The sequence below is a fragment of the Pontibacter sp. E15-1 genome (assembly GCF_022601975.1).
Taxonomy (GTDB): domain Bacteria; phylum Bacteroidota; class Bacteroidia; order Cytophagales; family Hymenobacteraceae; genus Pontibacter.
In genome coordinates this window covers 1-42,791 of sequence record NZ_JAKVIR010000020.1, presented here as the reverse complement: position 1 = coordinate 42,791, position 42,791 = coordinate 1, and the positions used below count along the sequence as shown (strand labels likewise).

Below are 42,791 nucleotides of genomic sequence, written 5' to 3'. Positions count from 1 at the left end.
CTGTTTTGCCTGGCGCAAGCCAAACCTGCCTTTGTCTTCAGGGTTATTGCCAGGTTTCTGTGCCGCATCCCCCGCTAATTTAAAAATCTGCACCATCTTTTCGGGTTGATGCTGGATAACTGAAAGCTTTCGCTTATATTGTAAGTGTGTTTTTGACACTAAAATAAAGCTTAGGCAGTGCTGTCGCAAAAGCTGTCGTCCAAAGCCGCCATTTGAAATTAGAATCGACAATTACAGCGCAAAAGAAACAGGCCGGGGTTTTACAGCTGCCAACAGTGTTTCAGTTCGCCTGCATCACGAAGCTCTATATAAATCGATAGAAATAAGGTATGAAAGTAGAATTAAGCAACGCACAAGTAAAGGAAATGCGGCAGATCTGCGCACTGGCCCTGTTGTTTCTCCTGTATGCGTGTTCCTCCTCCAAATCGGGTATGGGCAAGGAGAGCAGCAACCTCACCACCCAAAGCCCCGACGGCAGCCTGACCGTTCAGTTCCGAATCGCGGAAGACGGGAAGCAGGCGCTTTACACGGTCAGCAAAAACGACACGCTGGTGCTGGAGCCATCGCGGCTCGGGTTGCTGCTGGAGGATGCGGACTTTAGCCAGGGACTCCTGCTGGAGTCGGTATCAGGCGTGGAGCCCGTGCAGGACACGTATGAAATCCTGACCGCTAAGCGCAAAAAGAACACCTACAACGCCAACAGGCGCACGTATCACCTGACAAACACCGCCGGGGGCAAAATGGACGTTATCTTCCAGGTATCCAACGATGGGGTGGCGTTCCGCTACTATTTCCCCGGCAGCTCGTCGGAGTTGAAGAAAGTGAGCCAGGAGCTTACCTCGTTCAACTTCGGAGAGCAGGCCAAGGCCTGGATACAGCCCATGTCGGATGCCAAATCGGGCTGGGCCAAGACCAACCCCTCTTACGAAGAGTACTATATGAAGGGCATCGCCGTGGGCACGCCCTCCCCAACCAAGGCAGGCTGGGTATACCCGGCCCTTTTCCAGACAGGCAACAACTGGGTGCTGATCACGGAGTCGGCTCCGGAGGGAACGTACAGCGGTACCCGACTACAGCAAAACGCACCGGCTGGGGAGTATACCATCGGCTTCCCGCAGGCGGTGGAGCACTTGCCGGGCGGCGCCCTGAACCCAGAGTCCACCTTGCCCTGGTATACGCCGTGGCGCATTCTGGCTGTCGGCAGCCTGAAGACCATTGTGGAGTCTACGCTCGGCACCGACCTCGCCAAGCCCGCCGTGGCCATGGACATGTCCTTCATCAAGCCGGGTATCGCCGCCTGGAGCTGGCCAATCCTAAAAGACGACTCCACGGTATACCACGTGCAGAAACGCTTCATCGACTTTACCGCCGACATGAACTGGGAGTATACCCTGATCGATGCCGGTTGGGACGTGATGATAGGGTATGACAAGATAAAAGAGCTGACCGATTACGCGGCCACTAAAGGCGTCGGTATACTGTTGTGGTATAACTCGAATGGCACCTGGAACGAGGCGCCGCAAACGCCCCTCCACCTGATGGTGACGCACGAAAGCCGCATGAAAGAGTTTAAGCGCATCCACGACATGGGCGTGAAGGGCGTGAAGATCGACTTCTTCGGCGGAGACGGGCAGAGCGTTATGCAATACTATACCGATATCCTGAAAGACGCCGCCGCCAACGAACTGCTGGTGAACTTCCATGGCACCACGCTGCCGCGCGGCCTGCAGCGTACCTACCCGAACCTGATGACCGTGGAGGCGATCAAGGGCTTTGAGTTCATCACCTTCGAACAAGTGAACGCCAACGAGGCCCCTGCCCATGACGCGACCATCCCGTTCGTCCGGAACGTGTTCGACCCGATGGACTTTACGCCGATGAGCCTGCACGTGATCCCGGGCATCGACCGCAAAACCACGGTGGGCCACGAGCTGGCCTTAACCGTTGTCTTCCAGTCGGGCATCCAGCACCTTTCAGAAACCGATCAGGGGATGAAGCACGTGCCGGACTATGTAAAAGATTACCTGCGCCAGGTGCCGGTTGTGTGGGACGATACCCGGTTTGTGACCGGATTTCCGGGTGAGTTGGCTGTGCTTGCCCGCCGGGCCGGCGACCATTGGTACGTAGCCGGAGTGAATGGAGAAAACACTGAAAAGACCGTGAGCCTGGACCTGGCCTTCTTAGGACAGAAAAAAGGCAAGCTTATCACCGACGACAATGAGAAAGGAGGCTTTAGAAACGCCGCCGTGGACCTTGCCGGCAACAGCACGCAGCAAGTGACGCTGAAGCCGCATGGTGGGTTTGTGATGGTTTTTTAGGAAGAGAATAATTTTAGCTGTTTGAGTGAAAAGCCACTGTAATTGTAACTACAGTGGCTTTCTTTATTTGTCACCAAAGAGGTCTACGTAAGCTTCTCCAATGCTTTCCGCAGCCGTTCCAGTGCTGCCTTGATTTCCTCCAGCGACGCGCCGCCCACCGACAAGCGGAACCAGTTCAAGTCGCGGCTGGAGCCGAAAGCGGAGAAGGGCACCACGGCCAGCTTCGCTTCGTGCAGTACGTAAAACGTAATGTCCTGGCTCGACTGCAGCACCTTGCCCTCGGATGTGGTTTTGCCTGCCAGGTCCATTTTAGCGGACAGGTAGATGGCACCCATCGGCTCAATGGCATCCACAGCAAAGCCCGCATCCCTCAGCTCCCGGAACCCGTTGTAGAGCACCGTCAGGCTTTCCTGCACCTTTGGCTTAAACACATCCATAAAACCGCGCACCTCCTCCGGCTGCCGCAAAAACGCCGCCGTGGCCACCTGCTCGGCTTTCGGGGCCCAGGCACCCACGTGGCCCAGGATCGCCTTCATCTTGCCCAGTACCTCGGTTGGGCCAAACGCATACCCTACCCGCACACCGGTAGCGGCAAAGCACTTCGAAATGCCGTCAATGAAAATGGTGTACGCACGGAGGTCGGGCCGAAGGGTAACCGGGTTGTAATGGGCCACGTTGCCGAAGGTGAGCATCCAGTAAATCTGGTCGTAGAGGATGTACAGGGGCTTTTCGCCCTCGCCGCGGCTACGGTTTTCCTCCAGCACCAGGTCACATATTTCCTCCAGGTCTTTTTTAGAGAACATGGTGCCGGTCGGGTTCAGGGGCGAGCACAGTGCCAACAGGGTGGCACCCTTCAGGTGCGGCTTCACGTCGGCGGCGGTGGGCATGAAGTTGTTCTCCGGCCGCGTCTCCACCAGCACGGGCGTGGCCCCCGACAAGTGGCAGTAGTGGTTGTTGTTCCACGATGGCGTCGGAAAAATTACCCTGTCGCCAGGGTCTACCAGCGCGAGGTAGGTGGCGTAGATGAGCGGGCGCGAACCGCCGGCTACCAAAAAGTCGTCTGCGGGGTAGGCGAGCCCAAGGTTCTCCTGCGTGAAAGCCGCCGCTGCCTGGCGTAGCGCGGCCACGCCATTGGCAGGCGGGTAATTGGTCTGGCCTTCGGCGTAGGCTTTGGCAATGCCCTCTCGCAGGGGCTCCGGTATGGGGTATAAGGCAGGGTTAAAGTCGCCGATGGTTAGGTTGCAGATCGGCTCACCCTTTGCAATCATCGCATTCACCTCGCCGGCAACCCGAATAATTTCGGAGCCGATCAGGTTTTGCGCCATTTTAGAAACTATCATGGGGCTATACAGATTAAGGTTTTATACCAGGTATAACTTCTCCTGATGTATCAGGATTTTCTTTTACTAGTTTACGGGTATACACGGGGCAATGCCCATCCTAATCAGCAGGGTATAAAAAAAGCCTGCGCGGGGCAGGCTTTTCAGTGTTTATTTGCGCTCTTTCCAGAGTTGGTTAAACGATTTGGATGGCACGTGCAGCGGCTCGCGGCGTTTGCTCCAGGTGTCTTTCAGCACCTGCTTCAGCACAAAGTTCTTGGCGAAGGCAGGGGCCAGGTTCAGCAGCGTGCGGCTCTTCATGGCTTTCAGCCAGAACTTGAAGGCGGTGGTTTCCTGCTTATCGGCCATACCCTGGTCCACGCTCTGCTTGCGGTTCAGCAGCAGCAGGTTGTGGATGTTGATCTTGACCGGGCACACAGAGGTACAGGCGCCGCACAGCGAGCTGGCAAAGCTCAGGTGCTTGTTCTCGGCCATACCGTTCAGGTGCGGCGTGATCACGGAGCCAATCGGGCCGCTGTAAGTGCTCTCGTAGGTATGGCCACCGATGTTTTTATACACCGGGCAGATGTTGAGGCAGGCGCCGCAGCGAATGCAGTTCAGGGCCTCGCGCTTCTCGGGCAGGGCCAGCAGGTCGGTACGGCCGTTGTCCAGCAGCACCACATACATCTCCTCAGGGCCGTCCTTCTCTTTTGGCTGGCGCGGGCCCGTCATGATGGTGTTGTACACTGTCACGTTCTGGCCGGTGCCGCTGGTGCTTAGCAGGGGCCAGAACAGGTCCAGGTCCATGATAGACGGGATCATCTTCTCGATGCCCACCACCGCGATGTGCGTTTTCGGGAAAGTGGTGGAGAGGCGGGCGTTGCCCTCGTTCTCCGTCACGGCCACGCCGCCAATATCTGCGATCAGGAAGTTGCCCCCGGTTATACCCACCTCGGCGGAGGTATACTTGTCGCGCAGCAGCTTGCGGGCCACGGCAACCAGTTCCTCGGCGTTGTCGGTGGGCGCGATGCCCAGTTTGCGCACAAAAAGCTCGGCAATGTCCTTCTTCGACATGTGCATGGCCGGTGTCACGATATGGTATGGGCGCTGCTCCGCGAGCTGCACGATGTACTCGCCCAGGTCGGTTTCCACCGTCTCGATGCCGTTCTTCTCCAGAAACTCGTTGAGGTGAATCTCCTCCGTGATCATCGACTTGGACTTCACGACAGAGCGGGCGCGCTTGCGCTTCATAATCTCACCGATCTCCTTCAGGGCCTCCTGCGCATCACGGGCCCAGATCACTTTGCCGCCACGGGCAGTGAAGTTGGCCTCGAACTCCATCAAATACTTGTCGAGGTTGTTGATGGTATTGGTTTTTATATAGGAACCGCGCTCGCGGGCCAGCTCATGGTCGGAGTACTGGGTAAGGCCACGCTGCACCGCGGAGTTATACTTCCCGATGTTGAACTTGATGGTTGCGCGGTGGCCTTGGTCAAATGCTTTTGATTCTGCGTCTAGCAGAAACTGTTTCAGTTTACTCATGCTAATCTCCCCCTACGGTCTTTTCTGTTATATAGCTGCAAGTTTGCGCTAAAAAGAAAAAACACCCTTAAAGTTAGGGTGTTTTTCTGAAAGCAGCTAATGAGTTCTGAGTTCTAAAAGAGTTCCGAATTCCGAGTTCCGGGTTCCGAGTTCTACAAAGAGTTCCGAATTCTGAGTTCCGGGTTCCGAGTGAAAAGAGGTACTTTGAATGGATATGCTGTGAAACGCAAGTTTTAAGTATAATCTCTCTTATCCCTAACTCGGAACTCGGAACCCGGAACTATTTCTTATTGCTGTCTACCACAATGCGGTTGTCGCGGTTGGCCAGTTCCCAGGCCACGTAGAAGGCGAGGCGTGCCACTTTTTCGGCGCTTTCGAAGTTGATCTTCTCCACCTCGTCCGACGGCTGGTGATAGTCGGCGTGCACGCCGTTGAAGTAAAACACGATCGGGATGCCGTGCTTGGCGAAGTTGTAATGGTCGGAGCGGTAGTAGAAGCGGTTCGGGTCGTTCTCGTCGTTGAAGGTATAGTCCAGCTTCAGGTTCACGTACTTCTCGTTCATCGCCTCGTTGATCTGGTGCAACTCCGAGGAGAGCTTGTCGGCGCCGATGGAGTAGATGTAGTTGCTGTCGTTCACCTTCTCATGCTCGGTGTCCATGCGCCCGATCATGTCGATGTTCACGTCAGCTACAGTGTTCTCGAGCGGGAACACCGGGTTCTCAGAGTAGTACTCCGAACCAAGCAGGCCCTTCTCCTCGCCGGTCACGGTCATGAACAGCACGCTGCGGCGTGGTCCAAAACCGTCTTTTTTGGCCAGCGCGAATGCTTCTGCCAGTTCAATTACAGCCACAGTGCCCGAGCCATCGTCGTTGGCGCCGTTGTAAATCTGGTCGCCCTGGCGGGTGGTGTCCATACCCACGTGGTCGTAATGGGATGTCACGATCACGATCTCGTCTTTCTTGTCGGTGCCTTCGATAAAGCCCAGCACGTTTTCTGTGGCCAGCGGCGAGGCGTTGCGCGCCGTCATGATCTTCACGTCTTTGGCCACCTTGAAAGTCGCGGCCACCGGCTTGCCTGCCGTGGCTACCTGCTGGTTATAGCCTGTCAGCTTCTGTGTTGTCGTGCCCAGCAGCGCAGCGCCCGCTATTGGCGAGATAAACATGGTGGCAGCGGTTGGCTGGTCGGCGTTGCTCTTGATGCCGATGGACGGGCGGCTGGCGTAAGCCTTGTAGCGCTGCGTCAGGCTGTTGAATTCCTCGGTGTTGGTGCCCGTCACGATCAGCACAGCTTTGGCCCCATGGTCTGTGGCGGCTTTGCGCTTGGTGCGGTAGTCGTTGCCCCAGTCGGAGGCTTTGGAGGTGCCGCTCACCAGGAAGGTGCCGTTGCCGCCTTTCGGCTCGCCGGCCAGCACCACCACGGTTTTTCCCTTCACCTCGAGGTTGGCATAGTCGGAGTAGGCGTCGGTGTCGATGCCGTAGCCGGCAAACACCACGTCGGCCGCCTGCTCAGTCTGAAACGGCGAACTGCCCAGCACGAAGAAGTCCTGCATCATCAGGTATTTTTCCTTGCCCACTAAAATGTAGCCATCGCCCCACTGGCTTTTCTCCAGGTCGAAGGTCTGGTAATAGGGGTTGCTGCCGCCTTGCACAGGACCGGCTACACCGTCTTCCCGAAACTCGCGGGAGATATACTCCGCCGCCATTTTCTGGCCTTTCATACCGGTGTCGCGGCCTTCGTATTCGTCGGAGGCGATAATGTGCAGGTGCCTGGAAAGGTCAGCGGCGGTAACGGTGCTGGCGTATTTCGGGGCAGCTTCGCTTAGTTTGGCCGCGTCGGTTAGCGGGGTGTTGGTGGTTTCGGCCACGGAAGAGGCGCTTGGCGTTTTGGCGCAGCCGAACCCGAGGGCGGCCAGCAGCACGTAGCCATAAATCTGGTGTCGCATAGTATAAAGTAGAGTAGGTTATATAAGTTAATGTGTCTGGTTCGGTACTGCGCAGGCTCCGTCAGGGGCTGGCAGCAACCTATAAACGGCGCAGGGGGGCGTTCTGGTGTATAAAATCCGGATTACTGTTTGATAATCAGCACGGTGGCAAAAGCGGCCACGCCCTCTTTTTTGCCCACAAAGCCCAGGTGCTCGGTAGTGGTGGCCTTGATGGAGATGTCTTCTTCCGGGATGCCCATCACCTCGGCCAGGCAGGTCTTCATGGCGGGAATGTGGGGGTTCACCTTCGGCTCCTGCAGGCATACCGTCGAGTCGATGTTGCCGATCTCATACCCCTCCAGCGCCAGCAGGTGCACCACCTCCCTGAGCAGAATCTTGCTGTCGATGCCTTTATACTTAGGATCTTTGTCGGAGAAGTGGAAGCCGATGTCGCGCATGTTGGCCGCGCCCAGCAGGGCATCGCAAATCACGTGGATCAGCACATCCGCGTCGGAGTGGCCAAGCGCCCCATGCGTATGCGGCACTTTAATGCCCCCGAGCCAAAAATCCAGGCCCTCCTGCAACTGGTGCACATCATAGCCGAAGCCGGTTCTTATTTTCAGTTTCATGTGTGGTATAACGCGTGTCAGCCTTCAGGGCTACCCTTCCGTAGCAGGCTTTAAAAGTAAAAGTAACGCAAATTGTGCTGATCTTGGTAATGATAGCGCAATTTTGATGCCTCCGGGCGTGCTGTATGGCCATTGGCACAGGTATAAAACAAAACAGCCCGCCACCAAAAGGCAGCGGGCTGTAAACTATAGGTGTTATATATATAAGCGCCTTAGGCTTAGGCCTCCACTTCTTTTAAAGAAGGGTAATCGATGTAGCCATCGGCACCGGGAGAGTAAAACTTGTCTTTGTCGGGCTGCTGCAACTCCGCGTTTTGTGCAAAGCGCTCCGGCAGGTCCGGGTTCGCGATGAACGGCACCCCGAAGGCCACCATGTCGGCGTCCCCGTCTTCGATCACCTTATTGCCCGTCTCCTGCGTGAAGCCCGCGTTGATGATCAGGTTGCCTTTGTAGATCGGGCGGTAACGCTTCGCGATGTTCGGCTCGGCTTCCGGCAACTCGCTTACATCGGTAAACGGCTCCGAAAGGTGCACGTAGGCCAGGTTATAGTCGTTCAGCTTCCCGATGATGTAGTCGAAGGTCGGGATGGTGTCTTCGTTCAGCGTCATGCCAAACACGCCGTGCAGGCTCGGGTTGAAGCGGGCACCCACGCGCCCGATCGGCATTACCTCTTTGATCGCGTCCAGAATCTCGAACAGGATGCGGGCGCGGTTCTCGATAGAGCCGCCATACGCGTCGGTGCGCACGTTGGAGGTAGAGGCAAAGAACTGGTGCAGCAGGTACCCGTTGGAAGAGTGTACCTCCACGCCGTCGAAACCGGCCTCCATCGCGTTTTTAGCGCCATTCTTAAAGTCCTGCACGATCTGCTTGATGTCCTCCACCGTCAGTTCGCGTGGCGCTACGGTGTCCTTGAAGCCCTGCGGGGTATAGGCTTTATCGTTCGGGTTGAGGGGAGAGGGAGCCACCGGCAACGCACCGTCATGGAAATCAGGGTGCGAGATGCGGCCCACGTGCCACAGCTGCAGGAAAATCTTGCCGCCTTCGTCGTGTACCGCCTTCGTTACTTTCTTCCAGCCTTCCACCTGCTCAGGGGTATGGATACCGGGTGTGTTTATATAGCCAACGGCCTGCGCAGAAACCTGCGAGCCTTCCGAGATGATCAGTCCGGCCCCGGCGCGCTGGGTATAGTACGTCACCATCAGGTCGTTGGGCACGTTGCCTTCGTTGGCGGCGCGGCTACGCGTCATGGGAGCCATGATCACGCGGTTTTTCAGTTCGAGGTCGTTTAGTGTTATCGGTTTTAAAAGTGCTTCTGACATAGTAATTGTTATTTTTTTAATTGTTGAAACAGGAGCATACTCCCATTCTATGATTCAAAATTCAGTTATTCAAAATTCCATCAGTCCCAGTCCGGGGCGAAGGAGGGGCTGATGAGGCGGTTGTCTGCCTGCTTCAGCGCATCTATCTGCTGCATTTCCTCCTGCGTCAGCTCAAAATCGAAAACGTCAATGTTTGACTGCAAGTGGCTCTCTTTCGAAGTCCTCGGGATGGCCAGCACGCCGTCCTGCTGTAGCAGCCAGCGAAGCGTGATCTGCACCTCGTTCTTGTCGTACTTCTCGCCAAGCTGCTGCAGCGTGGCGTTGCCCATTACCTTGCCGTGCGCAATCGGGCTGTACGCCGTCAGGGCGATGCCATGGGCGCGCAGGTACTGGTATAGCTTGTCTTGGCTCAGGAACGGGTGATACTCCACCTGATTGGTGATGATATCGGCGCCTGTCGCCAGCACCTGGTCCAGCAGGGCAGTAGTATGGTTACTCACGCCGATGTGCCGGGTATAGCCTTTTTCCCGGGCCTTCATGAGCTCGCCCATATATTCTGCTACCGGCACCTCGGCGTTTGGCCAATGGATCAGGAGCAGGTCAACCGCGTCCGTCTTCAGCTTCCGCAGGCTTTCCTCCACCGAGGGCAGAAAATCTTTTTTCGCCAGGTTCGAGGGCAGCACCTTGGTGGTCAGGAACACATCCTGGCGGGCCACGCCGGAAGCTTTGATAGCTGCCCCAACGGCCTCCTCGTTGTTATACATCTGCGCCGTGTCGATGTGGCGGTAGCCCATTGCGAGCGCCGCCTGCACCATGTTCAGGGCAGTATCGCCTTCCAGCTGGAAGGTTCCGAGCCCAAGGGCCGGGACAGCAGTGTTTTGCAGTTGTATCGTTTTCATAGAGATCAGGATTTAAGGTATATACATTGCTTGTGCATACAAGTATTTTATCAAAAAAAACTACCCGCGGAGCTTATCCAAAAGGTTGCTTACTACAACAGCCTCATCCTGCTTAAGGTTATGAAGTTTCTGAAAAAGTTTGGGAAAGTTCTCGTCAATCTGCTCCAGCTTCCGGAGGCCCGGCTCGGTGATGCGCACATCGATCATCCGGCGGTTGGCCTGGCAGATGTCGCGGGTCACGTAGCCTTTCTCAATCAGCTTGTCAATCAGGCGCGTCACGTTGGAGTTGCGGTCCACCATGCGGTTTTGGATATCGCCGAAGCATACCGGGCTCGGGTGCTGCCCGCGCAGGATAGCCAGCACGTTGTGCTGCTGCAGGGTCAGGCCAAACTCCTTGAAGAAGGGCGTCAGCTGCTGGTTGAGCCAGTTGTTGGTAAACAACAGGTTCGTGAGCAGGCGACGGTAGTCATCCTTAAAGGCTTTCTGGTGTATTTCATCTTCTATGCGCATGGCTCTTTCAAGAACACAAAGGTACGGCTAATGTTTGTATATACAAAACTTGTAAGTGTAAGGTTTCAGATGAGGGGAGGTTCTCCAGCGTTTTATGATGGAATGAAAGCAAAAAAGTAGAGGTGAGGAGGTATAGGCATGAAGCATAAGTGCCAGATGCAGGGTGCAAATAACTTTGAAGGCTTACGCTACAACTATAATAGCAACGTTGGGGCTTGTGTTATATAAATGTATTTTTTACATTTATAGTATTGCACCCTTTGCGTCTGTTTGCTTTAGACGACTTTCTCAAGGCTTCAGCCAGGTGATATGCCATGATCACTAATTACGCTTTACCGCCAGACCACAGAGGGTATGGCAATCTTTTCACCACTAAATACATTTAATTAACATGAAGGACTTTAAATACGATATCAGGTTTCCCCTTTTCCTGCTTTTGCTTTTCCTGCTGGGCTATACCCCAGTGCAGGCGCAATCGCGGGACGTGGTGGTGCACGACCCGGTGATGATCAAGCAGAAAGACACGTATTACGTTTTCCATACCGGGAACGGCATCCATGTCAAGTCATCGAAGGATATGAAAAACTGGAAGGAGGAAAAGCCGGTTTTTGCGAGCACGCCCGAGTGGGTTACCAAAATGATACCCAAGTTTGACGGGAACATCTGGGCCCCCGACATCATCTTCCATAACGGCACCTACTACCTGTATTACTCTGTGTCCTCGTTTGGCCGCAACAACTCAGCCATCGCGGTGGCCACCAATAAAACCCTGAACCCCAGCGACCCTAACTTCAAATGGGAGGACAAGGGCATTGTGGTGCAGTCGGTGCCGGGCCGCGACATGTGGAACGCGATCGACGCCAACATCATTTTTGATGACAAAGGCACGCCCTGGATGAGCTTTGGCTCCTTCTGGCAGGGTATAAAACTGGTGAAGCTGAACCCCGACCTGACCTCTGTGGCCACGGGCCCGGAGCAGGAGTGGCATACCATCGCGGCCCGGAAGCGCAACTGGCTGCTGGATGAGCGCGATGCCGGCGACGCGGCCAACCCCGAGCTGGACTACGCCACGCTGTATACCCCGGAGCTTCTGGCGGAAAGTAAAAGCGTGGTCAACGGTTCGATCGAAGCTCCCTTCCTGTTCAAGAAGAACGGCTACTATTACCTGTTCGTGTCCTGGGACCGCTGCTGCCAGGGCCTGAACAGCACCTATAAAATCCTGGTGGGCCGCTCGAAAGACATTGCCGGCCCATATCTCGACAAGGACGGCAAGAACCTGGCACACGGTGGGGGAACGCTGATAGCGCAGGGAAACGACGAATGGGCCGCAGTAGGGCACTCCGCCACCTATACCTTCGACGGAAAAGACTACCTCGTCTTCCACGCCTACGACAAGAAAGACGAGGGCAAGCCCAAACTGAGAATCAAGGAAATAACCTGGGGCAAGGACAACTGGCCCACCATCTCTATGAAAGAGTAGGGGATTGACCAACCCGTAAACAAGAAAGGCTGCCAATGATCTGGCAGCCTTTCTTGTTATAAACAGGTATGGGAGGAGGTTTTATTCCTCTGCCTCGGCGGGCGCTTCCACCTTCTTCTCGGCCTTATACAGCAGGGTAGAGCAGTTGTTCGGGTCAAGGACCTCTTTGGCGCAGCGCAGAATGTCCTGTGGCGTCACGGCCTGCACTTTCGCGCCTTCCTGGTTGATCAGGTTGGCGTCGCCCATCAGCTTGCTGTAGGCCAAGTTCATGGCGCGGTTCAGCAGCTCGATCTCAGAGAATACGATGGAGGTCTCCGCCTGGTTCTTCACCTTGTCCAGTTCCTTTTCCACTACCATTTGTTCCATCAGCTCCTGGTTTACGGCCTCAATGGCGGCGTTGGCTTGCTGCAGGTCCACGCCCTCGTTCAGCTTGCCCTGTACCACGAGCAGGCCCCGCTCCAGCGAGCCCGACACAGACGCCGAGATGGAGTTGAACAGTTTCTGCTCTTTCACCAGCTTGTCGTAGAGCCTGCTCGACTTGCCCCGACCCAGAATGTCGCTGATCAGGTCCACGGCGTGGTAATCCGGCTCGGTACGCGACGGCATGTGGTAGGCTTTGTAGATGGCGTTGAGGGGCACGTCGGCAGACACTTCCAGCACGCGCGGCTCGGTTTGCTTTGGCTCTTTTTCGATGTTGCGGGTATACCTCTCTCCGGCGGGTATAGGGCCAAACCATTTTTCGGTCAGCTCCTTCGCCCGCGCAAGGGTCACGTTTCCGGCCACCACCAGGATGGCGTTGCTCGGCGAGTAGTGCTTCCGGAAGAAGGCTTTCACGATGTCCATCGTCGCGTCTTCAATGTGGGAGATCTCCTTGCCGATAGTGGCCCATTTATACGGGTGCTTTTTATACGTGAGCGGGCGCAGCTTCAGCCATACATCGCCGTAAGGCTGGTTCAGGTAGTTTTGCTTAAACTCCTCTACCACCACTTTGCGCTGCACCTCCAGGCCGTTCTCGCTGAAAGCCAGCTCCAGCATGCGGTCCGACTCCAGCCAGAAGCCCGTCTCGATGTTCTGCGCCGGCAACGACAGGTAATAGTTCGTGATGTCGGGACTGGTGAAGGCGTTATTTTCGCCACCCACGCGCTGCAGGGGCTCGTCGTACACCGGTATGTTTTTGGAGCCGCTGAACATCAGGTGCTCAAACAGGTGCGCAAAGCCGGTATGGGCTTCCTCCTCATCGCGCGAGCCTACGTCGTACAGCACGTTCAGGACGACCATAGGGCTGGTATGGTCTTCGTGCACGATCACGCGCAGGCCATTAGCAAGGGTAAACTCTTTAAAGTCGATCATATTTTTTTAGGGATACAAGACACAAGTAGCAAGACACAAGACTTTGCTGCTGCAGAGATGTTTCCTCTGGCTTTGTAGCCAGTACAGCGGTTGCAACAGTACCGCTATTCCTATACCTTTTACACATTCAATCAAAATCTTGTGTCCTGTGTCTTGCTACTTGTGTCTATTTTAATGTCTAACGTCTTGTGTCTATTTTGAAGCAAAATTAAAAATTAGCGGCAGAAATTTCAGCACTACCGCCGATATAGTAACTTGCCAATCTATACTAAGGTTTTCTTTTAGAGATGAACTACAACCGCAAAGACTATACCGACGACGAGCTTGTGAGCCTGTACCGCGCCATCCTGAAGCCACGCATGATTGAGGAGCGCATGCTGGTGCTGCTGCGGCAGGGCAAAGTAAGCAAGTGGTTTTCCGGCATCGGGCAGGAGGCCGTCTCAGTCGGGGCGGCGCTGGCCCTGAACCAGGACGAGTACATATTGCCGCTGCACCGCAACTTGGGCGTTTTCACGAGCCGCGAGGTGCCGCTGGATCGGCTTTTTGCGCAGTTTCAGGGAAAAACCATCGGCTTTACGAAGGGCCGTGACCGCTCTTTCCACTTCGGCTCTAACGAGCACCATATTGTGGGTATGATCTCGCACCTGGGGCCGCAACTGGCCGTGGCCGACGGCATTGCGCTGGCCGACCTACTGGAGGAGGAGGAGAAGGTGACGCTGGTGTTCAGCGGCGACGGCGGCGCCTCCGAGGGCGACTTCCATGAGGCGCTGAACGTGGCGGCGGTATGGGGCCTGCCAGTTATCTTTATGATAGAGAATAACGGGTATGGCCTCTCCACGCCCAGCAACGAGCAGTTCAAGTTCCAGAATTTTATAGACAAGGGCCCGGCCTACGGCATCGATGCGCTGCAGGTGGACGGCAACAATATCATAGAGGTATACCATACCGTGAGCCATGCGGCAGCCAGTATCCGCAAGAACCCCCGCCCGATGCTCATCGAGGCGATCACGTTCCGGATGCGTGGCCACGAGGAGGCCAGCGGCACCAAGTACGTGCCGCAGGAGCTGTTTGAGAAATGGGCGAAGAAAGACCCCGTGGAGAACTTCGAGAAGTACCTGCTCGAGGACCTGGTGCTGACGCAGAAGACCATGGACAACATAAAGCAGGAGCTGCGCGAGGAGATAGAGAACGGCTTGCAGACAGCCTTCGAAACCCCGATGCCGGAGGCCAACCCCCAGCAGGAAATCGAGGACATGTACCGGCCTTTCGCGCAGGAAGTGCAGGAGCCGGCGTCGGAGGCGACAACGGAGCGCCGCTTCGTGGACGCCATCTCCGACGGCTTGCGCCAGAGCATGGAGCGCTTCCCGGAACTGGTGCTGATGGGGCAGGACATTGCCGAATACGGCGGTGTGTTTAAAGTAACCGAGGGCTTTGTGGAGCAGTTTGGCAAAGCGCGCGTGCGCAACACGCCGCTCTGCGAGTCGGCCATACTGGGTATGGCCCTGGGCCTGTCGGTGCGGCAGCAGAAGAGCATGGTCGAGATGCAGTTCGCGGATTTTGTGAGCGCGGGCTTCAGCCAGATCGTGAATAACCTGGCCAAGAGCCATTACCGCTGGGGCCAAAACGCCGATGTGGTGGTGCGCATGCCCACGGGGGCGGGCTCGGCATCGGGGCCCTTCCACTCGCAGAGCAACGAGGCGTGGTTTTTCCATACCCCCGGCCTGAAGGTGGTATACCCTTCCTCGCCTTACGACGCCAAAGGCCTGCTGAACGCCGCCATCGAAGACCCAAACCCCGTGCTGTTTTTCGAGCACAAGCTGCTCTACCGCGCCATCTCGCAGGAGATCCCGGACGATTATTATACCGTTGAGATCGGGAAAGCCAAAACCGTGGCCGAGGGCACTGACCTGACCATCATCACCTATGGTATGGGCGTGCACTGGGCCAAGCAGTTGCAACAGGAGCTAACAAACGCAAGCCTGCACATCCTGGACCTGCGCTCGCTGCTGCCCTGGGACAAAGAGGCGGTGCGCGCGGCCGTGGCCAAAACCGGCCGCGTGCTGCTGCTGCACGAAGACACCCTGACGGGCGGGATAGGCGGCGAGATAGCCGCCTGGATCGGGGAACACTGCTTTGAGTTATTGGATGCCCCCGTGGCCCGCGTCGCCAGCCTCGACACCGCCGTACCGTTTGCGCCTCCCCTCGAGCAGGAGTTCCTGCCCAAGCAGCGGCTCCGCCAGAAAGTTGAGGCGATGTTGCAGTATTAAACTATATTTGTTCATACCCTCCTGCAGGGGTATATAAAAAAACCTTCAAAAGCACCTCAAAATGCGGACTCTTCGATCATTCCTGCTAGCTGCCTTCTGCCTGACACTGGTGTTGGGGAGCGGCTGCCAGCGCAAAGGCATTCCCTGCCCCAAGCCAACCGGAAAGCGCAACCGCGTAAAAATGACCACGCAGGCCGGGCAAGGATTTGAAGCCGTGAAAGTGCCCACCGATAAGAACGGGAAGGTGAAAAAAGGAGGGTGGCGTATATGGTAAATGGCACAAACCACTTTTGTAGAAATCAGTATAAGCTCTTACGGCCATGAAAGTAGGAGAAAACAAAATGATAGGGAAGGGGGTTAAACCCCTGTTGAGCCTGGCGCTACTGCTGCTCGCGGCCTTGCCCGGGTATGGGCAGATCAGCTTCGATGCCCGCGAAAAGCACGAGCAGAAGATGCGCAAGTCGTTGAAAGAGGCCGAGCAGGTGGAGTATACCTACAAAGAAACGCACCTCAATACAAGCGCCTATACCTTTAAGAAGGGCGCAGCGGCCCGCAAGCGCAGGAAGCAGGACAGGCGGGCGACCTATCAGTTTGACGAGAACGGCAAGCCCGCGCGGAAAATCCTGTTTTTCAAGAAGCGGAAGCTCCGGCAATCTAAAAAGATCAATTGAACCAAGCATTACTAAGAAAGAACCATATGAATTGGCACCCGCTTACCAGTACAGAGCAGTTGGATGAGATAATTGCAGAATCAAAGGAAACACCGGTGGTGATATTCAAGCACAGCACATCGTGCTCCATCAGTTCCACCGCCAAAAGCCGTGTGGAGCGGCAGTGGAACGGCGCAGGCCTGGACCACGTGAAAGCCTACTACCTGGATTTGCTGCGCTACCGCCCGGTTTCGCAGGAAGTGGCCGAGGTGCTGCACGTGCAGCACCAGTCTCCGCAGCTATTGCTGCTGCAGGACGGCGTTTGCACCTACGACGCCTCGCACATGAGCATTGGCGTAGACGCCCTGAAGAAAAAAGTAACGGCTTAAGCAAATAAAGAAAAGCGGCCTACCCTTTCAGCAGGAAGGAGTAGGCCGCTTTTTGTGTTAGTACCTGAAGCTGATCGTCTGCTTTACCTCGGGGTGCAGGCTCAGGGCCACCGGGCAGGTGCGGGCGGCGTTCTCCAGCATGGCCTTCTCCTTCTCGGAGTACGAAACGCCGGCAGGCATCGTGAAGGTCAGCACCACTTCCGCGATGCGCCGTGGGTCCGCCGACATGATCTTGGTCACCTCCAGGTCCATTCCGTCGATGTTGATGTCGGCGCGGTTGGCCACAATGCCCATGATGGTCATCATGCAGGAGCCCAGGGCGGCGCTCACCAGATCGGTGGGCGAGAAAGCCTCTCCCTTGCCGTTGTTATCGAGGGGCGCATCCGTGATGATTGTGTTGCCGGAGGCAAGGTGCTGAGCAGAAGTGCGTAAGCCGCCGCTGTACGAGCTTTTTATAGTAGCCATAGTATCAACTCTGTTTTTGAATTTAGCGTAAAGTTACGTAGTTTTATACAATCTAAAACATAACACCTTCTTGGCCAGACCCCTTCTTCTCTTACTTGCTTTCGTGCTCATGTCGGTTGCCCCGGCTGTTGCTCAGTCCGACGAAGACGAGAGCTTCCAGAACGAGCTGAGCTATGGCGTGAACTTCAACTCCAACGGCGGCCTGATTGGCGGCGCGTTCATCCGCTCTTCCTTTTTCATAGATGAGCATATGTACCAGTTCGGGGGCCTGGAGATCGTGGAAGTGAAGCATCCCAAGGAAATACGGGACTTCAGCCCTATCTCTGGGGAGTCCTTTGTGTATGGCAAGCAGAACTACCTGTTTGTAGTGCGCCCGCACTATGGCCGGGAGGTTGTGCTGTTCAAGAAGGCGCCGGAATCCGGGGTTCAGGTAAACGGCCTGGCGGCCATCGGCCCTTCCCTGGGGCTGCTTGTGCCGTATTACATCGACTATAACTACGGCGGGCAGGGCACCAACATCCGCACAGAGCAGTATGACCCCGGCAGGCATTTGGACCGCGACTACATACTGGGCAGCGACAACGTGTTCAGGGGCCTCGGCGAGATGAAAGTAAAGCCCGGAATCCACTTCAAGGCTGGCCTTAGCTTCGAGTACGGGCGTTACCGCGAGAGCATCGCGGGTATAGAGGTCGGCTTTATGGTGGAGGCCTTTGCCAGCAAGCCCGTCATCATCCCCAACGCCGACAACAGCCAGACGTTCACCTCCGTGTACCTGAACCTTTACTACGGCTCCCGCAAATAATCCCCGCCCCGAACAAAGCGTTCCGGTGTTTTGTTAAGAAGCTATACCCGCCGGGGCCACATTTTTGGCCGGGCGTTAACCTCTTAATGCATAACTTCCTATCTTTGCACCATGGATGAATTAATGACACTTCCGGTAATACAGCCGAATGCCATGCCCGAGGGGCTCAACGCGCTAGGCCAACCCCGCAAGCCAAACTGGCTGCGCGTAAAGCTGCCGGTTGGGAAGGAGTACGCCAAAGTAAGAAGCATCGTAGACGAATATAAGCTGCACACCATCTGCGAGAGCGGCAACTGCCCGAACATGGGCGAGTGCTGGGGCGCAGGCACGGCCACTTTCATGATCTTGGGCAACGTGTGTACCCGCAGCTGCTCTTTCTGCGCCGTGGCTACCGGCCGCCCCAACGAGTACGACGAGGATGAGCCCCGCCGCGTGGCCGAGGCCATCCAGCTGATGGGCGTGAAGCATGCCGTGATCACCTCCGTGAACCGCGACGAGCTGAAAGACCGTGGGGCTGCCATCTGGCACGACACGGTGAGGCAAGTCAAGCTGATGTCGCCCACCACCACCATCGAGACCCTGATCCCGGACGTGAAAGCGAACTGGGACGCCCTGACCACGATGATCTCGCCGGGACAGGAAGTGGTGTCGCACAACATGGAGACCGTGCGCGAACTCTACCGCCAGGTGCGCCCGCAGGCCAAGTACGACCGCAGCCTGGAGCAGATCAGGCGCACCAAGGAGTATGGGCAGCGCACCAAAACCGGCATCATGCTGGGCGTGGGCGAAACGCGCGAACAGGTATACCAGGCGATGGATGACCTGGCGGCAAACGGCTGCGACATCCTGACGCTTGGCCAGTACCTGCAACCCACCAAAATGCACCTGCAGGTCGCGGAGTTCATACACCCCGACCTGTTTGCCCATTATGGTGAAGAAGGCCTGAAGCGCGGGCTCAAATACGTGGAGTCCGGGCCGCTCGTGCGCTCTTCCTATCACGCCGAACGGCACGTGCATGTATAGCAGACAAGCTAAGAATCCTGTTTTTTCGCTGTAAGAGGCAATTTCTACTATATTCTTCCAAACCCCTGATGCATCCACTGCTTCAGGGGTTTTTTTGTGCAAAAGAATCCGGGGCAATAATTAATATTCTAAAATATAGGTAAAAATTAATATATTGCGGGAGGTTTAGAGATGGTGCAATTTAATATGGCTTTATTACCAGGGCTTAAGCGTTTTAAAAGAGTATAGTTTTTTTATTTTATTCTAATGTGTTAATACACAAGCAAAACCTTACCTTTGGCGCAAGAGCATCCCGGTTATTATTTTAAGTCAAATCATAAAAAATACAGTGCTATTTTTTGATAATCCTGCAGCCATTGGAAACCATTTTCGGAGTTTCTAGTAAAACATTATATATATAAAACTATATCTATTAATATAATAATAAATTAATACCCTTTTCCCTTGTTTTATGATTCGACATCTACTGCTGATTTTTCTGCTCACAGTGGGCATCACCACCCTTAGCACTGCCCAAACAGAACAGGAGATAATGGGGCAGGCGACCAATTTCGCTGTGATGGCCTCTTCCAAGATTGTGGTCAAGACCGTTTCTGGGGTAACCGGAAGCGTAGGCATTGAGCAAGCCAGTAACATAGAGGGTGCAAACCTGCTGAGCATACAGGAGGGCAGCATCCAAACCGGCACTGCCGCTACCGGTGCCCTGAACGATGCCCTTGGCGCCTACAACAGGTTCGACGGCAAGCCGGGGACGGTACTGCCGAACACGCTGAAGAGTGGCGAGACGGGCATCCGGCCAGGCCACTATAAAGTAACGGGAGAGGCAAGCTTCGAGAGTGTGCTGACGCTAAACGCGGAAGGGGACCAGAACGGGCTTTATATCTTCGAAATAGACGGTGACCTGATCTCGATGGCCCCCAACGCGGCCATCCGCCTGATTTTCGCACAGAGCAAGAACATCTACTGGATCGTGAGCGGGCGCGTGCGGCTCGGGGGTATTACCAACTTCGTGGGCACCATCCTGGCAAAAGGCGACATCTACCTGGAGGACGGCGTGGGCGTGAACGGTCGCGCGATCTCGCTTGGGGGCACTGTAACCCTTGAGCGCAACAACCTCTACCTGCCCGGCATTGTCCGGACGGACGTGAGCATTACCAAAACGGTGCCGGAGAAGACCTACCTGGTGGGCGACGAAATAACCTATACCCTGGCTGTGCGCAACAACGGTCCGGGCGCTGCCTTTGATGTGCTGGTGGAAGACCTGCTGCCCACCGCTGGCCTGCTGTATGTGGCGGGCTCCGCAGAAATGAACAAAGGGACTATCGATTTCGGCACGGCCAACAAAGTAAAATGGCGCATCCCGATGCTTGAGTTTGCCGAAGAGGCACAGCTGAAGCTGACCTTCCGTATTACGGCGGCGGGCGAGATCCGTAACGTGGCAGTCGCCTCCTCCCGCGACCCGGACCCGCAGATAGACGACAACGAAAGCGAGGTAGTGGTGACAGTGCCACCGTTGAACGCAGACCTGCGCATCACCAAGGTTGCCGCCACCGCGCCCTTCAGAATAGGGAATGAGGTAACCTATACCATCACCGTAACCAACGACGGGCCATACCCCGCGGAGGAAGTGAAGGTGAAGGATCTGTTGCCAGCAGGGCTGGAGCTTATCGAGGCAACGGCAGGCTACGATGCCACCACTGGCAACATCACGCTGGGCACCATGGCAGCAGGCGCACAGCAGACCATTACCATACGGGCAAGGATCACGGCTGCAGGCACCATCTCGAACACAGCGGTGGTGCAGAGCAGCAACACGTTCCCGGACCAGAACACAGCAAACAATACCGCAACCGCAGTGATAGAAGTGACCTGCGCCCAGGTGCCAGCCTTTGCGCTGAGCGGCTCCAACGCACTCTGCGAAGGAGTGGCCGACGCAGTGTACACGGCTACAGAGGCGCTCGGCCTGACGTATACGTTTGAGGTGACCGGTGGCATAGCGGTGGTATCCCAGAACGGAAACCAGGTAACCGTGAGAGCGGGCACGACAGGCGGCACCATCAAGGCAACGGCCACAGACGTTTGCGGCAATACCTATACCACTACCAAAGCGGTCGGCATCGTGAACAAGCTGGCCAACCCGACTATCACCGGGCCAGCAGCCGTGTGCGCCAACAGCACCGGTACCACGTATAGCGTGGCGGCGTACGGCAGTGGCGTGACCTATACCTGGGCAACCACCGGCGACCTGGCCATCACGGCCGGAAACAACACGCCATCAGTGAAAGTGCGCGCCGGAGCCTCCGGCGGAACCCTGACGCTGGTGGCAAACAGCAGCTGCTTCACTACAGCTGTAGCCACTGTCGCAGTGAGCACCACCCCCGCACCCGCAACTCCCGCCGCCATCTCAGGCGAGCAGACAGTATGCCTTGGCAGCGAGGCGACATATAGTATAGACGCCGTAACGGGAGCCTCTGGGTATGCCTGGACCATCCCGAGCGGATGGAGCATTGTGCGCGGAGAAGGCACGACACAAATAACCCTGAAGGCGGGAGACAAGGCCGTCTCAGGCAACGTGTCGGTAACCGCAAGCAACACCTGCGGCACCAGCACTGCGAGCACACTGGCCGTAACCGTGAAGGATAAACTGGCGGCTCCCGCCATCACCGGCAACGCCCAGGGATGCATCGGGGCACAACTGACCTATACCATACCTGCCGTAACTGGCGCCTCCGGCTATGTATGGGCTGTGCCTGGCACCTGGAAGCTTGTGAGCGGACAGAACACCACCAGCATTGTAGTGGAGGTAGGCACAGGAAACGGCCAGGTAAAGGTTGGCGTGAACAACAGCTGTGGCACAGGCACCGAGGCGACCCTAAACGTATCTCCAACGCTTGCACCGACGCAAACCAACCAGATCGTGGGCGAAGCGGCCCTTTGCCTGGGCAACCAGAGCATCACCTATACCCTGGCCACCATCACGCCCGGCGTAACCTACAACTGGACCGTGACAGGCGGCCTGACGCTTGTTTCGGGTAACGGAAGCGGCATCATCACCGTGAAAACCACATCCGGAAACGGGGGCACCGTCAGTGTAGTTGCCACGAACGGGTGCGGCACGGCACCGCGCATCTCGAAGGAAGTAAGCATCACGACACCACTGCCCGCACCAACCGCCATACGCGACAACAGCACCGTGTGCGACGGACTGACCTATAGCATTGATGCGGTACAGGGTGCCACCGGCTACACCTGGACTGTGCCAGAGGGCTTCAGCATCACGGCGGGGCAGGGCACTACCTCCATCAAAGTGAAAATCGACAGAGCCGGGGCAAGCGGCCAGGTAACTGTGGCGGCGCTCAACGGCGCGTGCGGCAGCCCTGCCGCCAGCGCTACCATCGATGCCTCGCTTGCCGACGGCGAGCTGGGCTTCCCGAAAGCCTTCAGCCCGAACGGAGACGGTATAAACGATGTGTGGGAGATCACCAACCTCGGCAAATACACCAACAACGAAGTGACGATCTTCAACCGCTGGGGCTCTGAGGTGTACAAAACCAAAAACTATCAGAACGACTGGAGAGGGAATAATCTGGAGCAAGGTACTTACTTCTACAAGGTAAGGGTAACAGTATGCAGTGGCGTAGTGAAAGAGTTCACCGGTTATGTAACCATTTTCCGATAAGCTTGGTCGTAAATCCTGAAATTTCAATACAAATGAGAATATGTTATTTATTGCTCGCGCTTCTGCTGACGACAGCCGCCAGCGCACAGCAAAACCCGCAGTACTCGCAGTACATCTTTAACAGCATGTCCATCAACCCGGCGTATACCGGCAGCAAAAACGTGCTGAACCTCAATGCCTTTCACCGCTCGCAGTGGACGGGGATAGAGGGCACGCCAAACACGCAGTCGCTGGCCGTGGACGGTGTGGTGGCAAGCGACCGCCTGGGGCTTGGCCTGAACATGACCCGCGACGAGATCGGGGCGCAAAGCACCTTCAGCGTGTATGCCAACGCCGCCGTAAAGCTGCCCCTGAGCGATAAGGCCGTGATGAGCCTGGGCATTGCCCCGGGGCTCGTGCAGTATACCCTGGACGGGGCTGCGCTCGGCATTGAGGGAGACCCTTCGATCCCGACGGGCAAGAAGACCAACATCCGGCCGGACATCAAGCTGGGCGCCTATGTGCACACGCCGCGCTTTTATGCCGGCCTCTCGGCCTCCGACCTGCTGCAGTACTCCGACCTGGACCAGATAGAGCCGGAGCGCCACTACTACTTTACCACGGGCTATGTGTTTGATGTGAGCCCCTTCCTGAAGTTTAAGCCGAGCGTGCTGGTGAAGGAAGACTTCAACGCCCCCGCCAACGTGGACCTGAACGCCTTTGTGCTGTTGAGCGACCGCCTGTGGCTGGGCAGCTCTTACCGCACCAGCATGCAGCTGTTTGGCGATGCCGCGGAGGGAGAGGACATCAACAAGCGCACCGCCGTGGCCTTTATCGCGGAGCTTCAGGTAGCGAAAGCGTTGCGCCTGGGCTATGCCTACGACAAGATGCTGAACGGGCTGGGCGGCTACAACACCCACGAGGTATCCGTTGGCTACTACTTCTTCAAGAAGAAGACAGACTCCAAAATGCTGACCCCACAGTACTTTTAACCCTTAGCGCTACATTTCTATGAACTATAAATATACCCCCTTATACCTTGTTGTTGCCGCGATGATCGGGTTTGCGCCCGTCGCAAATGGCCAGTCGGCGTTGCGCAAGGCAAACAGCTATTACGAGAACTACGCGTTTGCACTGGCCCTGCAGGAATACCAGAAAGTGGCGCAGCGGCGCACGCCCGACCTCGAGACAGCCAGTCGCATGGCCGATGCCTACCGCCTGACGCGCCAGACGCAGCAGGCAGAGAACTGGTATGGCAAAGTGGTGGCGATGCCGGGCCGCGACCCGATGAATCTGTACCACTACGCCGATGCGCTGCGCAGTAACGGCAAATACACCGAGGCCAAAGAGCAGTATATGGCCTGGGGCGAGGAGATGCCCGAGAAGGCAGAGCAGGCCCAGGAACTGATCCTGGCCACCGTGTCGGCTGAGAAATGGATGAGCCAACCCGCTGTAGCCGAGGTGACGCTGGCGCAGGGCCTGAACACGGCCGGCTTCTCCGACTTCAGCCCCGTGGCCTACGGAAAATCGGGCATCCTGTTTACCTCCGATAGGGGCGTGCAGCCCGCTAAAGGCAAAACAGCGGTCTTCGGCTGGACAGGACGGCCTTACCTCCAGCTTTTCACGGCAGAGCAGAACGCGCAGGGCGGTTGGGCAAGCCCAGTGCCGCTTCAGGATGTCATCAACACCGCGTACCACAACGCCACGGCTGCCGCCAGCCCGGACGGGAACACGCTGTACTTTACCCGCACGCAGGCCGTGCCGCGAAAGGCAAACGTGAACGCTGACCCGACCAGTTGGGTGGAAGCACCCGCCGCCGACGAGAAAGAGACCTTAAACCGACTGGAGATTTTCAGGGCCGAGAAGCAGGGCGGCACCTGGGGCAACATCACGCCCTTCGCCTACAACAAGGCCGCGGACTACTCGGTGGGGCACCCGGCGCTGGCACCTGACGGAAACGTGCTGTACTTTGCCTCCGACATGCCGGGCAGCATGGGCAGCACAGACATTTACTTTAGCGTACGCCGGGCAGACGGCAGCTGGGGGGAGCCCATTAACGCGGGGCGCACCATCAACACCGCTGGCCGCGAGAGCTTCCCTTACGTGGATGCCGACGGCAAGCTGTATTTCGCTTCCGACGGCCATAGCGGTATGGGCGGGCTGGATATTTTCTCCGCAGAGGGCGAACTGGACAAGTGGCGCACGGTCCGCAACCTCGGCTACCCGGTGAACTCCCCGAAAAACGACTACGGCATTATGTTCACGGAGGCGGGCGAGCGCGGCCTTTTGTCCTCGAACCGCGACTCCGAGAACGGCACCGACGATATTTATACCTTTACCATCCTGAACAAGCCGGTGGTGCTGGCCATCACTACGCTGGAGCGCAAGCAGGACACCCGCAAGCGCACCGTGCAGGTGGCGCTGCCGGAAACCAGGATTCTGGTGGCCCAGTACAAGGCCCAGGATTCCACGGTATTGCTCACAGACGCCCACGGAGAGTACTTCATGGATGCCCGAAAAGGCAGAACCTACAGCTTTACCGGCTCGAAAGACGGCTATCTGAACATGCATACCATGGCCGAGATCCCGACCAATGCCCCCGACACGGTGGCAGTGGCCCTGCTGTTCGACAAGAACGAGCTGGAGAAGGCAATCGTGCTCAGCAATATTTACTATGACCTGGATAAGTGGGACATCCGGGCAGACGCCGCCAAAGAACTGGACAAGCTTGTGCTGCTGCTGCAAAGCAACCCGAGAGTACAGATGGAGCTGAGTGCGCACACCGACAGCCGCGAGAGCAAGCTCTACAACCAGATCCTGTCCGAGAAGCGTGCCCAGGCCGCTGTGGATTACCTGGTGGAGCACGGAATAGCCCAAAACAGGCTGAAGGCAAAAGGGTATGGCAAGACAAGGCTGGTGAACAGATGCGCCGACGGCGTGTCCTGCTCCGAGGCTGAGCACCAGCTGAACCGCCGTACCGAGTTTGTGATCAAGAAAAACTAAATCACGCCTGCGGATGGCTTTTCCTGGAAACGCCGTGATGCAGCGCAAAAGCAAGTGCCTGGCACAGGGCGCTGATGATACAAAGGAGGCCCGGCAGCAATGTCGGGCCTTTTTGCTGCCCTGCGCCACCGGGGAGTTTGGGGTATGGCATGCCGCAGCCAGCAGGTTTTCCGTAAATTTCTCAAAACCCCAAGCCCGCTTTGCTGTTACAAAAAAGTTTTGAAGCAGGGGTTGTTGCTAACCTTGCCGTGCTTCTCCCGTTTTGAATCTTGATTTCAGCGCATACCCATGAAAAGAACCATACCCTCCTGTTTCCTTATTCTTGCTTTCCTGATGTTTTTTCTGCCGCAGGCACTGCAGGCTCAGCAACTCCTGCGCGGGAAGGTGCTGGATGCCCGGAGCGAGCTGCCCCTGGAGGGCGTGACGATAACGGCCGGTAGCGGCGCACAGACCACCAGCAACGCCGCAGGCAGCTTCAGCCTCTCCCTCCCGGATACCCCTGTGGCGGTCCGGTTCAGTTTGATAGGGTATGGATCGCAGGTGGTTACGGTGGCGGAGCCGGGGCAGGAACTGCGCGTGTTGCTGCAGCCCGATGCGGCCCGCTTGCAGGAGGTGGTGGTGACGGGGTATGAAACCAACCGGCCCTTGCTGGAAACCGCCGGGGCGATCAGTGTGGTGGGCCGCGAGGCCATCGCCCGCTTCGACGAAAGCTCGGTGGTGCGCGCCGTGAACACCGTGCCGGGCGTGCGGATGGAGGAGCGGGCACCCGCCAGCTACCGCATCTCCATCCGGGGCAGTTCGCTGCGCTCGCCATACGGTATCCGGAACGTGAAACTGTATTACAACGGCATCCCCTTTACCGAGGCCAACGGCGTGACGCAGCTCAATTTGCTGGACGCCGCCAACTTCAGCCGCATTGAAATCCTGAAAGGCCCGGCGGCCAGCGTGTATGGGGCAGGCACGGGAGGCTCCATTTTACTGGAGCCCAGGCGTGCCGAGGCTGGCACCACCGAGTTGCAGGTAGGGGCGACGGTGGGTGCCTACGGCCTCCGCCGCTACACAGCCACCGCCAGCTCGGGCACCGACAAGCACAACCTGCTGGTGCAGTACAGCCGCCAGCAGTACGACGGCTACCGCGAGCAATCCGCCATGGACCGCCAGGTGCTTCTGGTTTCCCCGGAGTTTTATGTGTCGGAGCGGCAGACGATCGCGGCCAACATCATCTACTCCGATTTATACTATGAGCTGCCGGGCGGCCTCACGCGCGAGCAGTATGCGGAGAACCCGCGGCAGGCCCGGGGAGGCAGGTTCGGGAGTGTGGCACAAAACGCCTCGATAGACCAGCAGGCCTTGAACATTGGGATTAAGCAGGACTACAGGTGGAGCGGCAGCTGGCGCAACACCACGGCTTTTTATGGCGTGCACCGCTTCAAAGACAATCCCTTTAACACCGACTACGAGCGCAATGCCTACCAGGAACTCGGCGGGCGCACCAGTTTCGTGAACAAAGGGCATATCGGGTCTTTACCGACAACCTATACCTTTGGCGGGGAGTATCAGCGCGGCCTGGAGGTGGCCCGCACCTACGACAACAGGGGCGGCACGCCGGACACGCTACGCACCGATGATGAGGTGATCTCCAAAACAGGCTTCGCCTTTGCGCAGGCAGAGGTGGAGTTGCCCGCCGCCATCATCGCCACGGTGGCCCTTAGCCTGAACGACACCCAGTACGACATTACCCGGCTGGCCCAGGCCACCAGCGGCGGAGCCTATACCTTTGTCCGGGATTTTAATGCGGTGCTGTCGCCGAGGGTGGCCTTGCTGAAAAAGATCACCGACGAGATTGCGGTGCACGCCAGCGTGAGCTCCGGGTTTTCGCCTCCCACCGAAGAAGAGATCCTGACTTCCGAAGGCACCCTGAACCAGGGGCTGGAGGCTGAAAAGGGAGTAAACTATGAGGCTGGTATCCGGGGCGCGGCTTTCCGTAACCGCCTTACCTTCGATGTGGTGGGCTTTTACTTCCGACTGAGCGAAACCATTGTGAGCCGGCAGGATGTGTCGAGCGTGGCCGTTTTCCGGAACGTGGGCTCTACGGCGCAGAAAGGCGTCGAAACCATGCTGGGTTATACCCTGGTAGAAGACCCGGCGCTTTTCCTGAGCACGCTCCGGGTATGGGGCAGCTATACCTACAATCACTTCCGGTTCAGGGAGTATCAGCGGAACGACCTGGTGCTGTCGGGCAACGAGCTGACGGGCGTGGCCCCGCATGCCGCCACCATCGGTATGGACGTGCGCACTAAGCCGGGCTTTTACCTGTATACCACCGCAAACTATACCGATGCGATTCCGCTGAACGACGAGAACACGGTGTATGCGGACGCCTATTTTATACTCGGTGCGCGTGTCGGGTATAAGCGCCAGTTTGGGAGCCATATAGGCGTGGAGGCATTTGGCGGTGCCGAGAATCTGACAGACGAAAAATACAGCCTCGGCAACGACCTCAACGCCTTCGGCGGTCGCTACTTTCAGCCCGCCACCGACCGGACGTTCTATGGCGGCATCCGGGTAAGCTATAGCCTGTAAACGCCCCCAGGCCTCTGCTACGCATCCCGTTACACAAAGACCGCATAACGAACCACGATCAACGATCAACAAAAGAACTACCGCGTGATGTCTGTCGTTGGGGGGAACCGCGACATGATGTTGGCCACCACCACGGGGATATAGGTGTCGTCCAGCGCGGCGGGGTTTATATCCGATGATACCCATCCGCGCCAGATCAGCTGGTTCGTGTCGGGGTCAATGAGGTCGATAATGAGCGTGCCAATGCTGTATTTCTGGATCTCCTTGTAGTTGGGCACGCCTGTGTGGCTGTAGCGGTAACGATAGCCATACCAGTAGCCGTAGCCTGTCGGGACGTTCCCATTCATACCCGAGCGTTGGGCGGAGTCCACGGCAATGTCATAGGCCACCAGCAGGTCGGGTGTTCCTTCCACCATCGGGTTCAGCCCTTTCTTCACTAACTCGCTGGCCACAGCGCCTTTCACGCGGTCGTCTACCAGGCTGCTGTATTGCGGGCCGGCACCGCCTGCCATAGGTGTGGGCACTTCGGCTTTATACCATCCAAAGGTGCGGAAGGTGCGGTAGTTGATTTCGGGGTCGTAGGTATACTGGACCTCTTCCACCGGAATCCGGGCGCATCCGCTCAGTGCAAGCAGATAAAACAGCAAAACGTAAAGAAAGCCAGAGGGCGCAAAGTTTGTCATGGGGTGCATTGTTTAAAGCGCGTGCTACCTGATGTAACGGACTGTGCGGCCTGCCTGTTGTAAGCGAATGGCGGCGGCACGCAGAAGATGCAGGCGCACGGCGGCTTCAGCGCCCGGCCGGACCCCCGCCGAACTGCTGCCGTTATCGGATAAGAAAAGCCATACCCCTGCTGCAGTCTCAAAAAAGGCCACCCTCCCGAGCCAGTTCCCCAGAGGGTGGCCTTGCGCCAACCAGATCAGCCTGCCACCCGGGCAGGATCCTGAAGAAGGCTATTTTACCCGGAAACCCAGCATGATTTCGTGTGAGCCGGAGCTGTAGTGCCTGACGGGAGACACCGTGACGTCGTAGGAATAGCTCAGCTCGTACTGCCCCAGAAACTGAAAACCGCAGAGGGCCACCAGAGCGTCCTGGGTGCGGTATGATACGCCCGCCCATACCTTGTCGTCCGCGGCTGATTTCCGGCGTTTGCTGAAACTGTAAATCCCTTTCACGTTCACGTCGGTCTGCAGGGGAGCGGGCGACACGTACTTGACCAACACCGAGGGGGCCAGCGTGAAATTCCTGTTTATCGCGAAGTTATACCCCCCCGACACAAACAGGTGACGGGCCAGCCGGCTTGGGCTTGCCGCGTTCTGGAAGGCGAAAATCCGGTTGCCCAGCACCTGGAACAGCGACACACCCACATAAAAATCGTCGGAATGCAGGAACGTGCCCACGCTCAGGTCCGGCATGAAAGCCGTTTCGCTGCCCCCGCTGGTCACCGGGTCCCGCTCGTTGGAGCCATCGGCAAGCTGTATTTTGTTGGCGTTAAACGTGTACTGCTGCACCCCGGCAAAAAGCCCCGAAGAGAGGAAGATACCCCTGGAAAGCGGCACGTGGTAGGCATAGGACAGCAGCAGCCCGGTGCGGCTGGTCGGTCCGGTCACGTCTTTGTAGACGTACCCCCCGGCCCCATGGAAAGGCTGGCTTCTCCGGCTGCGGTTGCGCCCGTTCTGGAAGAGGGCCCCTTCCCCGCTCAGGTAGAAAGTGGAGGGCGCTCCCTCAAAGCCTACCCACTGGTTGCGGTAGCCGGCTTTCAGCTGCAGGTCCTTGCCATACCCCGACACGGCAGGGTTCAGCAGGTAATAGTTAGTCATGTACTGGCTGTACAGGGCTTTTTGCTGGGCCACCGCCGCCGAGGCCAGCAGCGACAGGAAAAGAAGTATGGCTGATTTGTTCATGGCTGTTTGATGAGGACGTGAGCGGGCTAGCGCATGATGGTTAACGATTTGCGCAGTGGCGGCTGGCCATCTTCCAGCACAATGATGCAGTAGTACGTGCCATCCGGCAGCTTTTTGCCGTTGATGGTCCCGTCCCATTCCCGGGTATACCCATAGGACGTGAACACCGGGCTGCCCCAGCGGTTGTACACCGTTACGGTGCAGCGCGGGTAGAGCAGCGCCAGGTTCCGGATTGCCCATGTGTCGTTGAGCCCGTCTCCGTTTGGCGTGAAGCCGTTCGGTACCTCAATGTCCGTGATCGCCCCGATGGAGAAGGATACCTGGGCCGTACAGCCGTTGGCGTCTTTCACCAGCAGCGTGTGCGCACCGCCCCCCAGGTTGGCGAACTCGGTGGCAGAGGTATAGCCGCCACCGTCTAGCTGGTAGGTGTAGGGGGCCACGCCTCCTGCCACCATCGTGACGGCGGCGCTGCCCGATTTCTCCTGGCCAATGGCCTCCGCGAGGGGCGTCACAGTGGCCTTGATCTCTTCGGGGCCCTTCAACTCCACGGTGCCGACACGGATAGAGCAGGTGGGGGAGAATCTGGTGATGACCTCGTAAACGCCTGTCGGCAGATCAGAGAAAACAGCGCTTTTGTGGAAGCTGCGTCCGTTGTCGATGCTATACGTTGTCTCGTCGCTTATACCCGTGGCCGCAATGGCGATTTGACCGTCGGTGGCGGCGAAGCAACTGACATCCGTGGCGTGCCCCAAGGTGCTGCTGGCCGTTTCCACGGTCACGGAAGCGGTGATGGTACAGTTGGCGGCGTCTTTCACGGTAAGCGTATAGCGGCCCGGGATCACTTCTGCAAAGGTCGGGGATGAAGAGAAGTTTATACCGTCCAGCGCGTAGGCGTAGGGGCCGGTACCGCCGGTAACCCCTTGCGCCTGCACCAGCCCGCTGTCCTGGCCACAGCCTGCCGGCGTAACTTTTACCTGGAGGTTGGCCAGAGGGGCGCTGCCGCCCACGGTAGCGGGCTGGGTATACACACATCCCTCCGCATCTCTCACGTGCACCTGGTAACTGCCAGCGGCCAGGTTGGCGAACGTGGCCTGCCCTTGAAATGAGTTCTCGTTGTAGGGTAGCTGGCTGCTGCTGAGGGTATAGCTGTAGGGAGTTTTCCCGCCCTGGACGTTGCTGATGGAGAGCCGCCCGTTTGCTTCCCCGCAACCGGCGTCTGCGGCAGTTACCGTGATGGAGCTGACGCCCCCGGTGCTCGCTACCTGCTGCGTGCGGGTGATGGCGCAGCCCGCTGCATCCCGGATGGTTACGGTATAGCTGCCGGTAGCCAGGTGCTCGAACAGTGCCGCCTCCTGGAAAGTGCTGCCGTCGAGGCTGTAGGCGAACGGTGCGGTGCCGCCCGTAACTCCCGTTACCGTAAGGGTGCCGTTGTTTGTGGCGCAGCCCGATGGCGTGGTGGCAAGTGTGGCCTCCTGCGGGGCGTTGGTGCCAACGGTGACGCTGGTCGAGCCACTACAGTTGTTGGCGTCCTTCACCGTGACGGTATACCTGCCGGGAGCCAGTGCCGTGAAGGTGCCCGAAGATTGGAAGTTTACCCCATCGCGGGTATAGATATACGGTGCCGTCCCGCCGTTCACATCCTCTACGGTAATGCTTCCGGTGGCGGAGCTGCATGCAGAAGCCGTGGCAGTTGCCCGGATGGAAGTTATACCTGAAATAGCACTGACCGTTACCCTCTCTGTAAGCACACAGCCGTTGGCGTCCTTCACCGTCACGGTGTGTTCTCCGGCTGCTACCGCCTCAAAAGTAGCAGCACTTTGGTACGCACCTGAGTTGAGGGCATAGGTATAGGGGGCGGTTCCGCCGGTTACCGACGCCACCTGTATACTTCCGTTGCGCTCGCCGCAGGTGGAGGCAGCAGAAGTCAGTTGGAGGGCCGTTGGCCCGGCGATGTTGGTGATTTCTACAGCCTTGGTGGCCCGGCATCCGTTGGCGTCTTTCACCGTGAGGGTATACATGCCCGCGGCCAGGGCCGGGAAGGTGGTGGCGGTCTGAAAGTTTTTGCCGTCGAGGCTGTAGGCGAAGGGAGCCGTGCCGCCGGTTATGTTGCTGACGGAGATCTGCCCGTTGCTGTTTCCGCAGGTGGAAGCCGTCGGTGTTGCCGCAAAGGTGGGCGCGGGCGCATCCGGCACGGTTACCTCCTGGGCATAAGTGCAGCCGTTGGCGTCCTGCACCGTGGCAGTATAGGTGCCCGCGGGCAGGCTGGAGAAGGAGGCTGCGCTCTGGAAGGTGATGCCATTGAGGGAATAGGTATAGGGTGCGGTGCCGCCGCTGACCGAAGAGATGGAAAGTTGCCCGTTGCTCTCGCCGCAGGTGGATGCTTTGACGGCCGCCGTCAGCCCGGTAGGCCCTGGAATATCCCTGACCTGTACCTGTGCCGAGAAAGTACAGCCGTTGGCATCCTTCACCGTGACGGTATATGCGCCAGCCGCTAAGCCAGAGAAAGCTGCAGCGCTCTGGAAGCTGGCTCCGTCGAGGCTGTAGGTATAAGGCGCTGTCCCGCCCGTCACGCCTGTAATGGAAAGCGCACCGTTGCTGTCGCCGCAGGTAGAGGAGGTCGTGGAGGAAGTGAAGCTGGTCGGTATGTTTTTGCCAACCGTGATTTGCCTGCTCACGCTGCAGCCATTGGCATCCTTCGCCGTGAGGGTATAAGTGCCGGCGGCTAGGGCGGTGAAGGCAGTGCCGGTTTGGAAACTGCTGCCATCGATGCTGTAGGTATAGGGCGCTGTTCCGCCCGTCACATCGTCTGCCGTGATACTGCCATCGTTGTCGGCGCAGGTGGCAGGCTGCGAGGTGGCCGCCACAGCGGTTGGTCCTGCGACGTCAGAAACGGTGACGGTCTTGGCGAAGGTGCAGCCATTGGCGTCTTTTACCCGGAGGGTATGGCTTCCGGCAGTCAGGTGGCCGAAGTCGGTGGAATTCTGGTACGGAGCGCCATCCAGACTGAAGTTGTAAGGTGCCGAGCCTCCGGTCACGCCGGTTACCTCCAATACCCCGTTGGGTTGGCCGCAGGTGGACGGGGTGCTGCTAGCCGTCAGGCCATCCGGGCCTGCAATGTTCTCTATCATTGCCTCCTGGCTTACGGTGCATCCGTTAGCGTCTCGCACCGTGATCGTATGCTGACCAGCCTGCACTCCCTCAAAAGCAGCCGTCTCACGGAAAGAGGTGCCGTCGAGGGCATAGGTATACGGAGCCGTGCCGCCTGTTACTGCGTCTACTTTTATACTTCCATTGCTGTTGCCGCAGGTAGTCGCTGTAGTCGTCAGCTCGAATGTGCCAGGGCCAGCGATGTCTTGCAGCTGCACAACGATCGCGTTGATACATCCCCGTGCGTCTTTGGCAACAAGGGTATACTCTCCTGCTGACAGCCCACTGAATAGAGTGGAAGCCTGAAAGTCTTTGCCATCGAGGCTGTAGGTATAGGGAGCCGTGCCGCCGGTGGTGTTGCTGACGGTCATGCTGCCGTTGCTGTTGCCGCAGGTAGAAACCTTTGCCGCCGCCTCGAAAGTTGGGCCTGCGATGTTGCTTACCTGCACCGCTGCGGTATAAACACATCCGTTGGCATCTTTTACCGTTATCCGGTACGATCCGGCTGCCAGGGCAGTGAAGGCAGAGGCGGAGCCGAAGCTGCCTCCCTCCATGCTGTAGGTATACGGGGCCGTACCGCCCGTTACGCCCGTTATTTGTAACTGTCCGTTGCTCTCGCCGCAGCTAGCCGAAGTAGTGGTGCTGGTAAAATTGGTCGGCACGTTTTTGCCTACTGTTACCTGCTCACTTATCACACAGCCGTTGGCATCTTTCACGGTGAGGGTATAAGTGCCGGCGGCTAGGGCGGTGAAGGCAGTGCCGGTTTGGAAACTGTTGCCATCGATGCTGTAGGTATAAGGCGCTGTTCCGCCCGTCACTTGCCCTGCCGTGATGCTGCCGTCATTGTCGGCGCAAGTGGCAGGCAGTGGGGTGGCTGCCACGGCCGTCGGTCCTGCAATATCCGTGATCGTGAATGTCTTCACGAAGGTGCATCCTTTGTTGTCTTTAGCTGTTATAGTGTGCTGACCGGCAGCCAAGCTTGTAAAGACTGCGGATCTTTGAAAGTTCACGCCGTCCTTGCTATACAGATAAGGTGCCGTGCCTCCGGTCACATCTGTTATAGTGAGTTGGCCGTTGCTGTCGCCGCAGGTGGTGGCCGTCAGTCTTGCGGCGATGTCGGTGGGGCCAGCGATGTTCGCTACCCTCGCCTCTCGGGCGTAGGTGCATCCGTTGGCATCTTTCACGGTAACGGTATATGTGCCTGCCAGTATGTTTTCAAAAGCCGGGGCACTCTGGAAATTGCTGCCGTTGATCGCGAAAGTGTAGGGAGCTGTTCCGCCCGCTACGCCGGTTATTTCCAGTGTGCCGTTTCGTCTGCCGCAGGTAGAGGAAGTGGTCGTCAGGCTAAGATCGGCAGGCCCTGGGATATTTGTTATTTCCACTGCTTCGGTAACCAGGCACCCGTTGGCATCCCGAACGGTGATGGTGTACGTGGCAGCCGCTAGACTATTGAAAGCAGCAGCAATCTGGAATCTGATTCCGTCGGTGCTGTAGGTATAGGGAGCCGTGCCGCCGGTTACCGAGGCTACCTGTATACTTCCGTTGCTGTTGCCGCAGGTAGATGCAGCGGCGGTTAATCCGAGGGCAGTTGGCCCGGCGATGTTGGTTACAGTTACCTGCTCGCTATAAGTACATTTGTTGACATCCCTGACAGAAACAATGTAGGTGCCTTGCGCCAGTGCCCTGAAAACCCCAGTACCCTGAAAGCTTCCTCCATCCACTGCATACACATAGGGAGCCGTGCCCCCTGCTACACCCGTTATGGTGATTTCGCCGTTGGGTTGGCCGCAGGTGGTTGCGGTGATGGCCGCTGTCAGTCCGGTCGGACCAGCACTGTTGCTCACCTGCACCTGCCGGGCGTAGGTACAGCCGTTGGCGTCCTTCACCGTGACGGTATAGGAAGCAGCCGCTAAGCCAGAGAAAGCTGCAGCGCTCTGGAAGCTGGCTCCGTCGAGGCTGTAAGAATAAGGTGCGGTGCCGCCCGTAACGCCCGTAATGGAAAGCGCGCCGTTGCTGTCGCCGCAGGTGGAGGAGGTCGTGGAGGAGGTGAAACTGGTCGGCACGTTTTTGCCGACCGTGATTTGCCGGCTCACTATACATCCATTGGCATCCTTCACGGTGAGGGTATAAGTTCCGGAGGCTAGGGAGGTGAAGAATTTAGTTGCTGTAAAGTCCGAGCCATCGATGCTGTAGGTATACGGCGCCGTTCCGCCTGTCACGTCGCCTGCCGTGATACTGCCGTCATTGTTGTGGCAGCTGGCAGGCAGTGCCGTGGCTGCCACGGCGGTTGGGCCGGGGATATCCGTGAGGGAAAACGTTGCTGTGGCAGTGCAGCCGTTGGCGTCTTTCGCCGTGACAGAATACGTGCCCGCGAGCAGGCCGGAGAAGGAGGCGGTGCTTTGGAAGGTGATGCCGTCCCGGGAGTAGGTATAGGGAGCAGTACCGCCGCTAACGATAATGTTGCTGATCTGTCCATTGCTTTGGCCGCAGGTAGACGCCCGAAGCGTGGCTGTAAGACTGCTCGGGCCGGCCACTTCCACAACGGTAAACGACTTGGTGATTGCGCAGCTGTTGCCATCGCTGACGGTGAGGGTATAAGTGCCTGCGGGTTTGTTGCTGATTGCGGCTGTTGTTTCGCCCGTGTCCCATTGGTAGGTGACGGTGCCCATGCCGCCGCTTGTCGTTGCCCGGAGACTGGCGGTGCTGCCAGCGCAGATGATGGCGGGCCCGGTGATGCGTATATCCACTGCATAAAACGAAATCAGCACCTCGTCCTGTATCGGTGCGCACGAGCCGTTCCCGGTTGTTGTCAGGGTCAGCTTTACCTCGCCCGATTCCAGGTCGGCGGGAGAGGGGGTATACACCGCGCCCAAAGCAGAATTATCTGAGAATGTGCCGCTGCCACCGCTCCAGATTCCTCCGCTGGCCCCGGTCACCGCGCCCGCCAGGTTCACGTTGTTCTGGGAGCAAACCAGCTGATCAGGGCCAGCATTCACCGAAAGATCATTCACAACCGTTATGGAGCTGGAGAATTTCTCGCAGTCAGGGTAATTCTCGTTCCGCACCTCCAAGGAATAGGTGCCAACGGCAGTGGCCGTGTAAGTGCGCGTTGTGGCAAGCAACTGGCCGTTGCTGTCGGTCCACAGATAGTCAAACCTCCCGCTGCCCCCGGTCACGTTTCCTGTAAGCTCCACGCCGCTGGCGCCTGGACATATGATAGCCGGAGCGGGACCGATGGACACCACCGGCGCAGGGTAAAAGTATACCCTCACCGTGTCGGAGTAAGGCAGACTGGCACAAACGGATGCCTGCGAGTTGCCACTCACCACATAGTCTACAAAAGCAGGCGGATTAGTGCCAGGCGTCACGCGCGGGGTGGCGCAACCCGCACTGCAGCTGAGGTAGCTGTTGTACTGGCCGCCCCCCGTAATATCCTGCCAGGTAAGGGAGGCTTCCTCGAAAGCGATCGGTGCCTGCAGTGTGCCAAAGCAGCCTGCGGTCACAGAAATGTCCTGGGCTGGGTTGTAGGCCGCGATAGATCGGATGCGGAACTGGTTTTGGGCCTTGCCGGGCATGCAGATGCTGAGCACAACCGGCTCTGTCCCGTTCACACAGATTGAGTCCCCGACGGGCACAGGCATGCCGCAGTCAATCTGGTAGGCCATGGAGCCGGAGGGAACGGGGCCGTCTATGATATCAAACTGGAGCCCGCCCGATAGCCTGTCCAGCGTAATCTTAAATTCAGCGCAGTTTTGGTTCGAGGGGGCATCGCATACCTGCCCCGACCTGTTGATCTGGTTTGAGGTCCAGACCCCGTTTGGCTTTCCCGTCAGGTCTACGGTAAAGGTGGGTGTGGTGCCGCCTTGTGCGTACAGGTGCTGCTGACCACCCACTACCTGGAGCAGCCACATCAGCGCAGGCAAAACGAGGAAGACCGTAAAGCGGTCAGTTGTGCTTGTCGTGCACAAAAAGCGGTGCTGCTGTGCAGGAACATGCAGACCTGTCTTAAAATGCATTCTTTCTCGTTTTGGTGATATTCCCACTAGCGGCGTAATTGTCTGAGGTATAAATATTTTAAAATTTAAATATAAGCATACTTGACTTTAAAAGTCCTGCTGTGAGTGGAGAAAATAAATAAATCTAGGACTGATGCTGAACTGGTTAGTATATGGAGGGATAAAATAGAATATTAGGAATAAGAATGTCTGGATGTCGAAGACAGGGCATCGTACCAAAGGTGGCGGGAAAAATGGTTTGTTGATGAAGTAGCTGCTACAGGGGATATAACAAAACAGGACTTGGCGGTGCTGCTGTATGGTCTGCCGTAGGGTGGCGTGACGTTTGGAAGGCCGGTATGGGCTCAAAAAAAAACAGACGGTTTCTCTCATGGATACCCCCGGCACCACGCAGAAAAACTGGAAACCGTAATGCTGGGATCTGACTAAAGAACGGAATGCCGGAAATAAATGAAAGGAGGTGGGGTATAAAAAAGCAGCCTCCAGCGCATGTGCGCTGGAGGCTGCTTAATGTAGGGAGAGGGTATGCCTATCGCCTGATGGCCTTCTCAGGCCAGAGGTTCAGGAAAGGCTGTTTAGCCGATGGCTACCATCTCATTGCCATGCTCGTTGTAGGCCTCAATCGGGGCGCAGGAGCAGATCAGGTTACGGTCGCCGTAGGCGCTGTCGATGCGGCTAACGGTTGGCCATACCTTGTTCTCGCGCAGGTACGGCATCGGGAACACGGCTTTCTCACGGGCGTAAGGGCGCTCCCAGTTCTCTACCATCACCACTTTCAGGGTATGCGGCGCGTGCTTCAGCACGTTGTTTTTCTGGTCGGCCTTGCCTTCCTCCACCTCGCGTATCTCCGCACGGATCGAGATCATCACATCGCAGAATCTGTCCAGTTCTTCCTGTGCCTCCGATTCCGTCGGCTCTACCATCAGCGTGCCCGCCACCGGGAACGAAACAGTTGGCGCATGGAAGCCATAGTCCATCAACCGCTTGGCGATATCCTCTACCTCCACACCGAACTTCTTGAACTCGCGGCAATCCAGGATCATCTCGTGTGCGCAGCGGCCGTTCTTGCCCACATACAGCACCGGATAGTGCTGCTCCAGGCGTGCTTTGATATAGTTCGCGTTCAGGATCGCTACTTTCGTTGCCTCCGTCAGCCCTTCGCCGCCCATCATCGCGATGTAGGCGTAAGAGATCGGCAGGATAGAGGCAGAGCCCCAAGGCGCAGCAGAAATAGCATGTATAGCCGCCTCACCGTTGATTTTTCTGACAGCGTGGCCCGGCAGGAAAGGAGCCAGGTCTTTTACCACACCGATCGGGCCCATGCCCGGACCACCGCCACCGTGAGGAATGCAGAACGTCTTGTGCAGGTTGAGGTGGCAAACGTCGGCACCGATGGTTGCTGGAGAGGTCAGGCCTACCTGGGCGTTCATGTTGGCACCGTCCATATATACACGGCCGCCGTTTTCGTGGATGATCTGGCAGATCTCGATGATGCTCTCCTCATACACCCCGTGGGTAGACGGGTAGGTCACCATCAGGCACGACAGGTTTTCTTTGTGCTGCTCGGCCTTCGCGCGAAGGTCGGCCACATCAATGTTTCCTCTCTCATCGCACTTCACGATCACTACTTTCATACCCGCCATTACGGCGGAGGCAGGGTTGGTGCCGTGCGCCGAAGACGGGATGAGGGCGATGTTGCGGTGCGTGTCGCCTTTCGACTCGTGGTAAGCGCGGATCACCATCAGGCCAGCATACTCGCCCTGAGCGCCAGAGTTTGGCTGCAAAGAAACCGCGTCGAACTGCGTTACCTCGCACAGCCAGGCCTCCAGATCGGCAAAAATCTGCTCATACCCTTTGGTCTGGTCGGCTGGGGCGAAGGGGTGCAACTGCCCGATCTCTGGCCAGGTTACCGGGATCATCTCGGCGGTGGCGTTCAGTTTCATGGTGCAGGAGCCGAGCGGGATCATGGAGTGGGCCAGCGAGATGTCTTTGTTCTCGAGGTGCTTCATGTAGCGCAGGATCTCGCTCTCGGAGTGGTGCTTGTTAAACACATCCTGCTCCAGGTAGCTGCTCTTGCGGATCAGGCTGTCGTCCCAGGCTACGTCTGTCTCACCCGGGAGCTCGGCTATTGCCAATACATCCGCAGCCTTGCCGGCCACTTTGGCGAACACGGCCAGGATGGCTTTCACGTCCTGCAGGTCGGTGTTCTGGTTCAGGGAAATGCCGATGTTGTTTTCCCCGAAATAGCGGAAGTTTATACCTGCTGCCTCGGCCTCCGTGCGGATAGCCTGCTGCATGTCGGCGCTCTCCACGGCTATTTTCAAGGTATCGAAGTACTGCTCGTTCTGCTGCGCAAAGCCAAGCGACTTCAGGCCGTTTTCCAGTTGCTGCGTCAGGGCGTAGGTGTTCAGGCCGATGTACTTCAGGCGGCGCGGACCATGGTATACAGCATACATACCGGCAATCACGGCCAGCAGTACCTGGGCGGTACAGATGTTAGAGGTTGCTTTCTCGCGGCGGATGTGCTGCTCGCGGGTTTGCAGGGCCATACGGTACGCTCTGTCACCGGCGGCATCCACGGAAATCCCGATGATACGGCCCGGGATCACGCGCTTAAAGGCATCTTTTGTAGCAAAGTAGGCCGCATGCGGACCACCAAAGCCCATCGGTACGCCAAAACGCTGCGTGGTGCCTACCACCGCATCAGCACCCATCTCCCCCGGAGGGGTTAGCAAGGTAAGCGAAAGGATGTCGGCGGCCACGGCTACCAGCATACCCTGCTCATGTGCTTTTGTTATAAAGTCAGTATAATCAAAAATGGCACCGTCGGCAGCAGGGTACTGCACCAGGGCGCCAAATAGGGTTTCGTCAGTAAGGTCTGCTTCGCGATGGTCGCCGATTACCAGTTCAATGCCGATCGGGGTGGCGCGGGAAGACAGGATGTCGATGGTCTGCGGCAACACCTGATTCGATACGAAGAAGCGGTTGCCGTTTTTGCGGGCGCCCTTGCGCTGCGCGAAAAACATGCCCATGGCCTCGGCTGCGGCAGTGCCCTCATCCAGCAGCGATGCGTTGGCGATCTCCATACCGGTCAGGTCCATCACCATGGTCTGGTAGTTGATCAGCGCCTCCAGTCGGCCCTGCGCGATCTCAGCCTGATAAGGGGTATAGGCGGTATACCAGCCTGGGTTCTCCATGATGTTGCGGAGGATCACGGGCGGCAGGATGGTATCGTTGTAGCCCAGGCCGATGTACGATTTGTATACTTTGTTTTGCTTCGCGATCTGGCCAAACTTGTTCAGGAAGTCCTTCTCCGAAAGCGCGGCGGGTAAGTTCAGCGGCTTTTTAAGTCGGATGGCCGCTGGCACGGTCTCCTCAATCAGCTTGTCCAGAGAGTCAGCCCCGATAGTCTTCAGCATGTCCTGCATCTGCGCCTTGTCCGGACCGTTGTGGCGCTCCTTAAACACATCTGCGGGCTTTGTTTTAAAAATCATAACGGAAATTTATAGATTGGGAAATGAGTAGTTAGTTTGTTCGTGGTTCACTCCGCCGGTTGCGCAGTTTATACAAAAGTACTAGGAATTGTTTATTATATTGAAGCATCAAAGCTAAATAGTAAAGGCTTTTGCCTGTGTATTTTGCGGCTTTTCTGTGTGCCGGTGGCAAGGTTGCCGCTATAACAGTTTAAACCGCATTTTGCTCATGGTAGCCTAACAAATCTGCTGGCCCAACAATTCAAGAGACAACCTGTATGCGCACAATCAAGATTGGCATTATCAAGGAAGGCAAGATACCCGTGGACAAGCGGGTGCCCCTCACGCCCAAAAAGTGTGTGGAGGCGCTGCAGGAGTTTCCGGAGATGGAGATTGCGGTGCAGCCCAGCAACATCCGCAGTTTTTCCGATGCCGAGTACGCCGAGCTAGGCATCCCGCTGGAGGAGGACATGCGCCACTGCGACATTCTGCTGGGTGTGAAGGAGGTACCGGTAGAGCAGCTTATACCTCACAAAACCTTTTTCTTCTTCTCCCATACCATCAAAAAGCAGCCGCACAACGCCAAACTGCTCCGCGCGATCCTCGACAAGCACATCACGATGATTGATTACGAGACCCTGACCAACGCACAGGGGCAGCGATTGGTGGCTTTTGGCAGGTATGCCGGCATCGTGGGCGCCTACAACGGCATCCTGACGTATGGCCGCAAATGGAACCTGTTCAGTTTAAAGCCCGCCCATTTGTGCCACGAGATGGAGGACATGCAGGAGGAGTATTTTAAGGTGAAGCTGCCCCCGATCAAAATCGCCATTACCGGGGGAGGGCGCGTGGCAGGGGGCGCCATGGAGGTGCTCGACAAGATGGGCATCCGGAAAGTGAGCGTGTTCGACTACCTGTACAAGCAGTTCACGGAGCCGGTATACGCCCAGCTGCACTCCGGCGACTACAACACCCGCCCCGATGTGGAGGTATGGGACTCGCCGGATTTCTACGCCAACCCACATTTATATAAGAGTACGTTCCGGAAGTTCACTCGCGTAACCGACCTGCTGCTGGCCTGCGCCTTCTGGGATCCGCGCGCGCCCAGGCTGTTCACGGAAGAAGAGGCCCGCCAGCCCGATTTCAAAATTAACACCATCGCCGACATTACCTGCGACGTGAACGGTTCTATACCCACCACTAAGCGCTCGAGCACCATCCTGGAGCCGGTGTATGATTTCAACCCAAAGACAGAAGAACTGGAGCCGGCCTACAGCAGCCCGGAAAACATCACGGTGATGGCCGTGGATAACCTGCCCTGCGAACTGCCCCGCAACGCCTCCCGCGACTTTGGCCGCCACCTGATCGACAACGTGTTTCCGCATCTGTTCAACGGGGATGCCGAAGGCGTGCTGGAACGCGGCACCATTGCCAAAGCCGGCAAGCTAATGCCCCGCTTCAGTTATCTTCAGGAATACGCCGACAGCGCCATTCATAATCAGGAGAAGCTATAATAGAGTGAAGAAAATAGGCAAAAGCACTGGCCGGTATCGCTGTGCTGAACATAGAACAAGGCAAACTGCAGGTAGCCGCCGATACGCTGAAGCAAGCAGAAACCATCATGCAACAGGTTTTTGAAAAGCCGCATCCATTTCATGCTATCCTATACTATAATAAGAGTCGTTTGCTATTATTACAGGGGAAAACCAAGGAAGCGATAGCAGAAGCAAACAAGGCCATTGCTATTACGGAAAGGTTTTTTGAACCAGAACACCCCAGCCACGGAGACAATTATACGCTGCTAGGCGATATACTTGTAAGTGCCCGGAAAGGGGAACAGGCTAAGGCGTATTACAGAAAAGCAGATAAGATCTATCAGCATACCTATAAAAAGAACCACCGCAACAGAACCTACCTCCGGGATATTCTGAACCGGCTTGACCCAAAACAGGAAATGCTGGCCGTCTTTTAAATTTTTGTGATTCAAAATCAGCAGGTTAAAACAAACTTAACCTAAGTTTACACACCACCGCTTGCATCCCGGCGATTTTCCCCTACTTTTGCATCCCGGTTCAGCAGGAACGTCGGGGATTGAGGGTGAGAGGAGGGGCAGGGAGCTTTAAA

The 42,791-nt window shown here is 57.1% G+C and carries 28 protein-coding genes; 15 read left to right on the top strand and 13 right to left on the bottom strand.

Going from position 1 to position 42,791, the window contains the following annotated elements:
• The first annotated feature begins 329 nt into the window (after positions 1–329).
• Positions 330–2,318: a glycoside hydrolase family 97 protein gene (locus MKJ04_RS14705; RefSeq protein ID WP_241642406.1), complete on the top strand. Its 1,989-nt coding sequence runs from the start codon at positions 330–332 to the stop codon at positions 2,316–2,318.
• A gap of 83 nt (positions 2,319–2,401) precedes the next feature.
• On the opposite strand, the gene MKJ04_RS14700 is transcribed toward MKJ04_RS14705, so the two are convergent.
• The 7 genes from MKJ04_RS14700 to MKJ04_RS14670 all read right to left on the bottom strand — a co-directional run bounded on the left by MKJ04_RS14700 (position 2,402) and on the right by MKJ04_RS14670 (position 10,457).
• The gene (locus MKJ04_RS14700) at positions 2,402–3,658 is read right to left on the bottom strand and encodes a pyridoxal phosphate-dependent aminotransferase (RefSeq protein WP_241642405.1); all 1,257 of its coding nucleotides are present in this window, start codon (positions 3,656–3,658) and stop codon (positions 2,402–2,404) included.
• 150 nt (positions 3,659–3,808) lie between these two features.
• Entirely contained in the window at positions 3,809–5,179 is a 1,371-nt protein-coding gene (locus MKJ04_RS14695; protein ID WP_241642404.1) for a LutB/LldF family L-lactate oxidation iron-sulfur protein, read from the bottom strand.
• A gap of 280 nt (positions 5,180–5,459) precedes the next feature.
• Entirely contained in the window at positions 5,460–7,121 is a 1,662-nt protein-coding gene (locus MKJ04_RS14690; protein WP_241642403.1) for a M28 family peptidase, read from the bottom strand.
• A 122-nt stretch (positions 7,122–7,243) separates the two neighbouring features.
• Entirely contained in the window at positions 7,244–7,729 is a 486-nt protein-coding gene (gene ispF, locus MKJ04_RS14685) for a 2-C-methyl-D-erythritol 2,4-cyclodiphosphate synthase (RefSeq protein ID WP_241642402.1), read from the bottom strand.
• A gap of 218 nt (positions 7,730–7,947) precedes the next feature.
• Positions 7,948–9,048 carry an alkene reductase gene (locus MKJ04_RS14680; RefSeq protein WP_241642401.1) on the bottom strand — a complete coding sequence of 367 codons (1,101 nt, stop codon included), beginning with the start codon at positions 9,046–9,048 and terminating at the stop codon, positions 7,948–7,950.
• Between the two features lie 80 nt (positions 9,049–9,128).
• Positions 9,129–9,947 (bottom strand): aldo/keto reductase, encoded by an 819-nt coding sequence (locus tag MKJ04_RS14675; protein WP_241642400.1) that lies wholly within the window; start codon positions 9,945–9,947, stop codon positions 9,129–9,131.
• Between the two features lie 60 nt (positions 9,948–10,007).
• A complete protein-coding gene (locus tag MKJ04_RS14670; protein WP_241642399.1) occupies positions 10,008–10,457 on the bottom strand; it encodes a MarR family winged helix-turn-helix transcriptional regulator in 450 nt (149 codons plus the stop codon).
• A 391-nt stretch (positions 10,458–10,848) separates the two neighbouring features.
• On the opposite strand from MKJ04_RS14670, the gene MKJ04_RS14665 reads away from it, so the two are divergent.
• On the top strand, positions 10,849–11,937 hold the full coding sequence (locus tag MKJ04_RS14665) for an arabinan endo-1,5-alpha-L-arabinosidase (RefSeq protein WP_241642398.1): 1,089 nt from the start codon (positions 10,849–10,851) through the stop codon (positions 11,935–11,937).
• 81 nt (positions 11,938–12,018) lie between these two features.
• Here MKJ04_RS14665 and MKJ04_RS14660 read toward each other — a convergent pair whose 3' ends face one another.
• Positions 12,019–13,287, bottom strand: a complete 1,269-nt coding sequence (locus tag MKJ04_RS14660; protein ID WP_241642397.1) for a M16 family metallopeptidase — start codon at positions 13,285–13,287, stop codon at positions 12,019–12,021.
• Positions 13,288–13,574: 287 nt separating this feature from the next.
• Between MKJ04_RS14660 and MKJ04_RS14655 the strand changes: the two genes are divergently transcribed.
• The 4 genes from MKJ04_RS14655 to ytxJ all read left to right on the top strand — a co-directional run bounded on the left by MKJ04_RS14655 (position 13,575) and on the right by ytxJ (position 16,593).
• Complete coding sequence (locus tag MKJ04_RS14655; RefSeq protein WP_241642396.1) at positions 13,575–15,554, top strand: thiamine pyrophosphate-dependent enzyme; 1,980 nt, start codon at positions 13,575–13,577, stop codon at positions 15,552–15,554.
• A 61-nt stretch (positions 15,555–15,615) separates the two neighbouring features.
• Positions 15,616–15,828 carry a hypothetical protein gene (locus MKJ04_RS14650; RefSeq protein ID WP_241642395.1) on the top strand — a complete coding sequence of 71 codons (213 nt, stop codon included), beginning with the start codon at positions 15,616–15,618 and terminating at the stop codon, positions 15,826–15,828.
• 46 nt (positions 15,829–15,874) lie between these two features.
• Positions 15,875–16,225, top strand: coding sequence for a hypothetical protein (locus MKJ04_RS14645; RefSeq protein ID WP_241642394.1), 351 nt, complete (start codon positions 15,875–15,877; stop codon positions 16,223–16,225).
• A 26-nt stretch (positions 16,226–16,251) separates the two neighbouring features.
• Positions 16,252–16,593 (top strand): bacillithiol system redox-active protein YtxJ, encoded by a 342-nt coding sequence (gene ytxJ, locus MKJ04_RS14640; RefSeq protein ID WP_241642393.1) that lies wholly within the window; start codon positions 16,252–16,254, stop codon positions 16,591–16,593.
• A gap of 57 nt (positions 16,594–16,650) precedes the next feature.
• Here ytxJ and MKJ04_RS14635 read toward each other — a convergent pair whose 3' ends face one another.
• Positions 16,651–17,058 carry an OsmC family protein gene (locus MKJ04_RS14635; RefSeq protein WP_241642392.1) on the bottom strand — a complete coding sequence of 136 codons (408 nt, stop codon included), beginning with the start codon at positions 17,056–17,058 and terminating at the stop codon, positions 16,651–16,653.
• A 70-nt stretch (positions 17,059–17,128) separates the two neighbouring features.
• On the opposite strand from MKJ04_RS14635, the gene MKJ04_RS14630 reads away from it, so the two are divergent.
• The 7 genes from MKJ04_RS14630 to MKJ04_RS14600 all read left to right on the top strand — a co-directional run bounded on the left by MKJ04_RS14630 (position 17,129) and on the right by MKJ04_RS14600 (position 28,127).
• Positions 17,129–17,860, top strand: a complete 732-nt coding sequence (locus MKJ04_RS14630) for a hypothetical protein (RefSeq protein WP_241642391.1) — start codon at positions 17,129–17,131, stop codon at positions 17,858–17,860.
• Positions 17,861–17,971: 111 nt separating this feature from the next.
• Positions 17,972–18,883: a lipoyl synthase gene (gene lipA / locus MKJ04_RS14625; protein WP_410896827.1), complete on the top strand. Its 912-nt coding sequence runs from the start codon at positions 17,972–17,974 to the stop codon at positions 18,881–18,883.
• A gap of 451 nt (positions 18,884–19,334) precedes the next feature.
• The gene (locus MKJ04_RS14620) at positions 19,335–22,562 is read left to right on the top strand and encodes an ice-binding family protein (RefSeq protein WP_241642390.1); all 3,228 of its coding nucleotides are present in this window, start codon (positions 19,335–19,337) and stop codon (positions 22,560–22,562) included.
• A gap of 32 nt (positions 22,563–22,594) precedes the next feature.
• On the top strand, positions 22,595–23,533 hold the full coding sequence (locus MKJ04_RS14615) for a type IX secretion system membrane protein PorP/SprF (protein ID WP_241642389.1): 939 nt from the start codon (positions 22,595–22,597) through the stop codon (positions 23,531–23,533).
• A 19-nt stretch (positions 23,534–23,552) separates the two neighbouring features.
• Positions 23,553–25,544, top strand: coding sequence for an OmpA family protein (locus MKJ04_RS14610; RefSeq protein ID WP_241642388.1), 1,992 nt, complete (start codon positions 23,553–23,555; stop codon positions 25,542–25,544).
• 13 nt (positions 25,545–25,557) lie between these two features.
• Positions 25,558–25,767 (top strand): hypothetical protein, encoded by a 210-nt coding sequence (locus MKJ04_RS14605; RefSeq protein WP_241642387.1) that lies wholly within the window; start codon positions 25,558–25,560, stop codon positions 25,765–25,767.
• A gap of 65 nt (positions 25,768–25,832) precedes the next feature.
• Positions 25,833–28,127 (top strand): TonB-dependent receptor domain-containing protein, encoded by a 2,295-nt coding sequence (locus tag MKJ04_RS14600; protein ID WP_241642386.1) that lies wholly within the window; start codon positions 25,833–25,835, stop codon positions 28,125–28,127.
• Between the two features lie 77 nt (positions 28,128–28,204).
• On the opposite strand, the gene MKJ04_RS14595 is transcribed toward MKJ04_RS14600, so the two are convergent.
• The 4 genes from MKJ04_RS14595 to gcvP all read right to left on the bottom strand — a co-directional run bounded on the left by MKJ04_RS14595 (position 28,205) and on the right by gcvP (position 40,688).
• Entirely contained in the window at positions 28,205–28,810 is a 606-nt protein-coding gene (locus MKJ04_RS14595) for a DUF4136 domain-containing protein (RefSeq protein ID WP_241642385.1), read from the bottom strand.
• Between the two features lie 270 nt (positions 28,811–29,080).
• Positions 29,081–30,031, bottom strand: coding sequence for a type IX secretion system membrane protein PorP/SprF (locus MKJ04_RS14590; protein ID WP_241642384.1), 951 nt, complete (start codon positions 30,029–30,031; stop codon positions 29,081–29,083).
• Positions 30,032–30,057: 26 nt separating this feature from the next.
• Positions 30,058–37,194 (bottom strand): gliding motility-associated C-terminal domain-containing protein, encoded by a 7,137-nt coding sequence (locus tag MKJ04_RS14585; protein ID WP_241642383.1) that lies wholly within the window; start codon positions 37,192–37,194, stop codon positions 30,058–30,060.
• 575 nt (positions 37,195–37,769) lie between these two features.
• On the bottom strand, positions 37,770–40,688 hold the full coding sequence (gene gcvP / locus MKJ04_RS14580; protein ID WP_241642382.1) for an aminomethyl-transferring glycine dehydrogenase: 2,919 nt from the start codon (positions 40,686–40,688) through the stop codon (positions 37,770–37,772).
• A 257-nt stretch (positions 40,689–40,945) separates the two neighbouring features.
• Here gcvP and MKJ04_RS14575 point away from each other — a divergent pair, with 257 nt between their 5' ends.
• Both MKJ04_RS14575 and MKJ04_RS14570 read left to right on the top strand, forming a co-directional pair.
• Entirely contained in the window at positions 40,946–42,181 is a 1,236-nt protein-coding gene (locus MKJ04_RS14575; RefSeq protein ID WP_241642381.1) for an NAD(P)-dependent oxidoreductase, read from the top strand.
• Between the two features lie 26 nt (positions 42,182–42,207).
• Positions 42,208–42,639 (top strand): tetratricopeptide repeat protein, encoded by a 432-nt coding sequence (locus MKJ04_RS14570; RefSeq protein WP_317246722.1) that lies wholly within the window; start codon positions 42,208–42,210, stop codon positions 42,637–42,639.
• The last annotated feature ends 152 nt before the right edge of the window (positions 42,640–42,791 follow it).

What these genes read in the sequence shown, in the direction of transcription:
- MKJ04_RS14705 (WP_241642406.1), top strand. Translation starts at nt 330, where the DNA reads ATGAAAGTAGAATTAAGCAACGCACAAGTAAAGGAAATGCGGCAGATC.
- MKJ04_RS14700 (WP_241642405.1), bottom strand. Translation starts at nt 3,658, where the DNA reads ATGATAGTTTCTAAAATGGCGCAAAACCTGATCGGCTCCGAAATTATT.
- MKJ04_RS14695 (WP_241642404.1), bottom strand. Translation starts at nt 5,179, where the DNA reads ATGAGTAAACTGAAACAGTTTCTGCTAGACGCAGAATCAAAAGCATTT.
- MKJ04_RS14690 (WP_241642403.1), bottom strand. Translation starts at nt 7,121, where the DNA reads ATGCGACACCAGATTTATGGCTACGTGCTGCTGGCCGCCCTCGGGTTC.
- ispF (WP_241642402.1), bottom strand. Translation starts at nt 7,729, where the DNA reads ATGAAACTGAAAATAAGAACCGGCTTCGGCTATGATGTGCACCAGTTG.
- MKJ04_RS14680 (WP_241642401.1), bottom strand. Translation starts at nt 9,048, where the DNA reads ATGTCAGAAGCACTTTTAAAACCGATAACACTAAACGACCTCGAACTG.
- MKJ04_RS14675 (WP_241642400.1), bottom strand. Translation starts at nt 9,947, where the DNA reads ATGAAAACGATACAACTGCAAAACACTGCTGTCCCGGCCCTTGGGCTC.
- MKJ04_RS14670 (WP_241642399.1), bottom strand. Translation starts at nt 10,457, where the DNA reads ATGCGCATAGAAGATGAAATACACCAGAAAGCCTTTAAGGATGACTAC.
- MKJ04_RS14665 (WP_241642398.1), top strand. Translation starts at nt 10,849, where the DNA reads ATGAAGGACTTTAAATACGATATCAGGTTTCCCCTTTTCCTGCTTTTG.
- MKJ04_RS14660 (WP_241642397.1), bottom strand. Translation starts at nt 13,287, where the DNA reads ATGATCGACTTTAAAGAGTTTACCCTTGCTAATGGCCTGCGCGTGATC.
- MKJ04_RS14655 (WP_241642396.1), top strand. Translation starts at nt 13,575, where the DNA reads ATGAACTACAACCGCAAAGACTATACCGACGACGAGCTTGTGAGCCTG.
- MKJ04_RS14650 (WP_241642395.1), top strand. Translation starts at nt 15,616, where the DNA reads ATGCGGACTCTTCGATCATTCCTGCTAGCTGCCTTCTGCCTGACACTG.
- MKJ04_RS14645 (WP_241642394.1), top strand. Translation starts at nt 15,875, where the DNA reads ATGAAAGTAGGAGAAAACAAAATGATAGGGAAGGGGGTTAAACCCCTG.
- ytxJ (WP_241642393.1), top strand. Translation starts at nt 16,252, where the DNA reads ATGAATTGGCACCCGCTTACCAGTACAGAGCAGTTGGATGAGATAATT.
- MKJ04_RS14635 (WP_241642392.1), bottom strand. Translation starts at nt 17,058, where the DNA reads ATGGCTACTATAAAAAGCTCGTACAGCGGCGGCTTACGCACTTCTGCT.
- lipA (WP_410896827.1), top strand. Translation starts at nt 17,972, where the DNA reads ATGGATGAATTAATGACACTTCCGGTAATACAGCCGAATGCCATGCCC.
- MKJ04_RS14620 (WP_241642390.1), top strand. Translation starts at nt 19,335, where the DNA reads ATGATTCGACATCTACTGCTGATTTTTCTGCTCACAGTGGGCATCACC.
- MKJ04_RS14615 (WP_241642389.1), top strand. Translation starts at nt 22,595, where the DNA reads ATGAGAATATGTTATTTATTGCTCGCGCTTCTGCTGACGACAGCCGCC.
- MKJ04_RS14610 (WP_241642388.1), top strand. Translation starts at nt 23,553, where the DNA reads ATGAACTATAAATATACCCCCTTATACCTTGTTGTTGCCGCGATGATC.
- MKJ04_RS14605 (WP_241642387.1), top strand. Translation starts at nt 25,558, where the DNA reads ATGGCTTTTCCTGGAAACGCCGTGATGCAGCGCAAAAGCAAGTGCCTG.
- MKJ04_RS14600 (WP_241642386.1), top strand. Translation starts at nt 25,833, where the DNA reads ATGAAAAGAACCATACCCTCCTGTTTCCTTATTCTTGCTTTCCTGATG.
- MKJ04_RS14595 (WP_241642385.1), bottom strand. Translation starts at nt 28,810, where the DNA reads ATGACAAACTTTGCGCCCTCTGGCTTTCTTTACGTTTTGCTGTTTTAT.
- MKJ04_RS14590 (WP_241642384.1), bottom strand. Translation starts at nt 30,031, where the DNA reads ATGAACAAATCAGCCATACTTCTTTTCCTGTCGCTGCTGGCCTCGGCG.
- MKJ04_RS14585 (WP_241642383.1), bottom strand. Translation starts at nt 37,194, where the DNA reads ATGCATTTTAAGACAGGTCTGCATGTTCCTGCACAGCAGCACCGCTTT.
- gcvP (WP_241642382.1), bottom strand. Translation starts at nt 40,688, where the DNA reads ATGATTTTTAAAACAAAGCCCGCAGATGTGTTTAAGGAGCGCCACAAC.
- MKJ04_RS14575 (WP_241642381.1), top strand. Translation starts at nt 40,946, where the DNA reads ATGCGCACAATCAAGATTGGCATTATCAAGGAAGGCAAGATACCCGTG.